Source organism: Nocardioides sp. BP30, assembly GCF_029873215.1.
In the GTDB taxonomy this organism is placed as follows: domain Bacteria; phylum Actinomycetota; class Actinomycetes; order Propionibacteriales; family Nocardioidaceae; genus Nocardioides.
Genome location: NZ_CP123620.1, coordinates 4,204,150 through 4,261,219, shown reverse-complemented (window position 1 = coordinate 4,261,219; position 57,070 = coordinate 4,204,150). Strand labels below are relative to the sequence as shown.

Annotated in this window: 53 protein-coding genes and 1 tRNA gene (2 of these 54 running past the window's edge); 40 read left to right on the top strand and 14 right to left on the bottom strand. The window is 70.8% G+C overall.

Annotation, left to right across the window (positions count from 1 at the left end):
* A protein-coding gene (locus P5P86_RS19970) for a SpoIIE family protein phosphatase (protein WP_280609201.1) crosses the window boundary here: on the top strand, positions 1-2,293 show its 3' portion. It extends 1,556 nt beyond the left edge of the window; 2,293 of the gene's 3,849 nt are visible here — the last part of the coding sequence; its start codon lies off the left edge, out of view; the stop codon is at positions 2,291-2,293.
* A 19-nt stretch (positions 2,294-2,312) separates the two neighbouring features.
* On the opposite strand, the gene P5P86_RS19965 is transcribed toward P5P86_RS19970, so the two are convergent.
* The gene (locus P5P86_RS19965) at positions 2,313-3,059 is read right to left on the bottom strand and encodes an IclR family transcriptional regulator (protein ID WP_280609200.1); all 747 of its coding nucleotides are present in this window, start codon (positions 3,057-3,059) and stop codon (positions 2,313-2,315) included.
* Between the two features lie 68 nt (positions 3,060-3,127).
* Here P5P86_RS19965 and pcaH point away from each other — a divergent pair, with 68 nt between their 5' ends.
* Genes pcaH through pcaDC form a run of 4 tightly spaced genes read left to right on the top strand, consistent with a single transcriptional unit; the run spans position 3,128 to position 6,819 of the window.
* Entirely contained in the window at positions 3,128-3,961 is an 834-nt protein-coding gene (pcaH, locus tag P5P86_RS19960; RefSeq protein WP_280609199.1) for a protocatechuate 3,4-dioxygenase subunit beta, read from the top strand.
* A complete protein-coding gene (gene pcaG, locus P5P86_RS19955) occupies positions 3,958-4,521 on the top strand; it encodes a protocatechuate 3,4-dioxygenase subunit alpha (protein ID WP_280609198.1) in 564 nt (187 codons plus the stop codon). Before pcaH ends, pcaG begins: the two co-directional genes overlap by 4 nt.
* Positions 4,514-5,692, top strand: a complete 1,179-nt coding sequence (locus P5P86_RS19950; protein ID WP_280609197.1) for a lyase family protein — start codon at positions 4,514-4,516, stop codon at positions 5,690-5,692. Before pcaG ends, P5P86_RS19950 begins: the two co-directional genes overlap by 8 nt.
* Entirely contained in the window at positions 5,692-6,819 is a 1,128-nt protein-coding gene (pcaDC, locus tag P5P86_RS19945) for a bifunctional 3-oxoadipate enol-lactonase/4-carboxymuconolactone decarboxylase PcaDC (protein ID WP_280609196.1), read from the top strand. The genes P5P86_RS19950 and pcaDC overlap by 1 nt, the downstream gene beginning before the upstream one ends.
* Before the next feature lie 21 nt (positions 6,820-6,840).
* Here the strand turns inward: pcaDC and P5P86_RS19940 are convergent, their stop codons facing one another.
* Positions 6,841-7,776 carry a helix-turn-helix domain-containing protein gene (locus P5P86_RS19940; protein ID WP_280609195.1) on the bottom strand — a complete coding sequence of 312 codons (936 nt, stop codon included), beginning with the start codon at positions 7,774-7,776 and terminating at the stop codon, positions 6,841-6,843.
* A gap of 149 nt (positions 7,777-7,925) precedes the next feature.
* Between P5P86_RS19940 and P5P86_RS19935 the strand changes: the two genes are divergently transcribed.
* The 3 genes from P5P86_RS19935 to P5P86_RS19925 are packed head-to-tail and all read left to right on the top strand — an operon-like array spanning position 7,926 to position 11,661.
* Entirely contained in the window at positions 7,926-9,713 is a 1,788-nt protein-coding gene (locus P5P86_RS19935; RefSeq protein WP_280609194.1) for an FAD-dependent oxidoreductase, read from the top strand.
* Positions 9,710-10,774, top strand: coding sequence for a maleylacetate reductase (locus P5P86_RS19930; RefSeq protein ID WP_280609193.1), 1,065 nt, complete (start codon positions 9,710-9,712; stop codon positions 10,772-10,774). Before P5P86_RS19935 ends, P5P86_RS19930 begins: the two co-directional genes overlap by 4 nt.
* Positions 10,771-11,661 carry a hydroxyquinol 1,2-dioxygenase gene (locus P5P86_RS19925; RefSeq protein ID WP_280609192.1) on the top strand — a complete coding sequence of 297 codons (891 nt, stop codon included), beginning with the start codon at positions 10,771-10,773 and terminating at the stop codon, positions 11,659-11,661. Before P5P86_RS19930 ends, P5P86_RS19925 begins: the two co-directional genes overlap by 4 nt.
* Before the next feature lie 4 nt (positions 11,662-11,665).
* Here the strand turns inward: P5P86_RS19925 and P5P86_RS19920 are convergent, their stop codons facing one another.
* Positions 11,666-12,547, bottom strand: a complete 882-nt coding sequence (locus P5P86_RS19920; RefSeq protein WP_280609191.1) for a LysR substrate-binding domain-containing protein — start codon at positions 12,545-12,547, stop codon at positions 11,666-11,668.
* Positions 12,548-12,618: 71 nt separating this feature from the next.
* Between P5P86_RS19920 and P5P86_RS19915 the strand changes: the two genes are divergently transcribed.
* The 4 genes from P5P86_RS19915 to P5P86_RS19900 all read left to right on the top strand — a co-directional run bounded on the left by P5P86_RS19915 (position 12,619) and on the right by P5P86_RS19900 (position 15,319).
* On the top strand, positions 12,619-13,818 hold the full coding sequence (locus tag P5P86_RS19915) for a thiolase family protein (protein ID WP_280609190.1): 1,200 nt from the start codon (positions 12,619-12,621) through the stop codon (positions 13,816-13,818).
* Position 13,819: 1 nt separating this feature from the next.
* Positions 13,820-14,515, top strand: a complete 696-nt coding sequence (locus tag P5P86_RS19910; RefSeq protein ID WP_280609189.1) for a 3-oxoacid CoA-transferase subunit A — start codon at positions 13,820-13,822, stop codon at positions 14,513-14,515.
* Complete coding sequence (locus P5P86_RS19905) at positions 14,515-15,165, top strand: 3-oxoacid CoA-transferase subunit B (protein ID WP_280609188.1); 651 nt, start codon at positions 14,515-14,517, stop codon at positions 15,163-15,165. The genes P5P86_RS19910 and P5P86_RS19905 overlap by 1 nt, the downstream gene beginning before the upstream one ends.
* Before the next feature lie 81 nt (positions 15,166-15,246).
* Positions 15,247-15,319 (top strand) — tRNA-Glu (locus P5P86_RS19900).
* A gap of 180 nt (positions 15,320-15,499) precedes the next feature.
* Here the strand turns inward: P5P86_RS19900 and P5P86_RS19895 are convergent.
* Positions 15,500-15,712 (bottom strand): hypothetical protein, encoded by a 213-nt coding sequence (locus P5P86_RS19895; protein ID WP_280609187.1) that lies wholly within the window; start codon positions 15,710-15,712, stop codon positions 15,500-15,502.
* A gap of 238 nt (positions 15,713-15,950) precedes the next feature.
* Between P5P86_RS19895 and P5P86_RS19890 the strand changes: the two genes are divergently transcribed.
* Together P5P86_RS19890 and P5P86_RS19885 are read left to right on the top strand one after the other, a co-directional pair.
* Positions 15,951-16,532 carry a hypothetical protein gene (locus tag P5P86_RS19890; RefSeq protein ID WP_280609186.1) on the top strand — a complete coding sequence of 194 codons (582 nt, stop codon included), beginning with the start codon at positions 15,951-15,953 and terminating at the stop codon, positions 16,530-16,532.
* Between the two features lie 980 nt (positions 16,533-17,512).
* Positions 17,513-18,454, top strand: coding sequence for a DUF389 domain-containing protein (locus tag P5P86_RS19885; RefSeq protein WP_280609185.1), 942 nt, complete (start codon positions 17,513-17,515; stop codon positions 18,452-18,454).
* Here the strand turns inward: P5P86_RS19885 and P5P86_RS19880 are convergent.
* The 5 genes from P5P86_RS19880 to P5P86_RS19860 form a co-directional block, all read right to left on the bottom strand.
* On the bottom strand, positions 18,451-19,125 hold the full coding sequence (locus P5P86_RS19880) for a 3-oxoacid CoA-transferase subunit B (protein WP_280609184.1): 675 nt from the start codon (positions 19,123-19,125) through the stop codon (positions 18,451-18,453). The genes P5P86_RS19885 and P5P86_RS19880 overlap by 4 nt on opposite strands.
* Positions 19,122-19,895 carry a CoA transferase subunit A gene (locus P5P86_RS19875; RefSeq protein WP_280609183.1) on the bottom strand — a complete coding sequence of 258 codons (774 nt, stop codon included), beginning with the start codon at positions 19,893-19,895 and terminating at the stop codon, positions 19,122-19,124. Before P5P86_RS19875 ends, P5P86_RS19880 begins: the two co-directional genes overlap by 4 nt.
* A 2-nt stretch (positions 19,896-19,897) precedes the next feature.
* Positions 19,898-20,443, bottom strand: coding sequence for a cupin domain-containing protein (locus tag P5P86_RS19870; RefSeq protein WP_280609182.1), 546 nt, complete (start codon positions 20,441-20,443; stop codon positions 19,898-19,900).
* Positions 20,440-21,375, bottom strand: coding sequence for an MBL fold metallo-hydrolase (locus P5P86_RS19865; protein ID WP_280609181.1), 936 nt, complete (start codon positions 21,373-21,375; stop codon positions 20,440-20,442). Before P5P86_RS19865 ends, P5P86_RS19870 begins: the two co-directional genes overlap by 4 nt.
* A 115-nt stretch (positions 21,376-21,490) precedes the next feature.
* Complete coding sequence (locus P5P86_RS19860; protein WP_280609180.1) at positions 21,491-22,447, bottom strand: LysR family transcriptional regulator; 957 nt, start codon at positions 22,445-22,447, stop codon at positions 21,491-21,493.
* 61 nt (positions 22,448-22,508) lie between these two features.
* On the opposite strand from P5P86_RS19860, the gene P5P86_RS19855 reads away from it, so the two are divergent.
* Positions 22,509-23,429, top strand: coding sequence for a LysR family transcriptional regulator (locus P5P86_RS19855; RefSeq protein ID WP_280609179.1), 921 nt, complete (start codon positions 22,509-22,511; stop codon positions 23,427-23,429).
* 73 nt (positions 23,430-23,502) lie between these two features.
* Here the strand turns inward: P5P86_RS19855 and P5P86_RS19850 are convergent, their stop codons facing one another.
* Together P5P86_RS19850 and P5P86_RS19845 are read right to left on the bottom strand one after the other, a co-directional pair.
* A complete protein-coding gene (locus P5P86_RS19850; RefSeq protein ID WP_280609178.1) occupies positions 23,503-24,903 on the bottom strand; it encodes an FAD-binding oxidoreductase in 1,401 nt (466 codons plus the stop codon).
* Positions 24,900-26,036, bottom strand: coding sequence for an FAD-dependent monooxygenase (locus P5P86_RS19845; protein ID WP_280609177.1), 1,137 nt, complete (start codon positions 26,034-26,036; stop codon positions 24,900-24,902). Before P5P86_RS19845 ends, P5P86_RS19850 begins: the two co-directional genes overlap by 4 nt.
* Before the next feature lie 235 nt (positions 26,037-26,271).
* On the opposite strand from P5P86_RS19845, the gene P5P86_RS19840 reads away from it, so the two are divergent.
* The 19 genes from P5P86_RS19840 to P5P86_RS19750 all read left to right on the top strand — a co-directional run bounded on the left by P5P86_RS19840 (position 26,272) and on the right by P5P86_RS19750 (position 48,076).
* Positions 26,272-27,489 (top strand): sugar ABC transporter substrate-binding protein, encoded by a 1,218-nt coding sequence (locus P5P86_RS19840; protein WP_280609176.1) that lies wholly within the window; start codon positions 26,272-26,274, stop codon positions 27,487-27,489.
* A gap of 2 nt (positions 27,490-27,491) precedes the next feature.
* A complete protein-coding gene (locus P5P86_RS19835; protein ID WP_280609175.1) occupies positions 27,492-29,123 on the top strand; it encodes a sugar ABC transporter ATP-binding protein in 1,632 nt (543 codons plus the stop codon).
* On the top strand, positions 29,120-30,214 hold the full coding sequence (locus P5P86_RS19830) for an ABC transporter permease (protein ID WP_280609174.1): 1,095 nt from the start codon (positions 29,120-29,122) through the stop codon (positions 30,212-30,214). Before P5P86_RS19835 ends, P5P86_RS19830 begins: the two co-directional genes overlap by 4 nt.
* 138 nt (positions 30,215-30,352) lie before the next feature.
* Positions 30,353-30,643 (top strand): putative quinol monooxygenase, encoded by a 291-nt coding sequence (locus P5P86_RS19825; RefSeq protein WP_280609173.1) that lies wholly within the window; start codon positions 30,353-30,355, stop codon positions 30,641-30,643.
* Positions 30,644-30,649: 6 nt separating this feature from the next.
* Positions 30,650-31,645, top strand: coding sequence for a fumarylacetoacetate hydrolase family protein (locus tag P5P86_RS19820; RefSeq protein WP_280609172.1), 996 nt, complete (start codon positions 30,650-30,652; stop codon positions 31,643-31,645).
* Complete coding sequence (locus tag P5P86_RS19815) at positions 31,642-33,018, top strand: aldehyde dehydrogenase family protein (protein ID WP_280609171.1); 1,377 nt, start codon at positions 31,642-31,644, stop codon at positions 33,016-33,018. Before P5P86_RS19820 ends, P5P86_RS19815 begins: the two co-directional genes overlap by 4 nt.
* The gene (locus P5P86_RS19810; protein ID WP_280609170.1) at positions 33,015-33,434 is read left to right on the top strand and encodes a VOC family protein; all 420 of its coding nucleotides are present in this window, start codon (positions 33,015-33,017) and stop codon (positions 33,432-33,434) included. Before P5P86_RS19815 ends, P5P86_RS19810 begins: the two co-directional genes overlap by 4 nt.
* Positions 33,431-34,198, top strand: a complete 768-nt coding sequence (locus P5P86_RS19805) for an SDR family NAD(P)-dependent oxidoreductase (RefSeq protein WP_280609169.1) — start codon at positions 33,431-33,433, stop codon at positions 34,196-34,198. Before P5P86_RS19810 ends, P5P86_RS19805 begins: the two co-directional genes overlap by 4 nt.
* A 29-nt stretch (positions 34,199-34,227) precedes the next feature.
* Positions 34,228-35,178 (top strand): VOC family protein, encoded by a 951-nt coding sequence (locus P5P86_RS19800; protein ID WP_280609168.1) that lies wholly within the window; start codon positions 34,228-34,230, stop codon positions 35,176-35,178.
* A gap of 18 nt (positions 35,179-35,196) precedes the next feature.
* Complete coding sequence (locus P5P86_RS19795) at positions 35,197-35,958, top strand: SDR family NAD(P)-dependent oxidoreductase (RefSeq protein ID WP_280609167.1); 762 nt, start codon at positions 35,197-35,199, stop codon at positions 35,956-35,958.
* Positions 35,955-36,860, top strand: coding sequence for a fumarylacetoacetate hydrolase family protein (locus P5P86_RS19790; RefSeq protein WP_280609166.1), 906 nt, complete (start codon positions 35,955-35,957; stop codon positions 36,858-36,860). Before P5P86_RS19795 ends, P5P86_RS19790 begins: the two co-directional genes overlap by 4 nt.
* Before the next feature lie 197 nt (positions 36,861-37,057).
* Complete coding sequence (locus P5P86_RS19785; RefSeq protein WP_280609165.1) at positions 37,058-38,266, top strand: ROK family protein; 1,209 nt, start codon at positions 37,058-37,060, stop codon at positions 38,264-38,266.
* An 84-nt stretch (positions 38,267-38,350) separates the two neighbouring features.
* Positions 38,351-39,637: an extracellular solute-binding protein gene (locus tag P5P86_RS19780; protein WP_280609164.1), complete on the top strand. Its 1,287-nt coding sequence runs from the start codon at positions 38,351-38,353 to the stop codon at positions 39,635-39,637.
* 45 nt (positions 39,638-39,682) lie between these two features.
* A complete protein-coding gene (locus P5P86_RS19775) occupies positions 39,683-40,639 on the top strand; it encodes a carbohydrate ABC transporter permease (protein ID WP_280609163.1) in 957 nt (318 codons plus the stop codon).
* Entirely contained in the window at positions 40,636-41,508 is an 873-nt protein-coding gene (locus P5P86_RS19770) for a carbohydrate ABC transporter permease (protein WP_280609162.1), read from the top strand. Before P5P86_RS19775 ends, P5P86_RS19770 begins: the two co-directional genes overlap by 4 nt.
* Positions 41,505-43,106 (top strand): glycoside hydrolase family 66 protein, encoded by a 1,602-nt coding sequence (locus tag P5P86_RS19765; protein ID WP_280609161.1) that lies wholly within the window; start codon positions 41,505-41,507, stop codon positions 43,104-43,106. Before P5P86_RS19770 ends, P5P86_RS19765 begins: the two co-directional genes overlap by 4 nt.
* Positions 43,107-43,108: 2 nt before the next feature.
* On the top strand, positions 43,109-45,742 hold the full coding sequence (locus tag P5P86_RS19760; protein ID WP_280609160.1) for a glycoside hydrolase family 66 protein: 2,634 nt from the start codon (positions 43,109-43,111) through the stop codon (positions 45,740-45,742).
* Between the two features lie 4 nt (positions 45,743-45,746).
* A complete protein-coding gene (locus tag P5P86_RS19755) occupies positions 45,747-47,369 on the top strand; it encodes a glycoside hydrolase family 13 protein (protein WP_280609159.1) in 1,623 nt (540 codons plus the stop codon).
* Complete coding sequence (locus P5P86_RS19750) at positions 47,366-48,076, top strand: GDSL-type esterase/lipase family protein (RefSeq protein ID WP_280609158.1); 711 nt, start codon at positions 47,366-47,368, stop codon at positions 48,074-48,076. The genes P5P86_RS19755 and P5P86_RS19750 overlap by 4 nt, the downstream gene beginning before the upstream one ends.
* Here P5P86_RS19750 and P5P86_RS19745 read toward each other — a convergent pair.
* A complete protein-coding gene (locus P5P86_RS19745; RefSeq protein WP_280609157.1) occupies positions 48,073-48,291 on the bottom strand; it encodes a CarD family transcriptional regulator in 219 nt (72 codons plus the stop codon). The genes P5P86_RS19750 and P5P86_RS19745 overlap by 4 nt on opposite strands.
* 206 nt (positions 48,292-48,497) lie before the next feature.
* On the opposite strand from P5P86_RS19745, the gene P5P86_RS19740 reads away from it, so the two are divergent.
* Both P5P86_RS19740 and P5P86_RS19735 read left to right on the top strand, forming a co-directional pair.
* Positions 48,498-49,670: an alpha/beta hydrolase family protein gene (locus P5P86_RS19740; protein ID WP_280609156.1), complete on the top strand. Its 1,173-nt coding sequence runs from the start codon at positions 48,498-48,500 to the stop codon at positions 49,668-49,670.
* 30 nt (positions 49,671-49,700) lie between these two features.
* A complete protein-coding gene (locus tag P5P86_RS19735; protein WP_280609155.1) occupies positions 49,701-50,444 on the top strand; it encodes an SDR family NAD(P)-dependent oxidoreductase in 744 nt (247 codons plus the stop codon).
* Between the two features lie 119 nt (positions 50,445-50,563).
* Here the strand turns inward: P5P86_RS19735 and nicT are convergent, their stop codons facing one another.
* The gene (gene nicT, locus P5P86_RS19730) at positions 50,564-51,727 is read right to left on the bottom strand and encodes a Nickel transporter NicT (protein WP_280609154.1); all 1,164 of its coding nucleotides are present in this window, start codon (positions 51,725-51,727) and stop codon (positions 50,564-50,566) included.
* Positions 51,728-51,900: 173 nt separating this feature from the next.
* On the opposite strand from nicT, the gene P5P86_RS19725 reads away from it, so the two are divergent.
* A complete protein-coding gene (locus P5P86_RS19725) occupies positions 51,901-52,671 on the top strand; it encodes an SCO family protein (RefSeq protein WP_280609153.1) in 771 nt (256 codons plus the stop codon).
* A 20-nt stretch (positions 52,672-52,691) separates the two neighbouring features.
* Here P5P86_RS19725 and P5P86_RS19720 read toward each other — a convergent pair whose 3' ends face one another.
* Positions 52,692-53,663: a zinc-binding dehydrogenase gene (locus tag P5P86_RS19720; RefSeq protein ID WP_280609152.1), complete on the bottom strand. Its 972-nt coding sequence runs from the start codon at positions 53,661-53,663 to the stop codon at positions 52,692-52,694.
* 103 nt (positions 53,664-53,766) lie between these two features.
* Here P5P86_RS19720 and P5P86_RS19715 point away from each other — a divergent pair, with 103 nt between their 5' ends.
* The 3 genes from P5P86_RS19715 to P5P86_RS19705 form a co-directional block, all read left to right on the top strand.
* Entirely contained in the window at positions 53,767-55,413 is a 1,647-nt protein-coding gene (locus tag P5P86_RS19715) for a substrate-binding domain-containing protein (RefSeq protein ID WP_280609151.1), read from the top strand.
* A 62-nt stretch (positions 55,414-55,475) separates the two neighbouring features.
* Positions 55,476-56,846 (top strand): PKD domain-containing protein, encoded by a 1,371-nt coding sequence (locus P5P86_RS19710; RefSeq protein WP_280609150.1) that lies wholly within the window; start codon positions 55,476-55,478, stop codon positions 56,844-56,846.
* Positions 56,843-57,070 carry the start of a MotA/TolQ/ExbB proton channel family protein gene (locus tag P5P86_RS19705; protein WP_280609149.1) on the top strand. It continues 444 nt past the right edge of the window, so 228 of the gene's 672 nt are visible here — the first part of the coding sequence; the start codon lies at positions 56,843-56,845; its stop codon lies beyond the right edge, outside the window. Before P5P86_RS19710 ends, P5P86_RS19705 begins: the two co-directional genes overlap by 4 nt.

Genomic DNA, 57,070 nt, shown 5'->3' with positions numbered 1-57,070 from the left:
CCGGGTCCGCGGCGTCGAGTCGCGCAGCATCGAGGGCTCCGGCATCGGGCTCGCGCTGGTGGCCCAGCTGGTCGCGCTGCACGGTGGCGAGGTGAGCGTCACCAGCGCCGTGGGGGAGGGCAGCACCTTCACGGTGCGCATCCCCCAGGGAGCCGACCACCTGCCGCCGGACCAGGTCGCCGCCAGCGCCGGCGGCGCGAGCGGGACGGTGCTCGGGGAGGCCGTCGGTGGCCGTGCCGCCGCCATGATCGACGAGGCACTCGGATGGCTGGAGGGCTCCTCGGTCCGTACGCCGGAGCGCGCGCCGGCCGGTGCCGGCGACGCGGACGCCGAGATCGCTGCGCAGGACGAGAGCGACGAACCCGGTGCACGTGCCACCGTGATGGTGGTCGACGACAACCTGGACATGCGACGCTACGTGGCGGGCATCCTGGCGGAGTCCTACCGCGTCGTCACGGCCGTCGACGGACGCGACGCGCTGGCGAAGCTCGCCGAGGCGCCGGTGGACATCGTGATCACCGATGTGATGATGCCGCGTCTGGACGGGTTCGGGCTGCTCGCCCGGCTCAGGGACGATCCGGGTCTCGCGGCGATCCCGGTCATCATGGTCTCGGCGCGGGCCGGCGAGGAGGGCACGGTCGAGGGCCTGGAGGCGGGCGCGGACGACTACCTGGTCAAGCCTTTCTCGGCGCGCGAGCTGCTGGCGCGGGTGCGGGTGAACCTGGAGCTCGAGCGGGTCGAGGCGGTGCGCGCGGGGCTCCAGCACGCGCAGGAGCTGGTCGAGGAGGCCGAGCGGATCGGCAGGTTCGGCAGCTGGCAGGTCCGGCTCGACGACGAGCGGGTGAGCGGCTCACGGATGTTCGCCGAGCTGATCGGACTCGACGCGGGCGGCGCCGGTGACGAGGATGCCGGTGGGGGCATCGAGCAGCTCGACCTGCGTGCGGTGGTGGCGATGTTCGTCCATGCCGAGGACGTCGAGGATGCGCTGTCGCGGTTGCGCTCGGGCGAGGTCGGAGAGCGGATCGCCTACCAGACCGAGGTCGGCCTGCCGTCGGGACAGCAGCTGACCCTGAGCGTGCGCGGTGAGGTCGCCGAGGCGCCTCCCGGCACCCGGGTGCTGCGCGGCTCGGTCCAGGACGTCACCGAGCAGCGGCTGCTCCAGCAACAGCTGATCGCCACGGAGTCCGCCCGCCGCGCCGCGAGCCGAGAGCGGGCGATCGCCGACGAGCTCCAGCACTCGTTGCTGCCGGAGGTGGCCACCCAGCTGGACTTCCTGGAGGTCGCCACCTACTACCGTCCCGGCGTGGAGGGCACGCAGGTCGGCGGGGACTGGTACGACGTCATCGACCTCGGTGGCGGTCGGACGGCGATCGTCGTCGGCGACGTCATGGGCCGCGGCGTCCGGGCGGCGGCGGTGATGGGTCAGGTCAAGGCGGCGGCGCGCGCCTTCGCGCGGCTCGACCTCGCGCCCACCGACATCTTGGAGAACCTCGACGGCATCGTCCGCGACATGGTGCCCGAGGGCATCGTGACCTGCGTCTACGCGGTCCACGACCCGGCACACGGCACGCTGACCTACGCCAACGCCGGCAACGTCCCGCCGCTGCTCATCGATGCCGACGGCGTGGTGACCCGGCTGGCCGCCAGCGGGCCTCCGCTCGGGTCGGGGTTCTTCGGCTCGGCGGACCTGGAGGTGCCGGTGGGCGAAGGAAGCCTCCTGGCCCTCTACACCGACGGCCTGGTCGAGCGCCGACGGATCGACCTCGGTACCCGTCTCGACGAGCTCGAGCGGATCCTGACCCGACACCGTGACGTGCCCCTCGGCAAGCTGCCCGCGCGCCTCATCGAGCTGCTGGTCGAGGACAACGCCGACGACGTGGCAGTCGTCATCGCGACGGTGCAGCCGGCTCGCTCGGAGCTGATCTGCCTGGCGGTCGAGGAGGACCTCGACGAGATCGGGTCCGCACGCACCCGGACCGAGGAGCAGCTGCTCGCCTGGGGTGTCCCGCAGCGCCAGCGGCTCGACCTGGTGCTGATGGTCAGCGAGCTGGTGACCAACGCGATGACCCACGGTCGGCCGCCGGTGGAGCTGCGGCTGCGGCGCACCCAGCGGGAGATCGTGGTCGAGGTCAGCGACGCCTCCTCGGTCCGCGCCCGGCGTCAGCGGCCGGGGATCGAGGACGAGCACGGCCGTGGCCTCGGCATCGTGGAGCGGCTGGCGGATCGCTGGGGCAGCCGCATCGTCTCCGACGGCAAGGTGGTGTGGGCCGCCGTCCGGATCACCTGGGCCTGAACGGCGCCGGCCGGTCCGGTCACAGCGAGCGGGCGATGCCCTGTGCCGCGACCTGCAGGGCGGCGACGAGCCGAGGGCGGGTCCGGCGCAGGTCGGGCACCACGAACCCGACCGCAGCCACGGCGGTGTCGCCGACCAGGACGGGCACCGCGACCGAGCACGCCCCGGCGCTCATCTCCTCGGCGGTCGTCGCATACCCCTCCGCCCGGGCGCGGTCCAGCTGGTCGGCGAGCCGGGCGGCGCTGGTCACCGTGTACGGCGTGAACCGTCGCAGCGGTGCACCGAGGACCGCCTGCTGCACCTCCGGTGGGGCGAAGGCGAGCAGCACCTTGCCCACGCCGGTGGCGTGCATCGGCAGCCGCGAGCCGATCGTGCTCACGATCGGAACGGACCGATGGCCGGCGAGGCGATCGACGTACAGGGTCTCGAGCCCGTCGCGGACGGCGAGCTGCACCGTCTCGAGGGTGGCGCCGTAGAGGTCGTGCAGGAAGGGTGAGGCGGCCTCGCGCAGGTCGGCCTGCACCGGTGCGAGCATGCCGAGGTTCCACAGCCGGCGACCGACGACGTAGCGGCCCTGGGCGTCGCGGCGCAGCGCTCCCCACGCGGTCAGCTCGGCGATGAGCCGGTGGGCCGTCGGACGGCTCAGGCCTGCGCGCGCCGCGATCTCGGTGAGCGTCAGCGAGCGATGGTCGGCGTCGAAGGCGGCCAGGATCGCCAGGGCGCGGGAGGTGACGCTCGCACCCGGCGTCGCCGTACGACCGGCCATCCCCTACCTTCCGCTCAGTGGAAGCCTTCCCTCGGCAGGATAGTCCGCCGGTCCGTAGATTGGGAGGAGTGAGCACGACACCGAGGACCGATGCGGCCCAGGAGACGGCTGTCCCGTCGTCCGACGCCGCCGCCACCACCCAGGCGGAGATCTCCGCCGAGATCGCCGAGATCGACGCCCAGCAGCAGCCGGGCGGAGCGCAGCCGCGGATCGACTACCCGCCGTACCGCTCCAGCATCCTGCGCCACCCCACCAAGGACCCGCGGCACGCGGACCCGGAGACCATCGAGCGTTGGGCGCCAGTGTTCGGGCAGCGCGACGTCCACAAGCTCGAGTCCGACCTGACCCTGGGGGCCCACGCCGGCACCAACTCCGAGGTCTGGGGCGAGCCGATCGGCGAGCGGATCACCGTCAGCGGGCGCATCGTCGACGGCGAGGGCCGCCCGGTCGCGGGCCAGCTGGTGGAGATCTGGCAGGCCAACGCCGCCGGCCGCTACGTGCACAAGAACGAGCAGCACCCCGCTCCGCTCGACCCGAACTTCACCGGGGTGGGTCGCTGCCTGACGAACGAGAACGGCGAGTACTGGTTCAGGACGATCAAGCCCGGGCCCTATCCCTGGGGCAACCACCGCAACGCCTGGCGTCCCGCGCACATCCACTTCTCGCTGTTCGGCAACCAGTTCACCGAGCGCCTGGTCACCCAGATGTACTTCCCCGGGGACCCGCTGTTCGCGCTCGACCCGATCTACCAGGCGATCACCGACCAGCGCGCCAGGGATGCGCTGCTGGCGACCTATGACCATGATCTGACCGTGCCCGAGTACAGCATGGGATACCGGTGGGACATCGTCCTGTCGGGTCGCGACCGCACCTGGATGGAGCCCGAGGAGGCAGACCAGTGAGCACCGAGTCCTCCCGTCCGGCGCTGTTGACGCCCGGACAGACCGTCGGGCCGTTCTACGGCCAGGCGCTGCCCTACCAGGGTGACAACGAGCTGGTCCCGCCCGCCCGCGCCGACGCCATCCGCCTGCACGGTGACGTGCTCGACGGTGCCGGGGTGCCGATCCCGGATGCGCTGATCGAGATCTGGCAGGCCGACGGGGCCGGTGAGGTCCCGCGCGTCGAGGGCTCGCTGCACCGCGACGGCTGGACGTTCACCGGCTGGGGCCGGTGCTCGACGGACGCCACCGGGCACTACTCGTTCTCCACCGTGCTGCCGGGCGCGACCGAGGACGGCAAGGCGCCGTTCTTCGCCGTGGCGGTCTTCGCCCGCGGCCTGCTCGACCGGCTGCTCACCCGGATCTACCTGCCGGGCCATCCGGCGAACGCCGACGACGCACTGCTGTCCTCGCTGCCCGAGGAGGAACGGGCGACGCTGATCGCCGAGCCCGACCCCCAGGGGCTGCGGTTCGACATCCGCCTGCAAGGTGAGCGCGAGACCGTGTTCCTCACCCATGGGTGAGCTCCTGTGGCCGGGCGACGCGCGCGCTGGTGACGTCCTCACCGACGAGGCGTTCCTGGCCGCGATGGTCCGGGTCGAGCAGGCCTGGCTCGACGCGCTGGTGGGTGCCGGACTGGCGTCGACGCCGGCCGTGCTCACGGTGCCGCCCCTGCGCGGCATAGCCGACGGCACCGAGTCCGGCGGCAACCCGGTCATCCCGCTGGTCAAGGCGCTGCGCGCCCAGTCACCGGACGTGCACCGCGGCCTGACCTCGCAGGACGTGGTCGACACCGCGCTGGTGCTCTGCCTGCGCGACGTCGTGGACCGGGTGCTGGTCGACGTCGAGCGGGCCGCACGAACCCTGGGAGCCCTGGCCCGCGAACATCGCGGCGCGGTGATGGTGGGTCGGACGCTGACGCAGTACGCCGTGCCGATCACCTTCGGACTCAAGGCTGCCCAGTGGCTCTCCGGGCTCGCGGAGGCCGACGCCGGTCTGCGTCGGGTCCGCGCCGAGCTGCCGGTCCAGGTCGGCGGCGCCGCCGGCACCCTGGCGGCGGTCGTCGAGCTGGGCCGCGACCGGGAGGACCCGGTCGGGACCGCCGTCGCGCTCGTGCACGCCGTCGCCGACGGGCTCGGGCTCGGGGACGGTACGCCGTGGCACACCCGCGGCCGCAACCCGCTGGCCGCGACAGCGGACGCGCTCGTGCGCCTGGCGGACGCCCTGGGTCACCTCGGTGCGGATGTCGCGCTGCTGTCCCGGCCCGAGATCGGCGAGCTGCGCGAGGGCGCCGGCGGCGGCTCCTCGACGATGCCCGGCAAGGCCAACCCGGTGCTCTCGATCCTGCTGCGTCGCCACGCGCTGGCCGCCCCGCAACTGGCAGCGACGCTGCACCTTGCGGCAGCCACCTACGTCGACGAGCGCCCCGACGGCGGCTGGCACGCGGAGTGGGACACCCTCGCCACGCTCGGCCGGCGCAGCGTCGTCGCCGCCTCGCAGGCCGCCGACCTCGTGGCCGGCCTCGTCGTCGACACCGCGCGGATGGCGGCCCGGGTGGCCGAGGCGGGCGAGACCCTGCGGGCCGAGCAGCGCAGCATGTCCGGCGGCTCCTCGGACGGGGACTACCTCGGCGCCACCGACCTGTTCATCGACGACATCCTCGGGCGCGCCGCCCGGGTCTGGGAGAACCTCTGATGCAGCTGTCACTCGTCCACCTCGCCGGCACCGAAGGCAGCCCGGTGCTGGTCCTCGGGCCCTCGCTCGGCACTGCGGTCACGCCGCTGTGGGGACGCGCCGCCGAGCTGCTCGGCGAGCGGTTCCACGTCGTCGGCTGGGAGCTGCCGGGGCACGGCCACGGCACGCCGACTACCGAGCCGTTCACCCTCGCGGACGTGGCCGGGGCAGTGGTCGCGGCCGTCGACAGCACGCTCGGCGAGGTCGGCTTCGGGTACGCCGGGGACTCCGTCGCCGGTGCGGTCGGGCTGCAGCTCGCCCTCGACGTACCGGACCGGTTGACAGGCGTCGCCGTGCTCTGCACCGGTGCGAAGATCGGCACCGCTGAGTCGTGGGCCGAGCGGGCGGCCACCGTGCGCGCCTCAGGCACCCCGGCGGTGGTCGAGTCCTCGGCCAAGCGCTGGTTCGGCAGCGGCTTCCTGGAGCGCGAGCCGGCGATCGGGACCGAGCTGCTGGGCTCGCTGCAGCACGCCGACGCGGAGAGCTATGCGCTCGTCTGCGAGGCGCTGGCGGCCTTCGACGTCCGGGACCGTCTCGGCGAGATCACGGTGCCGGTGCTGGCCGTCGGTGGCGCCGAGGACGTGGCGACTCCGGCCACCACACTGCGCGAGCACGCCGCGAAGGTCCGCGGAGCGCGCTTCGTCGAGCTCGACGGGGTCGCCCACCTCGCGCCCGCCGAGGCGCCGCGAGCGGTCGCCAGCATGGTCGAGGCGCTCCTCGTCCGCGACCCGGCCCCGGCGGGGATGCAGGTGCGGCGGCAGGTCCTCGGCGACGCGCACGTCGACCGCGCTGTGGCCGGGACGACCGAGGTGACCGCCGACTTCCAGGACTTCATCACCCGCTACGCCTGGGGCGAGATCTGGACCCGACCCGGCCTGGCCCGGCGGGACCGCTCGATCGCCGTGCTGACCGCGCTCGTGGCCGGCCGACACTTCGAGGAGCTGGAGTTCCACCTGCGCGCGGCGCTGCGCAACGGGCTGAGTCGCGAGGAGATCATCGAGGTGCTGCTGCAGTCGGCCGTGTACGTCGGCGTACCGGCGGCCAACACCGCGTTCGGCGTCGCGCGGCGGGTGCTGGCGGAGGAGTAGGACGATCGCGGGCCGGCGTGCTCACGCCGGTCCGACACCTCCGCCGAGGCGCACCTCGCCCGGTGTCGCGTCGAAGCGCCGCCTGAACGCCTGCGAGAAGTGGGCCATCGAGGTGAAGCCGCACTGGCCGGCGATGTCGACGATCCGGACGTGCCCGCCGACGTCGTGGGTCAGCATGCTGTGTGCGAGGTCGAGCCGCCGCGCCAGGATGTGTCGTGGCACCGAGGTGCCCGCGTCGGCGAACAGCCGTGACAGATGTCGCTCCGAGATGCCGGCGCCCGCCGCCACGGCGGTCGCGGACAGCCCAGGATCGCTCAGGTGGTCGTCGATGAACGCCCGCGCCGCCGCGCGGTGGGCCAGCGGTGAGCTCCTGCGGCCGCCGGTGGCCAGCACCGCCACCAGCTCGAGCACCGCCTGCTCGTCGGCCGGCACCGGCACGGCGGCCGCCACGGCGCGGCCGACCAGCCGGGCCAGAGCACGGGCATAGGGGTCGTCGTCGCGATCGCGGGCCTCGAGCACCAGCGGCGAGGTCAGGGAGGCGGTTCCCGCGTGCGCCTCGAACGCAGCGCGCGGCACCTTCACGGCGAGCTCGTGGAGGCCGTGCCCGAAGCCGCGGACGAAGGGCCGGTCCACGTCGCAGACCAGGAGCTGGCCCGGATGCACTACCCGACGGCCGCCGTCGTACTCGAGCAGCGAGTCGCCACGCAGCCCGACATAGACAGCGATCGCGTCAGCGGGCCGCCTGGCGATCACCGTCCGGTCGCGGCTGACCCGGTGCGCCGTCGCCGTGACCCGGGCCAGGTGCAGCTGCTCGAGCTGCAGGTTGACCTGACGGGCCCGGAACGGGGCATCGTCCACGACGCAGGCGAGCTCGATCAGCGACCGGGCGTTGTGCTCCTCCCACTGGTCGACGTCCTGGTCGACCTCGTAGGCCCGCGCCTGCGGGATCCGCACCATCGCCTCGCCACCTCCGGCTCCATCGTGACACAGAGGCGGAGGCCCGATGTGAGCCACGACATACGCATTTCCGCCACGTCTCCGCACGGGCCTTCCTCGCCCGGCAGCCGCCGAGAAGACTCGGCCGCAGACGAGAGAAGAGGTGCTCCATGCCGGTGTTCAACGATGGCCTCGCCGAGACCGAGGCCCCCACAGGATCCCTGGTCGAGACGGACGTGCTCATCGTCGGCTCGGGACCCGCGGGGGCGGCGGCAGCGCTCTTCCTCAGCGAGCTGGGCGTGCCCACCATCATGATCACCAAGTACCGCTGGACGGCGAACACGCCGCGGGCGCACATCACCAACCAACGGGCGATGGAGATCTTCCGCGACCTGCGGATCGAGGATCAGGTGCTGGCGGACGCGACACCGCACGAGCTGGTCGGGGACACGGTGTTCTGCACCAGCATCGCGGGGGAGGAGATCGGCCGGATCCACACCTGGGGCACCCGCCCCGACCGCGAGGCCGACTACCGTCTGGCCTCGCCGTGCCTGACGGTCGACATCCCGCAGACCTACCTCGAGCCGATCCTGGTCCGCAACGCGACCCAGCGCGGTGCGCAGACCCGCTTCTCCACCGAGTACCTGGGCCTGGTCCAGGACGCCGACGGCGTGACCGTCGACGTACGCGACCGGCTGACCGGCCACCGGTACCAGATCCGCGCCAGGTACCTCATCGGCGCCGACGGCGCGCGCTCCCAGGTCGCCGCTGACATCGAGCTGCCCTTCGAGGGCCGGATGGACATCGCCGGGTCGATGAACATCACCTTCAAGGCCGACATCTCGGCGCTCGTCGACCACCGGCCGAGCGTCCTCTACTGGGTGATCCAGCCCGGGTCCAACGTCGGTGGCATCGGTACCGGCCTGGTCCGGATGGTGCGGCCGTGGGACGAGTGGCTGATCGTGTGGGGCTACGACATCGACGGCCCCGCGCCCGAGCTCGACGAGACGATGGCCGCAGGCATCGTCCGTGACCTGCTGGGCATGCCCGACCTGGAGCCCGAGATCACCGGATACAGCCTGTGGGGCGTCAACGAGATGTATGCGACGCGACTGCACAGCGGCCGGGTCTTCTGCGTCGGCGACGCGATCCACCGGCACCCGCCGAGCAACGGCCTGGGGTCCAACACCTCGGTGCAGGACTCCTACAACCTGGCCTGGAAGCTCGCCGCCGTCCTGCACGGGTACGCCGAGGACACCCTGCTCGACTCCTACACCGCCGAGCGCGCCCCCGTCGCGAAGCGGATCGTCACCCGCGCCAACACCTCCGCCCGGGAGTTCGGGGACATCTTCACCGCGCTCGGCGTGGTCGGCCTGTCCGGTGAGGAGATGGCCGCCGCGATCGAGGAGCGCAAGGCCAACACGCCGGCGGGTGCGGCCAAGCGGGCCGCGCTGGTCCGCGCCATGGAGACCAAGAACTACGAGTTCAACGCCCACGGCGTCGAGCTGGGCCAGTTCTACGAGTCGCGCGCGATCCTCTCCGACGGCACCCGGCCGGCTCCGAGCAGGGACGAGGACCTCTACTACGTGATGTCGACGTCGCCGGGCGCCCACCTCCCGCACGCCTGGGTCGGGAACAACGTGGACAAGCACGCCCTGATGGACCTGGCGCCGTACTCCCGCTGGACGCTGTTCACCGGCGTCGCCGGGGAGGCGTGGGCCGAGGCCGCGGCGACGGTGTCGGTGGACCTCGGCGTGCCGCTGCAGACAGTGGTGATCGGCCCCGGCCGCGAGGTCACCGACCTCTACTACGACTGGGCCAAGCTGCGCGAGATCGAGGAGTCCGGCGCGCTGCTGGTCCGGCCGGACAAGCACGTCGCCTGGCGGTCGATGAGCCTGGCCGCCGACCCGGCCTCCGCGCTGCGCGAGGCCGTCACCAGGCTGGTGGGTCGGGCATGAGGTTCACCCACGAGACGCTTCCCCAGCGGGTGGTCTTCGCGCCGGGAGACGCGGCCACGGCCGTCGCCGCCGAGGTCACCGCCCTCGGCGGCGCCCGAGTGATGCTGATCGCCTCCGCCCGCGAGGCGGCCCTGGCGACTCGGATCGCCGCGGCGGTGCCAGTCGTGCTGCACCACGACGAGGTCGTGATGCACGTCCCGGTCGAGGTGGCCGAGCGCGCCCGAGAGGCCGCGGCGGCGGCCGGCGTCGACGTGATCGTCACCGTCGGCGGTGGCTCGGCCACCGGCCTGGGCAAGGCGGTGGCGTTGACCAGCGACCGGCCCGGTGGGCTGCCGATCCTCGCCGTGCCGACCACCTACGCCGGTTCCGAGGCGACCAATGTCTGGGGCCTGACCCAGGGCGCGACCAAGACGACCGGCGTCGACGACTCGGTGCTCCCGCGCTCGATCGTGTACGACGCGACGCTGCTCAGCTCGCTGCCGGCGCAGCTGAGCGTCGCGAGCGGCCTCAACGCGCTCGCGCACTGCATCGATGCGATGTGGGGTCCGCGCGTCGACCCGATCGACCAGGTGCTGGCCGGCGAGGGCATCCGGCGCCTGGCCGGCGGCCTGCCGGTCATCGCGCGCGAGGGACCGCTGGTGGAGGGCATCGAGCAGACCCTGTACGGCGCCTATCTCGCCGCCGTCGCCTTCGCCTCGGCCGGTTCGGGCATGCACCACAAGATCTGCCACGTGCTCGGCGGCATGTTCAACCTGCCGCACGCGCAGACCCACGCCGTGGTGCTGCCGCACGTGCTCGCCTTCAACGCCCCGCACGCACCCGAGGCCGAGCGGCGGATCGCCGCCGCCCTCGACAGCAGCGCGGCCGTCGAGGGACTGGCGCAGCTGCGGGCCGCCGTGGATGCGCCCCGGGCCTTGAGGGACTACGGCATGCCCGAGGAGGGCATCGCTCGGGCGGTGGGGCCTGTGCTTGCCGCCGTCCCGCCCAGCAATCCGGCTCCGGTCACGGAGCACAACCTCACCGCGCTGCTGCGCGCGGCCTGGGAAGGAGACCCGTCATGACCCGATCTGCCGCCTCCCCCGATCAGGAGGCCGTCGAGGCCGGGCTGGTGGAGGCGGTCGTCGCCTCCTTCGACGCCTGCAGCGACCCGCGTCTGAAGGAGCTGATGGTTTCGCTGGTGCGTCATCTGCACGCGTTCATCCGCGACGTGCGGCTGAGCGAGGAGGAGTGGGGGGCAGCGATCGAGTTCCTCACCAGGGCCGGGCACATCACCGACGACGTGCGCCAGGAGTTCATCCTCCTCTCGGACATCCTCGGTGCCTCGATGCAGACGATCAACATCAACAACGCCGCCTACGAGAACGCCACCGAGGCGACGGTGTTCGGTCCGTTCTTCGTCGAGGACGCACCGCGCGTCGCGCTCGGCGGCGACGTCGCGTTCGGCGCACCCGGCGAGCCCTGTTGGGTCGAGGGCACCGTCACCGACACCCACGGCAACGCGCTGGCCGGCGCCCGGATCGAGGTCTGGGAGGCGGACGAGGACGGCCTCTACGACGTGCAGTACGACGCGGCGAAGCGCTCGGCGCGCGGTCATCTCTTCAGCGACACCGACGGGTCCTACCGGTTCTGGGGACTCACGCCGACGCCGTACCCCATCCCCGACGACGGCCCCGTCGGGCAGTTGCTCGACGCCGTCGGCCGCTCGCCGCTGCGGGCCAGCCACCTGCACTTCATGGTCAGCCATCCCGGGTGTCGGACCCTGGTGACACACATCTTCCCCGAGGGCGACCCGATCGGGGAGCGGGACTCGGTCTTCGGGGTCAAGCAGTCGCTGATCAAGCGGTTCGAGCAGCAGGCGGCCGGCACGCCGACGCCCGATGGCCGGGCCGTGGAAGGCACGTGGAGCAGGGTGCGGTTCGACATCGTCCTCGCGCCGACAGGCGCGTGAGACCTCAGACCAGTGCCCGGATGACCTCGACGGTCCGCTGCAGGTGCGGCTCGGCGCGATCGACCCGGTGGGCCACGGCGAGCTCGACGCTGGCGCTCGGCTCCACGAGCGGCCGGTAGGCCACCCCTTCCAGTGCCAGGGCGGTGACCGGCTCGGGCACGATCGCCACGCCCAGCCCACCCGCGACCAGGGTGAGCAGAGTCGAGGTCTCCCCGACCTCGTGCCGGACCCGCGGCTCCACGCCCGCGTCGTGCAGCAGCCGCAGGACCACGCCGTACATCACCGAGCGCCGGTCCGCCGAGTGCACGATGAGGTCGATGCCGGAGAGCTCGCGGGCTCGGATCCGGGTCTGACCGGCGAGGCCGTGGTCGGCCGGCAGCGCGACCATCAGCCGGTCGCTGCGCAGCGGCTCCACGACCAGGGAGAGGTCGGCGACGGGCGGTCGCAGCAACGCGACGTCGATCGCACCGTGATGCAGTGCGCTGAGCTGGTCCGGCACCAGCATCTCCCCGCGGAAGGCGAAGTCGACACCGGGAAGCTCCTCCGACAGCCGCCGGGAGAGGGTCGGCAGGACACTGTAGGTCGCCGTGCCCACGCAGCCGAGCGTGAGATGGCCGACCGAGCCGGCTGCGACGCGGCGGGCGAGGTCGGCGGCCTGTGCCACGTCGCCGAGGATGCTGCGGGCGCGCTCCAGGTAGGTCTCGCCGGCCGCGGTGAGCTCGACTCGACGGGTGGTGCGCTGCAGCAGGATCACGCCCAGCTCGGACTCGAGCTGCCGGATCGCCTGGGAGAGCGGTGGCTGCGCCATGTGGAGGCGTTCGGCCGCACGGCCGAAGTGCCGTTCCTCGGCGACGGCGACGAAGTAGCGCAGGTGACGGAGATCCATATGTCAGTCATCCTAATCGACGCGAACACCGATACTTCAACATATGGTTCCGGCGCGTTAGCGTCTTCAGTATGACCGCCTTCCTCTACGCCGCGACGCGAACGCCGTTCGGCAAGTTCAACGGCGCGCTCGCTGCGCACCGGCCCGACGACCTCGCCGCCGCCGCCATCACCGGTCTGCTCGACCAGGCCCCCGGCCTGGACCGGGCGGCGATCGACGAGGTCGTGTGGGGCAACGCCAACGGCGCCGGGGAGGAGAACCGCAACGTCGGCCGGATGGCCGCCCTCCTCGCCGGACTGCCGACGTCGGTGCCGGGCAACACCGTCAACCGGCTCTGCGGCTCCTCGCTGGATGCCGCCATGATCGGCTCGCGGGCGATCGAGACCGGTGACGCCGACGTCGTCCTGGTCGGCGGGGTCGAGTCGATGACGCGGGCGCCGTGGGTGCTGCCGAAGCCGGCTCGCCCGTTCCCCGCCGGCGACCTGACGGCCGTCTCGACCACGCTGGGGTGGCGGCTGGTCAACCCGAACATGCCCGCGGAGTGGACGATCTCGCTCGGTGAGTGCAACGAGCAGCTCCAGGACAAGTACGGCGTCAGCCGTGAGCGGCAGGACGAGTTCGCGGTCCGGTCCCACCGGCTGGCCGCGCAGGCGTGGGACGCCGGCTTCTACGACTCGATCGTCACCCCGGTCGAGGGCCTGGCCCGCGACGAGGGCATCCGCGCCGACTCCACCGTGGAGAAGCTGGCCGGTCTCAAGCCCTCCTTCCGCAAGGACGGCACGATCACCGCCGGGAACGCCTCGCCGCTCTCCGACGGCGCCTCCGCGGTCCTGCTCGGCTCCGAGCAGGCCCGCGACACGATCGGCGTCGACCCGATCGCTCGCATCGTCGGGCGCGGCGCCTTCGCCCTGGACCCGCAGGACTTCGGCTACGCCCCGGTCGAGGCGGCCGATCGCGCCCTGGCCCGGGCCGGGATCGGCTGGGACCAGGTCGGTGCGGTCGAGCTCAACGAGGCCTTCGCCGTACAGAGCCTGGTCTGCGTCGACACCTGGCTGAAGTCCGGCCTCGCGGATCCGGAGATCGTCAACCAGAAGGGCGGCGCGATCGCGATCGGTCACCCGCTGGGCGCCTCGGGCGGCCGCGTCCTCGGCACCCTCGCCGCGGTGCTGCGCGAGAAGAGGCAGCGCTACGGCGTGGCGGCCATCTGCATCGGCGTGGGACAGGGCCTGGCCGTCGTCCTGGAGAACCCGTCGGCGACGGGGGAGGCCTGAGATGGCCAGGACATCGATCCTCGAGACCGCCGACGAGGCCGTCGCCGGCATCGAGGACGGCTCGACCGTCCTGGTCGGCGGCTTCGGCCTGGCCGGCATGCCGTTCGACCTCATCGACGCGCTGATCCGCCAGGGGGCTCAGGACCTGACGATCGTGGCCAACAACGCCGGCAACGGCGAGGTCGGCCTGGCGGCGCTCCTCAAGGCCGGCCGGGTCCGCAAGGTCCTCTGCTCCTTCCCGCGGCAGGTCGACTCCTACGTCTTCGACGAGCTCTATCGAGCCGGTCGGATCGAGCTGGAGGTGGTGCCGCAGGGCAATCTCGCCGAGCGGATGCGCGCCGCCGGCGCCGGGATCGGCGCGTTCTTCTGCCCGACAGCCGTCGGCACGCCGCTGGCGGAGGGCAAGGAGCAGCGCACGATCGACGGACGCGAGTACGTCCTGGAGTACCCGATCAAGGGCGACTACGCGCTGATCGCCGCCCACACCGCCGACCGGCTCGGCAATCTGGTCTACCGCAAGACCGCGCGGAACTTCGGACCGGTGATGGCCACCGCCGCGACCACGACGGTCGCGCAGGTGAGCGCCATCGTGCCGACCGGCGAGCTGGACCCTGAGGCCGTCGTCACGCCCTCGATCTACGTCGACCGCGTGGTCCAGGTCGAGGCCCGCCACTACACCGTGCAGGGAGCGCGCTGATGACTGTAGAGAACACCGACCGGGGCCCCCTCTCGATGGACGAGCTCGCGCAGGTGATCGCGCGCGACATCCCGGAGGGCTCCTTCGTCAACCTCGGCATCGGCCAACCGACGAAGATCGCCGACCATCTGCCCGTCGAGCTGGGCGTCATCCTGCACACCGAGAACGGCATGCTCGGGATGGGCCGTAAGGCCGAGGGGGAGGAGGTCGACGCCGATCTCACCAACGCCGGCAAGGTGCCGGTGGTGGAGACCCCCGGCTGCTCCTACTTCCACCACGCCGACTCGTTCGCGATGATGCGCGGCGGCCACCTCGACGTCTGCGTGCTGGGCGCCTTCCAGGTCGGCCACACCGGCGACCTGGCCAACTGGAGCACGGGCAGGCCGGGCGACATCCCGGCGGTGGGCGGTGCCATGGATCTCGCGATCGGCGCCAAGGACGTGTTCGTGATGATGTCGCTGTTCGCGAAGAACGGCGAGGCGAAGCTCGTCGAGACCTGCTCCATGCCCCTCACCGGGGTGGGGTGCGTGTCTCGCGTCTACACCGACTACGCCGTCTTCGACCTCGGTCCCGATGGCGCCACGGTGCGCGAGACGTACGGCGTCTCGCTCGCGGAGCTGCGCGAGCGGGTGGCGGTCGAGCTGCACTGATCCTCGCCCGGAGAGGCCGCACTGAGTTGGGAGCGTCGCTCGGGGCCCCCTATGCTGATCGACGCGCCGACCGACGCGCACGCCCCGTTCGTCTAGCGGCCCAGGACCCCGCCCTTTCACGGCGGTAGCGCCGGTTCGAATCCGGTACGGGGTACGGACGGAAAAGGCCCCCTGACCTGCGGAAACGCAGTTCAGGAGGCCTTCGTCTCGGGGGCTTGACAACGGTGCTGGCGACGAAAGGGCGACACCTTGTTGCCCGATGAGGTCGAACGGCTCGTCGTGGGCGTCCTCGCTGGCAGGCGAAATCGAGTGGTTCTCGACGGCTGGCGGCTCGTCACGGTCGGCTCGCTTCTGTGCGCCCAGCCCATCCCTTGCCCTGGACGGGCGTCACCGACTCCGCGATGACCGCTCGACGCAGTGAGAGGTCGTGACGCCGGACCTTGAGTGCCGCCATCTCGCCGAACCGCACGCCGGTGTAGGCCAGGCGCCCGACCTGGGTGTGAGTGAGATGGCGACGCTCGCCCTTGACCGGCCGGGGAAGGTTCACCTTCTCAGGACCCGAGTCGAGATCAGATATCGGTTCGCGAAGGTGCCCTGCTGGTCCGTACCCTCGTCGTTGGCGCCTTTACGGCTCTGGCGGAAAAGCGCTCGGATACTCAGCAAACTTGCGGACAAGACTGCCGACGAGACTCGATCTCCCCTGTCGGGCCTCATTCGGAGAATTCCAGGATCCTGGGCAGATAAGCTCGCAGTCTTTATCAATTATCTCGTTCGAGAAATTAAAGATGACGGCCACCTGGGTCATCAAGGAATCAAAAGAATATTCGGTCCCCGACTCCTGTCCGGCGGCTACCGCTTTCTCGCTCGACACGGATGAAGTCAACTATTTGATCCGCGACATTTTGTCCGGCGCGTACGGTATCATCCATTCAAGGAAGCGCTTTTTTCGCGCATGGAGGGCTGGTGCGACACCGATGGGCGACTTCAATCCGGGAGTTTCACATAGCGAAAGCTGCGCCTTGGGTTGCCGCTTGAGGAGTAGAGAGTTTCGCACTGTGGGCAAAAGAGTACTTCACCAGGAACTGTTTTCTCCGCGTCATCAAGTTCGGCCAATCTGGTTGGGATTTTTATTCTCAGTCTGGTTGGGGGCGCTGGCCGTATTCCTCATTTGCTATGGTGGCGACTTGCTGCTCCGCACACATGTGCTCTCGGGGCTCTCTTCTTGCGTTTTTGGAGTCGCACTCGGTTCGATGGCTGTGGCCCCCAGGCCCGGCACTGGCCATATCTGGATCAAGGCTTTGGGCAACGCATCCCTCTTGTTGGTGATTCTCATGATTATCCTAAGCCTTATCGCTCGGGCGTCTTGAAGAAGATGTGGCTCGGGCGGAGCTAGATACGCTGGCGCGAGGGGCCCCGACCGCTGGTCGAGGGACACCTTCGGTCTCATCGGCCCAGGGCCTGCAAGTGCTGGGCGATTCCCAAGGCGCTGTTCGCACAGTCAGGATGGCGAGGAGTTGCGCGTTCGTCAGTCGCCACCAGGATGGTTCGGGCTGGCCGGGATAGGCCGTGGTCGTCGGGTTCGTTCGGGCTGCTCTGTTCGTGCACCCGCCGCGAACGCATTCGTCTCCGCAGCAAGGCGGGTCAGTTGACGACGCCCCGCTTCCAGCCTCAGCGGACCGCTGAGGTTCTGAACGAGCACGGTGTCCGCTACATCGTGATCGGCGGGTTCGCCTCCCAGATCCACGGCGCGACCCGCGAGACCTAACGCCGCAATGGTGTCCTCGTGGTGTCGTGTCTGGATGGTGAGTCCTTGTGTGGGCCCCGCTTGCCAGAGGGCTTGGTGGAGGCCGGTCGACCTCGGTCCCGAACCGGACATCGGCTGCCACCGCCCAGGTCCAACCTCGCTCCAAGGCAAGGCATCTTTGGGGGAGAATCGACACCCGCAATCGAGCGACATCAACCTACGGGATCGTTCGCACAGCAGTACTGATCGCGCCGGTCGCGCCAAACGGCTGTCGTCGAGCGACCCCACCGCCCTGGATCGTCGCGTCCGGGGTGAACTGCCTAGGTGGCTGGTGGCCACGTGGCGACAGCATGGCAACACCAGAGCCGAGAACGCTCCTCGTTGTCCAGCAGTGCTCAACTGCGGCTGTAGGCTCTGGCCTGCTGATTCAGATCACGACCGTGACCGCCCACGTTCCATCATCTCTTCTTTCGACTTTCCCGGCGGTAGCGCCGGTTCGAATCCGGTACGGGTACGGACGGATCTGACCCTCTGAACTGCGGAGACGCGGATCAGGGGGTCATCCTCATCGAGAGGTGGTTCTCAAGCGTGGAGCATCTGCGAGTGACCTCGCCCACCCGGATGACCGACCGGGTCGTCGAGGCGCTCACCGGTGATCCTGCGGTCAGCCAGCTCGCGGTGCTCCGCGGCGCCTCGGTGCGGCCCGAGGGCGACATCGTGCTGGCCGACGTCGCCCGCGAGGCCACCGACGACATCGTCGAACGGCTCTCGGCCCTCGGCATCCCCGAGTCCGGCACGATCCACATCGAGCCGGTCACGACGTGGATGTCGCGGGCCGGCCTGGACGCCGAGCGGCGCACTCCGGGAGCGGGCGCCGATGCGGTGGTGTGGGCCGAGGTGACCCAGCGTGCCTACGAGGAGACGGAGCTGAACTGGACCTACCTGGCGTTCATGACGCTCGCGACCCTGCTGGCGTCGGTCGCCATCGTCGTCGACTCCCAGATCCTGGTGATCGGCGCGATGGTGCTCGGTCCGGAGTTCGTGGCGATCGCCGCGCTGGGGCTCGCGCTCGTACGTCGCCGGCGCGGTCTCTTCACCGGCGCCGCCCGCACGTTGGTCGTCGGTTTCGCTGTCGCGATCGCCGTGAGCACGATCGCCGCCCTCGCAGCTCGGGCGCTCGGTTGGGTGACGGTCGAGGACGTGACGGGGAAGCGGCCCGGGACCAGCTTCATCTACAGCCCGGACAAGTGGTCGTTCATCGTCGCGCTGATCGCGGCCGCGGCCGGCGTGCTCTCGCTCACGAGCGCCAAGGTGGGCGGACTCTCGGGTGTGTTCATCTCCGTCACCACCGTCCCGGCCGCCGGCAACGTCGCCCTCGGCATCGCCTTCGGGGCTCGCCACGAGCTGCTCGGCAGCGCCGCGCAGCTGGCGGTCAACGTCTCGGGCATGGTCATCGCCGGCTGGTTCACGCTCGCGCTGCAGCAGGCGATCGGCAACCGGATGGCTCGGCACCGCCGGCGGGTCCTCGCCCGACAGCGCGGCTAGTCCCGGCCCCGCGCGCTCGCCGCCGCCCCGGCGTCAGTCGGCCTCTCCGCGATCGGTGGCTCGGTGGCTCGACGTACCTCGTCCAGCGTCACGCCCGGGGCGAGCTCGACGAGGGTCAGCCCCTCGGGCGTGACGTCGAGGACGCACAGATCGGTGATGATCCTCTGGACCACGCCCTTGCCGGTGTAGGGCAGCGTGCATTCCTCGACGATCTTGGGGGAGCCGTCCTTGGCGGTGTGCTCCATCAGCACGATGACCTTCCGGGCGCCGTGGACCAGGTCCATCGCGCCGCCCATGCCCTTGACCATCTTGCCCGGGATCATCCAGTTGGCGATGTCGCCGGTCGCGGAGACCTGCATGGCCCCGAGGATGGCGGCGTCGATCTTGCCGCCGCGGATCATCCCGAAGGAGGTCGCGGAGTCGAAGAAGCTGGCTCCCCGACGGACCGTGACGGTCTCCTTGCCGGCGTTGATCAGGTCGGGGTCGACCTCGTCCTCGGTGGGGTAGGCACCGGTGCCGAGGATGCCGTTCTCGGACTGCAGGACCAGCTCCAGGTCGTCGGGCACGAAGCTCGGCACCAGGGTGGGCAGCCCGATGCCGAGGTTGACGTAGTCTCCGTCGGCTAGCTCCGCAGCGGCTCGGGCTGCCATCTGGTCGCGGTCCCAGCTCATCCCCGGCTCCTCACGGTCCGCTTCTCGATCAGCTTGTCCGCGGCCTGCTCGGGCGTGAGCGGGAGGACACGCTGGACATAGACCCCGGGCAGGTGGATCTCGTCGGGACCCAGTTCGCCGGGCTCGACCAGATGCTCGACCTCGGCGATCGTGACCCGACCGCACATCGCGGCGAGTGGGTTGAAGTTGCGTGCCGCGGCCCGGAAGACCAGGTTGCCGTGCCGGTCGCCCTTCCAGGCGCGCACGAGGCCGAAGTCGGCGACGATCGCCCGCTCCAGCACGTACTCCCGAGGCCCGTCGGGTCCCTCGAAGGACTGCACCTGTTTGGCCGGGGAGGCGATCGCCACGTTGCCGTGGCCGTCGTACCTCCACGGCATCCCGCCCTCGGCGACCTGGGTGCCGACGCCGGTGCGGGTGTAGAACGCGGCGATGCCCGACCCGCCGGCTCGCATCCGCTCGGCCAGGGTGCCCTGGGGGGTGAGCTCGACCTCGAGCTCACCGGCCAGGTACTGGCGGGCGAACTCCTTGTTCTCCCCGACGTAGGACGCGACCACGCGCCGCAGCCGGCCGGCGCCCAGCAACAGGCCCAGGCCCGCGTCGTCGACGCCGGCGTTGTTCGAGAACACCTCCAGCTCGTCGGCGCCCGAGGCCAGCAGCGCCTCGATCAGCACGGCGGGGATGCCACACAGCCCGAACCCGCCGACGGCGAGCGTCGAGCCGGACCCGACGTCGGCCACCGCCCGCGCCGCCGAGGAGACCACCTTGTCCACGACTAGTCTCTCGGGCCGCCGTGCATGAGCCCGGTCAGGCCGCCGGGCAGCGAAGCGGCGAGCGCCTCGTCGAAGGCACCGTCGACGAGCACGAAGACCACCTTCGCCGTGACGTCGCCGCGGTTGGCCCACGCGTGGTCGGTACCGCGCTGCACCACCACGTCACCGGCGCCCAGCGTCACCTCGGAGTCGTCGAGGATCAGCGTGATCTCACCCTCGATCACGATGCCGTAGTCGATCGACGCGGTGCGGTGCACCGGGGACTGCAGGCCGCGCTCGTCGAGGAAGCCGGGCGCGAACTCGTTGATCCGGATCTTCGTCCCCCGCTCCGGCGGCGGTACGGCGAGGGTGCGCTGCGTCGGCTCGTCCGCCTCGACGGCGGTGATCAGCGCCGGAGCGCCCTCGGTGTTCCATATCTCGTGGAAGTGGACGCCGTCCTCGGGCAGGTGCCGGCTGACCGGCACCGGCCCGTCGGAGACCACGACCGAGACGCCGTCGGGCGTGTGCCCGGTGACGACGCGCCGCGGCGCGGGGAACCGCGGGCTCACGCGTTGGTTCCGATCGGGCCGCCGTGCAGCGCCACCATCTCCGGCCAGAGGCTCGGAATGGTCAGCGGCACCGGCGGTTCGTAGTCGGTCAGCTCCGCGTAGGCGCGATGCAGGTTGCACACCACGCGCTCGCCCTCGGGCCAGTCGCGGTAGGGGTCCTCGCCCTGAGCGGCCTTCTGCGCGGCCTCGAGCGGGGTGAGGCCGGCGGCGTACGACTCGAGGGCGAGCGCCGAGATGTAGGCGACGTACCCGTCGAGCTCGTCGAGCACCCGCTGCACCTCCTCGGCGCTGCGGCAGGCCGGACCGTGTCCCGGGACGAGCGCCTCGGGACCGAGGTCGCGCATCGCGTCGAGCGCGGCCTTGAAGCCGAGCATCGAGCCCTCCATGAAGATCGGGTGGCCGCCGGAGAACGCCAGGTCTCCGGCGAAGAGCACCTTCTGCTCCGGCAGCCAGACCGCCACGTCGTTGGTGGAGTGCGCAGGCCCCAGGGTGATCAGCTCGACGGCGAAGTCCTCCAGGTGCAGGGTCAGGCGCTCGGAGAACGTGACGTCCGGTGCGCGCACGACCAGTCGGCCGTAGTCGGCGGGCAGCTCCTTGGTGGCGGCCAGGCCGGCGCGCAGGATGCCTTCGCGGGCCAGGTGGTGGCCGACGATCGTGGTGGTGGCGGGCAGGAAGCCGTTGCCGTAGGTGTGGTCGGGGTGGTGGTGGGTGTTGACGGCCACCTTCGGGTCGCGGGCGCCGAGGCCCGCCACCTCGGCCAGCAGCGCCCGGTTGCGCTTCTCGGTCGAGGTGGTGTCCACCAGGACGGCATCGCGCGCGGCATCGGTGATGATGCCGCAGTTGTTCACCATCCAGCCGCCCGCGGGCTGGACGTAGGCGTGGACGCCCTTCGCCAGCTCCTGCACGTACGGCGCTCCGTCGTCCCAGCTCACTGTGCCTCTCCTCGCTGTGGTTGCGGTCACAGTCAGCCCGAGATGAGACGCGGCTGCAAGGGTCGGGACCATCGCCAGGACCGATCACTGGCATCGGCGGGAGCCGCGGGGCGGCTCAGGGGTGCTGGTCCTCCACGGTGACGGCGACGTCGTACAGGAGCTGGCGCAGCCAGACCACCGACGGATCGTTCTCCCGGCGCGGATGCCAGTGGGCCGCCTCGGTGATCCGCACCGGGCCGAGCGGGGTGCGGGCGGCTGTCAGGTTCAACATGTCCAGGCAGCGCTTGGCCAGCCGGGACGGCACGAAGCAGCACATGTCCGTGCCGGCGACGGCGAACGGCAGCGTCAGGAGGCTGCGCACCCGGACCAGCACGTTGCGATCGGCGATGCCGTGGCGCTCCAGCTCGACCTCGAGCGGACGCCTGACCGGGCCGGCCGCGGTGAACTCGGCCACGGCGTGCTGCATCTCGTGCAGGTCCTGCAGGCTCAGCGCGCCGTCGCGCAGCCGCGGATGCTGCCGATCGACCAGGCACACCAGCTCGTCGGTGGACACCGGCTGGGAGCGCCCCGGGAAGTCGAAGCCGAGCGGCGCGATGATGAGGTCGCGGCGCATCAGCTGCGCGTCGATCTGCTCACGGTCCAGGTCCAGCGGGTCGAGGGTGATCGAGCAGGCCGGGGCCAGCTCGGTCAGGATCCGCGCCAACGGCTCGGCCAGCACGGTCATCGCATACTCCGACATGCTCACCGCGAAGCGCTTGGCGCTCGTGGCGGGGGAGAAGGCGCGTTCGGTCCCCAGCAGGGCCTCGGCCGCCTCGACGGCGTCGGTGACCGCGGGACGCAACCGCTCGGCGGTCGGGGTCAGCTCGAACCCGCGGCCGGAGCGGACCAGCAGCTCGTCGTCGAAGTGCTTGCGCAGCCGGGTCAGGGCGCCGCTCATCGCGGGCTGGCTCATCATCAGGCGCTCACCGGCACGGGTGAGGTTGCGCTCCTCGAGCAGCGCGTGCAACGCGAAGAGGAGGTTGGCGTCGACCTCGCGCAGCCGCTCCCGGGTCCCGGGCTCCTGTGTGACCATGGCCATGGAACTCTAGTCGTCACCGCCCGCTCCCGGGCGCCGAGGGAAGAGAAGACACGACATGGCGCTGGGTGGCACCGACCTCAACCTGCTGCTCCCGCTGAAGGTGCTGCTCGAGGAGGGCAACGTCACCCGAGCCGGGCACCGGCTCAGCCTCAGCCAGCCGGCGATGAGCGCGGCGCTGGCGCGGCTGCGGCGGCGCTTCGACGACGAGCTGCTGGTCCGGGCGGGACGCGAGTACGAGCTGACGCCGTTCGCTCGGGACCTGCTGCCCGAGGTGCAGCAGGCGGTCCGGCTGGTCGGGGTGGCGCTCGACCTGGAGGACGCCTTCGATCCGAGCACCAGCAGGCGCACGTTCCGACTGGTGATGAGTGACTACGCGATCGCCGCGATCCACGAGCCGCTGGTGCGGCTGGTGGAGGCCGACGCTCCCGGCGTACGCCTGACGATCGGGAACCTCGGCTCCGGGTCGCACCTGTCCGAGCGGCTCCTGGTGGACCACGACGCCGTGGTCGCACCGATGGGCTTCGGCTTCCAGGGCGTCTCGCGACCGTTGTGGACCGACCGGATGGTGGTGCTGGTCGACCGGCGCAATCCGCGGCTGCGCGACGGCGCGCTGAGCATCGACGACCTGCGCGCCCTGCCGTACGCCGCCGGTTCCTTCGGCGCCGGCGTGCTCACCCCTGTCGACAGGGTCTTCGGCGAGCTGCACATCGAGCACCGGCCGGTGCTGCAGGTCTTCGGCTTCCTGCCGTTGCCCTTCGTCATCGAGGGCACCGACATGTTCGCCGTGGTGCCCGAGATGCTGGGCCGTCTCCACGCCCGCCCGGACGGACCGCTGGTGATGGTGGAGCCGCCGTTCGGCGAGGTGCTGCTCGCCGAGGGCTACTGGTTCGCCGAGCACCGGCTCGCCGATCCCGCCTATCGATGGCTGTTCGGCCGGCTGGAGGCGGTCGGCGCGGAGCTCACCCCCGCCGGCTGAACGATCGTTCGCCCCGCCAGGGGGAGCCGGGTCGTGTTGAGCGGATGGTCAGCTCGCCGACGGCTGGGAGGTGTCACTGCCAGTGGTTCGCGTTCGCTGCCCCCTCCGGGCCGGCGAGGTAGCCCACGAACAGGCCGTCGGGGTCCCGCTCGGCGCGGATCCGGCCCAACCGCTCCCACGACTCGTCGGAGAGGAACCGCAGCTGCCGGTGGGCGAGGTCGCTGTCGCCGAGGTACTGACCCACCGTGACCGGCTCGAGGTCGGCCATCGCGCGGTCCAGCCAGGCGCGGTGCGCGGCGTCCTCGGCCGGGTCCTCCCACAGGACGTAGGACGCCAGGTAGATCTCGGACTGGACCGAGAACGCCATGTCCGGCAGCTCGCGTAGCGGCGCCATGCTGAACCAGATGGTGAACGCCTTCTCGTTCGGCAGCGTGGTGTAGGCCCGGCGCATCGCAGGCACCACCTCGGCGGCGGTCCCGGAGAGCCAGGCGTTGTCGACGACCCAGCGGTGACCCTCCGGGTTGGCCAGGATCTGTTGGGCCCGCTCGGCGTCGAACGTCGTCGGCTCCGCGTCCACCACCAGCAGGGCCCGGTCGAGTGCCGGGTTGTCCCGGAACGGCGCCAGCGCCGCGTCCGCCTCCCGCTCGTCGTCGACCATCGCCACGCCGGTGACCAGGAGCACCGGGTCGGGGGAGAGGTGCGGGTCGGTCATGGTCAGCGCCACGATCTCGACGGTGCCGGCGATGCTCGCATGCGTCTCGTGCAGCCAGGTCATCACCTCGTCGAAGTCGTCGAGACCGAAGGCCTGGACGGTGTGCGCGAGGTAGCCGGGGTGTGGCCGGGTGCGGAGGTGGAACCGGGTGACGACGCCGAAGAAGCCCGGCCCGGCGCCGCGCGCGGCCCAGTAGAGGTCGGCGTTCCGGGTCGCGTCGGCACGGACCAGCTCGCCCTCGGCGGTGACCACGTCGATGGCCTCGACGTACTCCGCCGCCCAGCCCCAGCCACGGGCGTTCCAGCCCTGGCCGCCCTGGAGCAGGAAGCCGCCGATGCCGACGGTGGGGCAGTGACCGCCGACGAAGAACCGGCCGCGCTCGGCGAGGTAGGGGCCGAGCTCGCTGCCGCCCTGGACCGCTGGTGAGGCGGTGACGATGCCGGTCGCCTCGTCGTACGCCATCTCCTTGAGCGCGCCGAGGTCGAGCACGAGCGCGTCGTCGCGCACCGACCACTGCGCCCAGCTGTGGCCGCCGGAGCGGACCGCCACCCTCCAGCCGCGCTCGCGGGCCAGCCGCACGCCCTCGACCACGTCGCGCTCACTGGCCACCCGCAGCACTGCCGCGGGGGAGCGGTCGCTGAGCCGGCGGTTGAAGATCCGGTCGACGCGGGCCTCCTCGAAGCCCGGCTCACCGCGCAGGATCAGTTGCCCGTCGAACGTTCGGCCCTCGGCACTCGCACCGGCACTCGCACCGGCGCTCACGCCGGCGCCACCAGCGCGCCGAGGGTCTCACCCATCAGCCGCCCCGGGTTCTCGTCCGGGTCGACGCCGGGGTGGATCTCCCACTCGGCGAGCTTGAGCGAGTTGTCCAGGACCATCTTCACGCGGGGGAAGCGGCGCTGCCAGAACGCCGGCAGGACGTCGTCGATCTTGTCGCCGTCGGTGAGCATCTCCGCCAGGACGACAGCGTCCTCCGCACACATCGCGGCGCCCTGGGCGATCAGCGGCGGGCAGGCGTGGGCGGCGTCGCCGACGATGATCACCCGGCCGCGGTACCACGGCTCGTCGACGCAGATCGCCTCGATCCACTGGTAGTTGACCAGGGCGTCGTCGGCGAGGCTGTCGCGCACCTCGCCCCAGGTTCCGCCGTACCCGCGACCGCGTTCCTTGAGCTCCTTGCCGCGGGCGCCCTCGCCCACGTAGGAGCGGTCGAGGTTCTCCTCCAGCAGGAAGGCGTAGCAGAGGTCATCGGAGATCGGGGTGTAGCCGGCCTTGAACTTCGGGCCGCCGTAGTACATCTCCGAGCAGTCCATCTGGGCGGGACGCTTGGCGACGGTGCGCCAGATGCCCATCCCCACCGGCCTGGGCTCGGTCTCGATGCCCATCATCCCGCGCACCTTCGAGCGGATGCCGTCGGCCCCGACGAGCAGGTCGACGGTCTCGGTGGTTCCGTCGGAGAGGGTGACGGTGACAGCGTCGCCGGCGTCCTCGAAACGGGTCAGCGTCGTCCCGAGCCGTACGTCGACGCCCGCGGCGACCACCTCCTCGGCGAGGATGTCGGCGATGTCACCGCGCACGGCGCCCATCGTGCCGGGCAGTCCGGGTCCGCCCATCGGCGGCGTGGCGATCTCGGCCAACAGCGTGCCGTCGGCGCCGCGCAGCCGCAGCTTGTCGAACGGGTAGGCGCGTTCGGCGAGGCGGTCGTAGATCCCGACCGCGCGGAACGCCTTCAGGGCGTTGCCCTGCAGGGTGATGCCGTGACCGACACCGCGCAGGGTGTCGCGCAGGTCGACGAGCACGACCTCGACGCCGCGCTGTGCCAGCGCGAGGGCGAGCACGCCGCCGGTGATGCCACCGCCGACGATCAGGACCCGGCTGGTGCGGGACTCGGACATGGGGCCTCCTTTGTGTCTTCGGTCACAGGAAACCGTTCGGCCGCCGGACGCGGAACCCCGCCCGCGCTGATGCCAGGCATCGCCCCCGACGCCCCGGTCGGGACGAATGCCAGGCATTCGCACGGACGTTTTCCCCTCCGCCGTCGGGCTGGGTCACTCTTCGGTGAGTGACCTCAGTCACACGGTCTCGGATGGGAGGCGGCGACGCGTGCCGTCCGTTCACGAAGGAGCAGAAATGAGCCAACACCTCAGCACAGACAGCCGCACCACGCGGCCGACCTGGCTGCGGAGCGGCCGCCGGGCGGCCAGACTCGCCGCCCTCGGCGCCGTCGTCGCCCTCGCCGGTACGACGCTGGTCGGCTGCGGCAGCTCGGGCTCGAACAGCACGAGCGCGTCGGACTCGACCTCCACGACGGTCGACGCCGCCGCTCAGACCGCGCTGGCCACGGCCTACAAGGGCCTGGGCTCGGACCTGGCGAACCTGCCGAAGGTCACGCCCAAGGCCGGCGTCAACTTCTACGTCATCTCCTGCGGCCAGGCGGTCTCCAGCTGCTCGGCGCCGACCCAGGCGATGATGGATGCCGCCAAGGCGGCCGGCTGGTCGGCCCACATGGCCGACGGCAAGCTGAGCCCCGACGGCTTCGCCGCGGCCATCCGCCAGGCGATCGCGGGCGGCGCCAACGTGATCGTGCCGGTCGGCTTCGACTGCCAGGCCGCCCAGGCTGCCTTCCAGGAGGCCAAGAAGGCCGGCATCACCGTCGTCGGCGGCGGCGGTCCCGACGACTGCAAGCCGGCCCTGTGGGCTTCCGAGCGACCGTGGGTCAGCGGCTACACCGGCGTGCAGGAATGGAACACCTTCGGTCAGTTCGGCGCGGACTGGGCCTACGGGCAGAACGGCGGCGACGTGAAGGCGATCACCCTGACCGCCTCGACCAACAGCTGGGGCCAGTGGATCACCGACGGCTTCAACGCCGAGCTGAAGAAGCTCGGAGGTGGCTCGGTCGAGCAGAACATCGACATCTCCGACCCGGAGACGGCCGACGGCTCGTTCGTACAGAAGGTGACGACCGCGCTGCTGGCCCACCCCGACGTCAACGTCCTGCAGGTCCCTGTCGGTGGCTGGCTCAACGCCGGGCTGTACCAGGCGATCGTCTCCTCGGGGCGCAAGAACCTGACGATCGTGGTCGGCGGTCAGTCCGACGCCTCGACCATGGACCTGATCCGCAAGGGCACCCAGAACGGGATCAAGCTCGGCGCGACTCCGCAGGCCCAGGAATGGGGTGCCTGGGGATCCATCGACACCGCCATCCGGGTGCTCGCCGGTCAGAAGCCGGTCGACATCGGCGAGGAGATCCAGGCCGTCGACGCGGACCACAACCTGCCGAAGTCCGGCGCCTACCAGGGTTCGGTCGACTGGAAGTCGGCGTTCCTGACCTCGTGGGGCAAGGCCTGATCGTGGTCCCGACGCAAGCGCAGCAGGCGGCGGCCGGGACCTCCCCGGCCGGCGGCCGGCCGGCGGCCGGTGACGTAGCGGTACGCGTGGCGGGGCTGAACAAGAGCTTCGGCTCGGTCAGGGTCCTCAAGGACGCCTCGCTCACCGTCCGGCGCGGCACCGTGCACGCCCTCCTCGGCGGGAACGGGTCGGGCAAGAGCACGACCATCAAGATCCTGGCGGGGGTCTACCAGGCCGACTCCGGTGACCTCGACGTCCGCGGAGAGTCCTACGACCTGGCCGGCTACACCCCGGCGACCGCCGAGCGGGCCGGCCTGCGGTTCGTCCACCAGGACCTCGGCCTGTTCGACGACCTCAGCATCGAGGAGAACTTCGCCCTCGACGCCGGCTACCCCCGCAACGCCGCCGGCGGCATCGACTGGAAGCGGCTGCGCAAGCGGGTCGCGGAGCTGATCGCGGCGTACGAGATCCAGGGCGGTCCGCGGACGCCGGTCAACCGGCTGCGCCCGGCCGACCGCACCCTGGTCGCGATCGCCCGCGCCCTCCAGGACGACGAGTCCGGCAACTGCGTGGTCGTGCTCGACGAGCCGACGGCATCGCTGGGCAAGAAGGAGTCGGAGGAGCTGCTGGGGCACGTACGCCGCCGCGCGGACGCGGGGCAGACCTTCGTGATCGTGAGCCACCGGATGCAGGAGGTGCTCTCGGTCGCCCAGGACTTCACGATCTTCCGCGACGGCGTCGTGGTCGGCGAGCTCGTCGACGCACACCCGACCGAGGACGAGATCGTCGCGATCATGGCGGGTCGTGCGGTCGCCGCCCTGCGGCCGACCGGCTCGATCAGCCACGCGACGACCGATCCGGTCCTGGAGTTCCGTGGCATCGGCGGCGGCGCCCTGACCGGCGTCGACCTGACCGTCCACCGCGGTGAGATCGTCGGGGTCGCCGGGCTGGCCGGGTCCGGTCGCTCCACCCTGCTGTCCATGGCGTTCGGTGCCGTCCGGCCCGCCACGGGGGAGATGCGGCTCACGGGCGCGCCGTTCGCGCCGCGCAGCATCGACGCGGCGATGAGGGCGGGAGTCGCCCTGGTTCCGGAGGATCGCGCCCACGAGGCGGCGTTCCCCGACCTGACCACCGACCAGAACCTGTCCATGAGCGTGCTGCACCGGCTGTGGCACGGTGGCCTGATCCGCCGGCGCGAGTCGCGGGCCAACGCCCAGCGGCTGATCGAGAAGTTCGGCATCAAGGTCGCCGGACCCGAGGCGCTGTTCAGCTCGATGTCGGGGGGCAACCAGCAGAAGGTCGTCATCGCCCGCTGGCTCCAGCGCAACCCGCAGGTGATCCTGCTCGACGAGCCCACCCAGGGCGTGGACGTGATGTCGCGCGCCGACATCTACGGGGTGATCCGCGAGGCGGCCGCCGAGACCGGCGCCTGCGTCCTGATCGCGTCCAGCGACCTCAGCGAGCTGCACGCCCTGTGCGACCGGATCGTCGTCCTGGGCGAGGGCCGGATCAGCCACGAGGTGGTGGCCGGCGAGGTCAGCGTCGACGACCTGACCGCGCTCGTCCTGCGAGCACCCCAGTCCCAGCACCCCATGCACCCCACGCAGCAGCACACGGAAGGCAGCCCGGCATGACCGACACCTCGCAGACGCACACCCCGTCTGCCCAGACGAACCCGTCGGAACCGACCGAACCGGCCCCGACGACCCCGCCCGGATCGAACGGCTCGACGCGGCACGCGGCCGCCTCGGCACTGAGCAGCGGCGGCGTGGTGCGCTTCCTCGAGGCCTACGCCCTGGTGCTCATCACCATCGCGGTCGCGATCTTCTTCTCGGTGACCCACCCGGCGAGCGTCGCGTTCCCGACGATCAACAACTTCAACGTCGTGCTCGGCAACAACGCGGTGGTGCTGCTGCTGGCCCTGGCGGCGCTGTTCCCGCTGGTGAGCGGCTTCTTCGACTTCTCCCTCGGCTCCACCGCCGTCTTCTCCTCGGTGCTGTGCGCCGGTCTGCAGACCAAGTCGGGACTGCCGCTGGTCGTCGCGATCATCATCCCGCTGCTGGTCTCGCTGGTGATCGGCGTGGTCAACGGCCTGTTCGTGACCACGTTCAAGATGAGCCCGTTCGTGACCACGCTGGGCATGGCGACGCTGCTCTCGGGCGTGACCATCTGGTACTGCAACGGCCGCACCTTCGTCCTCGACGGCTCCTCGGCGCTGATCTCGTTCGGCTCCTCGCGCTGGTTCGACCTGCCGGCTGTCTTCTTCGTGGTCCTGATCGTGGCCGCCGTGGTCTGGTACTTCTTCCGGCACACGCCCTACGGCCGCTCGCTCTACGCGATCGGCTCCAACGCCACCAGCGCGCGGCTGGTCGGCGTACCCGTGGACCGCAACGTGTGGACGGCGTTCGTCGTCTCCGCGCTCATCGCCGGCTTCGCCGGGATCCTGCAGCTCGGCCGGCAGGGCAGCGCGACGGCCGTCGACGGCGGCACGCTGCTCTTCCCCGCCCTGGCGGCGGTCTTCCTGGGCGCGACGGCGATCATCCCCGGCTTCTTCAACGTCGTCGGCACCGTGATCAGCGCGATCTTCGTCTCGATCGCCGTCAGCGGTCTGACCCTGATGGGCGCCAGCGGCTGGGCGACCAACGTCTTCAACGGCGGTGCGCTGCTGGTCGCCGTCGGCCTGTCCACCTACCTCGGGCGTCGCAAACTGCGCGGTCAGGGCTGACCTCGCGCTGATGCCAGCCATCGCTTGAGGCGCGTTCCGCCGGGCCTCTCCCACGCCTAGCGTGGACGTATCCCCCACCTTTCCCGGGCCGCCGTCGGCGTCCCTTCCCCTTCACCCCCCATCTTCGAGGAGAACCCCATGGCCTACGTCGTCAGCGCCACCTGGACCGTCCAGCCCGGCAAGGAGGACGTCGTCCGCGACGCGATCGAGAAGCTCACCCCGCCCTCGCGCCAGGAGCCGGGCAACCTCTTCTACCAGGCCTACCAGGACCCGGCCGAGCCGAGCGTCTTCCGGCTCTTCGAGATCTACCAGGACGAGGAGGCGTACGCCGCCCACGGCGCCTCGGAGCACTTCGCCGAGTACGGCCTCGGCCAGGCCATCCCGGTCCTGGCCGACCGTGAGCGCGCCTTCTACGAGACGATCGGCTGAGCTGACATGCGTCTGGCAGCTTTCCGCCGTACCGACGAGCCGGCCGGCACCCGCCGCGTCGGGCTCGTGGTCGGCGACCGCTCCACGTGGTGGCTGCACCCCTTCCCCGAGGGCACCGACCTGGTGGAGCTGCTGGCGGCCCCTGCCGCCGAGCGCGAGCAGGCCGCCGACGCGGCCGCCCAGGGTGACGGGCTGCACCGCGAGGACGTGGTGCTGCTGCCGCCCGTCTACCCGGTGGCGATGCGCGACTTCCTCACCTTCGAGGCGCACGTGGACGGCATGGAGCGCGGTCACGGCAATCCCGGGCCGCCGGCCGAGTGGTACCAGGCGCCGGTCTTCTTGTTCATGGCGCCGCACGCGGTCGTCGGCGCTCACGACGAGGTCCCGATGCCGCCCGACACCGAGCGGTTCGACTTCGAGCTCGAGATCGCCGCGGTGATCTGCCGCGACGTGCGTGACGTCACCCCGGAGCAGGCCCGCGAGGCCATCGGCGGCTACTGCATCATGAACGACTGGTCGGCCCGCGACGTCCAGGGCACCGAGATGAAGCTCAAGCTCGGGCCGTCAAAGGGCAAGGACTTCGCCACCACCATCGGCCCGTGGGTGGTCACCGCCGACGAGCTGGAGGAGTGCCGCGACGCGGACGGGTTCCTCGACCTGGAGATGACGGTGAAGGTCAACGACCAGCAGGTCGGAGCTGATCGCTCGGGCCACATGGGCTGGTCGTTCGAGCAGCTGGTCTCGCACGCGTCGCGAGCCTCGTGGGTCAAGGCCGGGGAGGTGCTCGCCTCGGGCACCTGCGCGTCCGGTTCGCTGGCCGAGTCGTGGGGCCGCAACGGGTCGCTGACCCCGCCGCCGCTGCAGGTGGGTGACGTGGTGGAGATGTCGATCGAGCGCCTGGGCACGATCCGCAACCCGGTCGCGCCCCGGACCGCGAGCGTCGCCGCGGTGACGCCGGCCCGCCGGCGTACGGACCGGGCACGGCTGGAGGAGTCGGCATGAGCCAGGTCGTCACCACGAACCCGGCGACCGGCGCGGTGCTCGCGACGTACGCCGCGCACGACGAGGCCGGCATCGAGCAGGCCATCGCCGAGACGTACGCCGCCGCGCAGCTGTGGCGCGCCACGCCGCTCGCGGAGCGGCTGACCCTGCTGCGCGGCGTCGGCAAGCTGCTCACCGAGCGCCGCGAGGAGTACGGCGCGCTGATCACCGCCGAGATGGGCAAGCCGATCACCGAGGCGCTGGGGGAGATCGACAAGTGCGCCTGGAACTGCGAGGTCGTCGCGCAGCACGCGCCGCAGTGGCTGGCCGAGCGCGAGATCGTCTCCGGAGCTTCGCGGTCCTGGCTCACCTATGAGCCGCTCGGGGTGGTCTTCGCGGTGATGCCGTGGAACTACCCGTTCTGGCAGGTCATCCGGGCCGGGGCCGGCGCGATCGCCGCCGGTGACGCGTTGCTGCTCAAGCACAGCCCCGACGTGACCGGTGCGGCGCTCGCGCTCGAGGCGCTCTTCGCCGACGCAGGGGCGCCGACCGGTCTGCTGCGCTCGCTGGTGGTGGCCGCTGAGGACGTCCCGGCCGTGTCCCAGCGGATCGTGGCGGACCCACGCGTCGCCGCGGTCACCCTGACCGGCAGCGAACGGGCCGGCTCCGCGCTGGCCTCCGCCGCCGCCGCGCAGATCAAGAAGGCCGTGCTCGAGCTAGGCGGGTCCGACCCGTTCGTCGTGCTGGCCGACGCCGATGTCGAGGCTGCCGCCACCGCGGCGGCCAGGTCCCGCTTCGGCAACGTCGGCGAGAGCTGTGTGGCTGCCAAGCGGTTCATCGTGCACGAGTCGATCGCCGACGCGTTCCTCACCGCCTTCCTGGCACGGGTCGCCGCCCTGGAGGTCGGCGACCCCACGCTTCCCTCGACCACGCTCGGCCCGATGGCGCGGCCGGACCTGCGGGAGGCTCTCCTGCGCCAGGTCCGTGCGACGGTCGAGCAGGGCGCCACGCTCGTCACCGGCGGCGAGGCGATCGAGGGCCCCGGCGTGTTCCTCGAGCCGACAGTGCTCGACCACGTCGTCCCGGGCATGACCGCCTTCACCGAGGAGACCTTCGGGCCGGTCGCGGCGATCGTGCGCGCCCGCGACGACGACCACGCCGTCGAGCTCGCGAACGACACCGCGTTCGGCCTCGGCTGCGCGGTGTGGGGCGAGACCGAGCACGCGCTGGCGGTCGGCGGCCGGATCCGTTCCGGCGGCCTGTTCGTCAACGCGATCGTGGCCTCCGACCCGCGGTTGCCGATCGGCGGCATCGGGCGCAGCGGCTACGGCCGCGAGCTCTCGGCCGAGGGCATCAGGGAGTTCACCAACGTGCGCACCGTGGTGGTGGCATGAGACTCGATCACGTCGGCCTGACCGTCGCGGATCTGCCGGCGATGCAGACCTGGTACGCCGAGGCCCTCGACCTCACCGTGGAGTTCGAGTTCACCCTCGACCACGTCGACCTCACCGGCGCGATGCTGCGCTCGCAGAACGGTTGGCGGCTGGAGCTGCTGCACCGGCCGGAGGGCGGCCCCGGCCTCCGCGCCGCCAGCCCGGTCGAGGCGGCGCTGACCCACGGCTTCGGCCACGTGGCCCTCGACGTACCGGACGTCGACAGCGCCTACGAGGCGCTGCTCGCCTCGGGCGCGAGCGACCGGATGTCGCCGCGCCCCTCGCCGGAGCCGGGTGTCCGGATGGCCTACGTGGCCGACCCCGAGGGGAACCTGGTCGAGCTGCTCGACCGCACGAGCGCGGGAGCACACGCATGAGCGGACGTCTGGAGGGCAAGGTCGCCCTCATCACCGGGATCGGCGGCGGGATGGGCCGTGAGGCGGCCCGTCGCTTCGCCGCGGAGGGTGCGAAGGTGGTCGGCTGCGACCTCGACGCGGAGGGCCTCGAGGGGACCGTCGCCCTGGTCCGCGCCGAGGGTGGGGAGATCACCGGCGACGCTCCGGTCGACTGCGGCGACGCGGTTGCGGTGGAGCAGTGGATCGACGCGGGCGCGCAGGTCTACGGCGGGATCGACATCCTCTACAACAACGCCTCCATCCAGCGCTTCGGCGCGATCGACGAGATCTCGGTCGAGGACTGGGACTTCGCCATCGACATGGAGCTCAACATCGTGTTCTACGCGGTGCGCGCGGCCTGGAAGCACCTGAAGGCGAGTGGTGGCGTGGTGGTCAACATCGGCTCGATCGCCGGCACCCGCGGGGTGGAGTTCATGCCGCAGAACGCGCACGGCGCCGCCAAGGCGGGCGTGATCAACCTGACCCAGCAGCTCGCCGTGGAGGGCGGCCCGCACCGGATCCGGGCGGTGTGCATCTCGCCGGGCTTCGTGCAGACGCCGGCGACCAGGTTCCTGGTGGACGACCCGCCGCCGGCGATGAAGGCGACCTGGGACCGCATCCCGTTGGGCCGGGTGGGCCGGCCCGAGGACGTCGTCAGCGCGGCGGTGTTCCTCGCCTCGGACGAGGCGTCCTGGATCACCGGCGTCAACCTCGTCGTCGACGGCGGCGGCTCCGTCCTCGGCTGAACCATCGACCTAGACAAGGAAGCAAGACGATGAACACTCACCTGAACGAGCACGGCATCACCCACCTGCGGCACGTCGACCTGGCGGTCCCGGACTTCGAGAGGCAGCGGACCTTCTACAAGGACACCTGGGGCCTGACCGAGGTCGGCACCGACGGCGATCTGTCCTACCTCGCCGCCGAGGGCTCCCCGGAGCAGTACATCGTGCGGCTGCGCAAGGACGCCGAGAAGCGGCTCGACCTGATCTCCTTCGGCTCCGAGAGTCCCGAGACGGTCGACGCGCTCGCCCAGAAGCTGGCCAGCCAGGGCATCCAGCTGGTCAACGAGCCCGACAAGCTCCAGACCGCCGGTGGTGGCTACGGCTTCCGGTTCTTCGACATCGACGGCCGCACCATCGAGATCAGCTCCGACGTCGAGACCCGTGCCTTCCGCGAGATCGAGGAGAAGGAGGCCATCCCGGTCCGACTCTCGCACGCGGTGATGAACTCCCAAGACCCCAACCGGACGCGCGACTTCTACGCGAGCGTGCTCGGCTTCAAGCTCTCCGACACCCTGTGGGGCGAGCACATGGGCGAGATGATGCACTTCATGCGGTGCAACGACTGGCACCACTCGCTGGCCATCGCGCGCGGCCCGCACACCGCCGTCCACCACGTCTCCTTCGAGATGCGCGGCCTGGACGAGTACCTCTACGGCACCGGCCGCGTCATGCGTGCGGGCATCAAGAAGATCTGGGGCCCGGGTCGCCACCACGCGGGCAACAACACATTCACCTACTTCCTGGACCCCAGCGGCAACACCATGGAGTACACCACCGAGCTGGAGCGCCTGACCACCGACCAGTGGCACCCGCACGTCTACGACATCGCCGACCCGAACACCCAGGACATGTGGGGCATCGCCGATCCGATGAGCGAGTTCATCGCACGCGACTCCTTCAACGACCCGGACCGGGGCGTCTTCGTCGCCCCGCCGGTCTGAGTCACCGGGAGGGGTCTGGTGAGACTGCAGGACAAGATCGTCGTCGTGACCGGTGCGGCCCGCGGCCAGGGCGCCGAGGAGGTCCGCGCGCTGGCCGCCGAGGGTGCGTACGTCGTGGCCACCGACGTGCTGCCCTTCGACCCGCGCGATGAGGCGTGGGACGGCGGCCGCGTCGTCGAGCGTCACCTCGACGTCACCGACGCCGCGGCCTGGGCCGAGCTGGCCGACTGGCTTCGCGCCGAGCGCGGCCACGTCGACGCGCTGGTCAACAACGCCGGCGTGGCGGCCCGCGAGCGGCTGCCGCACGTGTCGCTGGAGGGGTGGCAGCGCGCCTTCGACATCAACGTCACCGGACCGATGCTCGGCATCCAGGCGCTGGTGCCGCTGATGCCGCAGGGATCCAGCATCGTGAACATCTGCTCGGTGGCCGCGATCAGCGGGCACGCGGCTGCGGCGTACACGGCGAGCAAGTGGGCGCTGCGCGGGCTGACCCGCTCGGCATCGCTGGAGCTGGGGTCGCAGGGCATCCGGGTCAACGCGGTGATGCCGGGCCTGATCGACACCCCGCTGATGGCGAACGCCTCGCCGGCGTTCAAGGAGGCGGCGCTGAGCGAGGTGCCGCTGGGCCGGATCGGGGTGCCGGCCGACATCGCGCCGACCATCGTCTTCCTGTGCTCGGACGACTCCTCCTACTACAACGGCGCCGAGATCGTGATCGACGGTGGTCTGACCGCGCACGTGTCGCACAAGCGCATCGCCGACGCGACCAGGCCGGCATGAGGCTCGCGACCGTCAGCCAGGACGGCCGGCGCTTCGCCGCCGTCGTGGCCGCAGCGGGAACGGTGCACGAGATCCGCGGCCGCACGCTCGAGGACCTGGTCTCGGGCGGCCTTCCGGCGGCGCTGGAGGCTGGTCGGGCGGCCCTCGCCGAGGGTGGTGTGCCGCTCGACGGGGTGCGCCTGGAGCTGCCCTACCGGCCGGCCAGCGTGCGCGACTTCGTCACCTTCGAAGCCCACGTCGAGGGCGTACGCCGCAGTGTCGACGGCGCTGTCGGCGTCCCCGAGGCCTGGTACGACGCGCCAACGTTCTACTTCACCAACCCGCACGCGCTCTTCGGCCCGGACGAGCCCATCCGGCGGCCGGCGACGTGCCGCAGGCTCGACTTCGAGCTCGAGGTCGGGGTGGTGGTCGGCCGCGACGGCAGCGACCTGGCGGAGTCGGAGGCGGCCGAGGCGATCTTCGGGTACACGATCGTCAACGACTGGTCCGCGCGCGACCTGCAGAGCCGGGAGATGCAGGTCGGTCTGGGCCCGGCGAAGGGCAAGGACTTCGCCACCTCGATCGGGCCCTGGATCGTGACGGCGGACGAGCTGGCGCCGTACGTCGACCCCCGCGGCTTCCTGGACCTCGACTGCCGGGTGTCGGTCAACGGCTCGCAGGTGGGCCGGGACCGGCTCTCCAGCATGCACTGGACCTTCGCGCAGATGATCGCCTACGCCTCCCGGGACTCCCTGGTCCGCGCCGGCGACCTGCTCGCCTCCGGCACCACCGGTGGCGGCGGCTGCCTGGCGGAGCTGTGGGGCCGGTACGGCGAGGATGCGCCGCCGCCGCTCGAGCCCGGCGACGAGGTGCGCATCGACGTCGAGGTCCTCGGCACGCTTGCGGCGTCCGTCACCGCCTGACGCAGTCGCGGCGGACGCCCGCTCGCCGGCCGGGGTATTAGTTCCCTGGGCGAATCAATCAGGCGAGGCCTTCGCCGGTCATCTCGCGTGAATCACGCTGCGGTCTAGTCCGGCCGACAGCGGATTGGCAGCAATTACTTGACATTCGAAAACAACAGCCGCCACGCTGTGACCGTCATCACGTGGAAGGCGGAGCTGTGGCGGACACCGAGATCGAGGGCGGCGAGGGCCGGGCGGCGGGCAGCCGCGAGCAGAATCTGGGCGCCCTGTTCGAGGCGGTGCTGACCCGCGGCCCGCTCTCTCGTCGCGACGCAGCCCGGGTGACGGGCCTCTCGCCCGCCTCGGTGACCAAGCTGGTGAAGCCGATGATCACCCACGGTTACCTCGTCGAGCGTCACCGCGAGGCAGGCGTTCCCGGCCGGCCGCAGATCCCCCTCCAGGTCGTCCCCGAGCGTCACTACGCCGTGGGCGTGAAGCTGATGGAGGGCGAGCTCGTCGGCGTCATGGCCGACCTGCACGCCGAGGTCCAGTCCGCCCACCGGATGCGCTACGACGACACCTCTCCCGCAGGGGTCGTCGCCGCGGTGGCCTCCCTCACCGAGGTGTTGCTGGAGCGATCTCCGGCGGCGCGCGACCGCCTGCTCGGCATCGGCATCGGCCTCGGCGGCCACGTCGACGGGGCCTCGGGCCTCGTCGTCCACGCACCGTTCCTCGGCTGGCGCGACGTCCCGCTGCAGCAGATGGTCGCCGACCGGCTCGGCATCGAGGTGGTGCTCGAGAACGACGTGAACACCCTGGCCGTGGCCGAGCAGTGGTTCGGCCCCGGCTTCGCGTTCGACAGCTTCGCCGTGGTGACCCTCGGCGTCGGCGTCGGGTGCGCCTTCGTCCTCGACGGCAAGCTGTGGCGCGGTGCACGAGGGGCGGCCGGCGAGCTCGGACACATGGTCGTCGTACCGGATGGCCCTCCCTGCCACTGCGGCAAGCGGGGCTGCCTGGAGGCGGTGGTGGGCGACGAGGCGATCGTGGCGGCGATGTCGGCTCGCAGCGGGCGCCGCTACACCACCGTGTCGCAGGTGATCGCCGCGGCACACGCCGGCGACGAGCACGCCCGGGGCGTGTTCGCGGAGGCGGGTGTCGGCGTCGGCCGCGCACTCGCCGCGCTGGTCAACCTGCTCAACCCCCCGCTGGTCATCCTCTCGGGCGAGGGCATCGCCGCCTCGGACCTCCTGATGGACGCCCTGCGCGCGGAGCTGGAGCGCGACTCCTTCTCCACCAGCGCCCAGGACTGCACCCTGCTCGTGCGTCCCCTGCCCGATGAGACATGGGCCCGCGGCGCCGCCGCGACGATGATCAGGCGCGGCGTGCTGCGCTCGCTGAGTCGGCTCAGCGACCAGGTCGTCGGATGACCCGCGCGTCGTAACGCAGCACATCCCTCCACCCCACACACCGACCCGCGGACGACCGCGTCTGCACATCTTCGAGGAGAGACCATGGCACGTCGTACCCCCATCCTGCTGGCCTGCACGGCTGTCGCCGCGCTGGCCCTGACCGGCTGCGGCTCGAGCAGCGACGACTCCGCCGGCGGCGGGTCGTCGGCCAAGAAGGTGACGCTGACCTTCTGGGGCACCTACGGCAACGGCGGCAACAGCGCCCAGACCGATGCCTTGGAGAAGACGGTGATCCCGGCGTTCGAGAAGGCCAACCCCGGCATCACGATCAAGTACGTCGACATGCCCTACGACTCGCTGCTGCAGAAGCTGACCACCGGCGCCGCCGCCGGTCAGCTGCCGGACCTGGTCCGTGCGGACATCGGCTGGGTGCCGAAGTTCGGGGCGCTGAAGGTCTTCGCGCCACTGGACCAGGAGATGTCCGGCTTCCAGAAGCTGGCCGACGACACCTACCCGGGCAGCCTGGCGACGAACAGGTTCGGCGACCACTACTACGGCCTCCCGCTCGACACCAACACCCGCGTCATGATCTCCAACCCCGACGCGTTGAAGAAGGCCGGCATCGCGCAACCGCCCGCCACTTTCAGCGACCTGAAGGCCGATGCTCCGAAGCTGGCCGCGCACAAGATCTCGGTCTACGCCGACAGCGGTCTGCAGGGATGGAACGTCTACCCCTGGATCTGGTCGGCGGGCGGCTCGGTGACCAACCCCGACCAGACCAAGGCGACCGGCTACCTCAACAGCCCGCAGAGTGTGGCCGGCGTGCAGATGCTGGTCAATCTCTACAAGCAGGGCGCGATCCCCAACCTTATCATCGGGAACAAGGGCGCCGTGCAGACCTCCGACGGGCTGCCCAAGGCCACCTACGCCACCATCCTCGACGGCCCGTGGATGGCCGACATCTGGAAGGGTCAGTACGCCGACTTCAAGCCGGTCTACTCGCCGGTCCCGGCCGGCCCGGGCGGCTCGGTCTCGGTGGTCGGTGGTGAGGACATCGCCATGACCACTGCCTCGAAGGACCATGCTGCCGCCGAGAAGTTCATCGCGTTCACCCAGACCGCTGACTACCAGATCGCGATGGCGAAGACGGGGCAGATGTCGGTGGTGAAGTCGCTCGACCCGCAGGAGTCGGCCGCAGTCCCGGCGTTCGCCCCCTTCATCAAGCAGCTGGCCACGGCCAAGCCGCGTCCCTCCGTGCCGCAGGCGCCCGCGATCGACACCGCCTTGCAGGACGAGCTGACCAAGGCCTTCGAGGGCAAGGAGTCGGTGCAGGACGCCCTGGACAAGGCCGCCGCCGCGATCGACCCGCTGCTCACGCAGGCCGACTGAGCCACCCTTCGACGACCGCCCGTGCTTGCGGGGGACGAGGACACGATGAGCGTCATGGAGCGCGCCCGAACGCGCACGACCGAGGAGAAGAACAGCGCCGGACGGGAGCGACCGCCACGCCCGCGCTCCCGCGCAGGGGCCACGCCGTACCTGTTCCTGGCACCGGGCTTCGCTCTGTTCCTGCTCCTGATCGCCTACCCGATGGTGAAGGCGTTCCAGATGAGCCTGTACGACTGGAACATCGTCGCCGGCGCGACCAGCAGGTACATCGGGCTCGACAACTATCGGCGGGCCTTCCACGACCCGTTGTTCTGGAGGGGACTGCAGAACAGCGGCCTGTACATGGCGCTGACCGTCCCCCCGCAGATCGTGCTCGGGCTGGGCGTCGCGATCCTGCTCAACAACAAGGCGCCGGGCCGGGCGGTCTACCGGGTGCTGTTCTACCTGCCCGTCGTGACCAGCTGGGTGGTCGTCTCCCTGCTGTTCCAGTACCTCTTCGCCGACAGCGGCCTGGTCAACTGGGTGCTCCATGACGTCACCCACGTGACGGGACACGACACGTCCTGGCTCTCGGGTCGCTGGACCGGGATGGTCGCCATCTCGGCCCTGGGCATCTGGAAGGGCGTCGGCTGGTCGATGATGATCTTCCTCGCAGCACTGCAGTCGGTGTCGAAGGACCTGCTGGAGGCCGCCGCCCTCGACGGCGCCGGACGCTGGAGCACCTTCCGGGTGGTGACGCTGCAGGCCATCCGCCCGGCGCTGCTCTTCGTGATCGTCATGCTGGTCATCGGAGGGTTCAACGTCTTCGTGTCGGTGCTGTTGATGACCGGAGGAGGACCCTCCGACTCCACCCAGGTGCTGTTGACCTACATGTACAAGCAGGCCTTCACCAACCTCGACTTCGGCTACGGCGCCTCGATCGCGGTGATGCTCACCGTCGGTGTCTTCGTGCTGTCGATCATCCAGCTGCGGGCCTTCCGCAGCGACGAGGAGCTGGCATGAGCGCCCCCGCACTGCCGTCCCCGGTGGCTCCGGGCCGGCGCGGCGCGCTCTCGGGGCGCGGGTTCGTGCGCTACGTCGTACTGACGCTGGGTGCCGCCGTGATGGTGCTGCCGTTCGTCTACATGCTCGCAACGTCGTTCAAGACCCAGACCTATGTGTTGACCATCCCGCCGCAGTTCGTCCCGCACCCCGCGACGGTGGACAACTACTCGCGGGTGTGGAGCTCGCAGGGGTTCGCCCACTACTTCTGGAACTCGCTGGTCGTGGCGGTCGCCAGCACAGCGTTCTCGCTGCTGCTGAGCTCGATGATGGCCTACGCCTTCGCCCGCTTCCGCTTCCCGGGTCGGGAGGCCCTGTTCCGGGTGCTGCTGCTGGGCCTGATGGTCCCGGCCATCATGCTCATCGTCCCGCAGTTCGTGTTGGCCAAGCACCTCGGCCTGATCAACTCGCTCACCGGTCTGGTCGTCTTCTACACCGCCTCCACGCTGTCGCTGAACACCTTCCTCCTGCGGGGCTTCTTCCAGGCCATCCCGGTCGAGCTCGAGGAGGCGATGGAGGTCGACGGTGCGGGCGCTGTCTCACGCTACTGGCGTCTGGTCCTGCCGCTGTCGCGTCCGGTCCTGGCCACCTGCACCATCTTCACCTTCCTGGCGTCGTGGGACGAGTTCTCCTGGGCGCTGACCACCATCACCTCCCCGGAGAAGCGCACCTTGCCCATCGCCATCGCCCTCTTCCAGGGCCAGAACTCCACCCTGTGGGGACTGGTCTTCGCCGCCTCGATCATCGCCGTCCTGCCGGTGGTGCTCGTCTTCCTGGTCTTCCAGCGCCACTTCGTGCAGGGCCTGACGAGCGGGGCGGTGAAGGGATGACACCCGAGATCCTGCCCACCCGCGCCGTCTACGGCCCCGGACAGAGCGTCGCCATCGAGGTCCGTGCCCTGAGCGCTCCGGCCCGGCTGGTCGTGCGCCGCCTCGGCGAGATGGTCATCACCCGTCCGGTCGAACACGCCGGCATCGTCGAGCTGGGCGAGCTGCCCTTCGGCGGCTACTCGGTCGAGCTCGGCGACCTGCGCACGGCCGTGGAGGTCACCGCCGACCCGCGGTCGGTGCTGCGCTACGGCTTCGTGGTCGACTACCGTCCGCGCCGCGACCTCTCGGCCGTCCGGGACAACCTGCGGCGCCTTCACCTGACGGGGGTGCAGTTCTACGACTGGGCCTACCGCCACGCCGACCTGCTCGGCGGCGGCGAGCAGTACGACGACGCGCTCGGTCAGCCGGTCTCCCTGGCGACGGTGCGCGACCTGGTCGATGCCTGCCACGACGTCGGCGCCGAGGCCCTCGGCTACGCCGCCGTCTACGCGGTCGGGCCGCAGGAGTGGGCGAAGTGGGAGCACGACGCGCTGCTCACCGGCGGCGGCACGCCGTACGGCCTGGGTGACTTCCTCTTCCTCGTAGATCCGGCCGCGCCGGACTGGCTGGAGCACTTCCGCGCCGACTTGGCCGACGCGGTGACCTCCGTCGGCTTCGACGGCTTCCACCTCGACCAGTACGGCTACCCCAAGCGGGCCCACCGGCCCGACGACGGACTCGTCGACGTGGCCGAGAGCTTCTGCCGCATGATCGAGGGCGTCCGCGAGCAGCTGCCCCACAGCCGGCTGGTGTTCAACAACGTCAACGACTTCCCCACCTGGGCGAGCGCGCATACGCCGCAGGACGCCGTCTACATCGAGGTGTGGAAGCCGCAGCTGGAGCTGGGCCATCTCGCTCAGGTCGTCACCCGTGCCCGCGCCGAGGCCGAGGGCAAGCCCGTCGTGATCGCGGCCTACCAGCACGTCTACGACAAGGCCGAAGCGGCGGAGGCCGACCGCGCCGCCGCCCTCACGATGGCCACCCTGTACTCCCACGGTGCCACCCACCTGCTCGCGGGGGAGGCCGACCGGGTGCTGGTCGATCCCTACTACGTCCGCAACCACATCGTCGAGGAGCCCACCGCCGACCTCCTGCGTCGTTATTACGACTTCGCCGTCGCGCACGGGGAGCTGCTCTTCCCGGCATCCGTCACCGACGTGACGGCCAGCTTCGCCGGGGACTACAACGACGACATCGATGTGCACTACGGCGACGCCGACGTGACGCAGGTCGCGGCCGCCGGCACGGTCTGGCGCCGCATCACCCAGGACGGTTCCGGGCGCTACGTGCTGCACCTGATCAACCTCGTCGGGCAGGACGACACCGCCTGGGATGAGCCGCGCGCCGCGCCCGGCGATCCCGGCCCCGCCACCTTGCGGATGCGCCGGATGGGCCCGGACCTGCCCCGCATCCGCTGGGCCGATCCCGACCGGCAGCACCACCTCGTCGACGTGGACCTCAGCGTGGACGGCGACTACCTGAGCGCGACCCTGCCGGCGCCGCACCTGTGGCAGCTGGTGTTCATCGACCCGTTCCCGCACACCTCCCGAGGAGCATGACCATGTCGAGAACCGTTGCCCTGCTCCGCCACCTGAGGCGGCTGGGCTCCTCCCACCGGCTCGCCGCCCGCGGACTCCTGGCCGTCGCTGTGACAGCCCTGGTCACGACGGTGCCCGTGCCCGCCGCGACAGCCGCCGGCGGCACGCCGGTCGTCGCCGACGCCTACACCACCTCTGCCCGCTACGCCCCCGGCAGCGCGGTGACGGTGTCGGCCGTCATCCGGGAGAGCAGCGGAGCCGGCTCGTGGAGCGGCCCGGTCAGCTTCAGCCTCACCCACCTGGGCAGTCTGGTCGCGTCCGGCGCGCCCACCGCGACGGTGGCCTCCGGCGGGTCGACCACCGTCACCTGGACCACCCCGCAGCTCACGACCGACTTCACCGGCTACCTCGTCTCGATCACGGCGGGCTCCTCCAGCGCCGTCACCGCGATCGACGTCTCCAGCACCTGGACCCACTTCCCCCGTTTCGCGGCCCTGACCTCCTATCCGACGGGGGTCGGCGCCACCACCGCGCAGGCCGAGGTCGACCAGCTGGTCCGGCGCTACCACATCGACGCGCTGCAGTTCTACGACTGGATGTGGCGCCACGAGAACCCGGTGCAGCGCAACGCCGACGGATCGCTGCCCTCGACCTGGACCGCGTGGAACGGTGACGTCATCTCGCCCGACACGGTCAAGGCCTACATCGCCGCGGCACACGCGGACACCACCGCCGCGATGCCCTACACGATGTCCTACGCCGCGCTGCAGGACTACCAGTCGGTCTCCGGCGTCTCACCGGACTGGGCGCTGAAGTACGCCTCGTCGGGCCAGCCGTGGTCCTTCGAGATGAAGCCGAACCAGCCCGCCACGAACCTCTACATCATGAACCCCGCCAACACCTCGTGGCAGAGCTTCATCACCAACAAGTACCTCGACGAGGTCAACACGATGGGGTTCGACGGCGTCCACCTGGACCAGCTCGGTGACTGGGGCGCCATGACCGACACCAGCGGCAAGGCAGTGGACGTCCCGGCCGGGCTCGCCTCGCTCGTCGCCGCCAGCCGTACCGCTCTCGGTACGGGCAAGGCGCTGGGTCTCAACGCCGTCGACGGCTTCGGAGGCCCGCAGCTGGCGGCCGGCCGCAAGACCGACTACCTGTACAGCGAGCTGTGGGACAACCACGAGACCTACGGCTCCATCAAGAGCTATCTCGACGACCAGCAGCTCGCCTCCGGCGGCATCCCGTCGGTGATCGCCGCCTATCCGAACACCAAGGACGACGCCGGTCCGGCGTACGAGGCGGAGAGCGCCCAGCGCAGTGCCGGGCTGACCGTGGCCACCGACCACGCGGGCTACACCGGCACCGGCTTCGTGGCCAACTACGGCAACCCGGGCGACGCTGTCACCTTCACCGTCACAGCGCCCGAGGCGCGCCGCTACAGCCTGGTCTTCCGCTACGCGAACGGCACCAACGGCGATGCGACACGCACGGTCACCGTGGACGGCCAGCCGGTGGGGCGGGTGACCATGGCCGGTGACGGCAACTGGAACAACTGGCACGACGACGCTGACGTCGTCTCGCCGACCCTCACCGCGGGCACCCACACCGTGAGCATCACCGTCGGCAGCGGGGACTCCGGCTTCGTGAACCTCGACAACCTGGTCCTCGGCACGCTGGACACCACCTCCGTGCAGCTGGAGGACGCAGCCATCGCGGCCTCGGGAGCCAGCCACATCGAGATGTCACAGGGCGACTCCATGCTGTCGGCGCCGTACTTCCCCGACCACAACAAGCAGATGACGAACGCCCTGCGCGACTGGATGAAGGACTACTACGACTTCATCACCGCTTACGAGAACCTGCTCTACGGCCCGGACGTGCACTCGGTCGATTCCGGTAGCCAGTTCGTCTCGATCAACGGGGTCGCCACGTCCGGTAGCGCCACGGGCGGTTCGGTATGGACCGATGTGAAGAAGACCGGCACCGACGACGTGATCCAGCTGATCAACCTGCTCGGCAACAACGGCACCTGGCGCGACGCCGGCAAGGCGACGCCGCCCGTGCAGACGAACCTCAGCATGAAGTACTACCTGGGGCCCGACGAGAACCCGACGAACGTCCGGGTCGCCTCGCCCGACGTCGCCCATGGCTCCAGCACCACGCTGTCCTTCACCCCGGGCAGCGACAGCAAGGGCCGGTTCATCTCCTTCACCGTGCCCTCGCTGTCGGTGTGGGACATGATCTACGTCGACCGCACCTTCACCACGCCGAGCAACAACCGCTACGAGGCCGAGAGCGCTGTGCGCACCAACGTCACCGTCGGCAGCGACCACCCCGGCTACACCGGGTCAGGTTTCGTGGACAACTTCGCCAGCGCCGACAGCGGGGTCTCCTTCACGATCAACGCCCCCTCCGCCGGGACGTACACCCTCACGCTGCGCTACGCCAACGGGGGATCCGACGCCACCCGCATCGTGGCGGTGGACGGGCGCCAGGTCGCGGTGCCGACCTTCCCGGCGCAAGGCGGCTGGGACACCTGGGCCACGCTCCCGGTGCAGGTGACGCTCACCGCCGGCCTGCACAGCGTCGTCCTGTGGCGCAGCAGCAGTCAGACCGGCGCCATCAACCTCGACAACATCACGCTAGGACCCTAGATCCGTGACGAACTACCCTCGCATCGATCACGCCGACTGGTGGCGTAGCAGCGTCGTCTACCAGCTGTACGTGAAGTCCTTCGCCGACAGCGACGGGGACGGTGTCGGCGACCTCGACGGGGTGGTCGAGCATCTCGATCACATCGCCGCGCTCGGCGTGGACGCCGTCTGGCTCAATCCGTGCTACCCATCCCCGAACCGGGACGGTGGGTACGACGTCGCCGACTACCTCACCGTCGACGAGCGCTTCGGTGGACTGCCGGCGTTCGAGCGGCTGCGCGACGCCTGCCACCGGCGGGGCCTCCGGCTGATGATGGACCTGGTGCCCAACCATTGCTCGGACCAGCACGCATGGTTCCAGGCAGCACTCGCCGCCGGTCCCGGCTCGCCGGAGCGGGCGAGGTTCCACTTCGCCGAGGGCAGGGGTCCTGACGGTGCCGAACCGCCGAACAACTGGCGTTCGACGTTCGGCGGCCCGGCGTGGACCCGTGTCCCCGACGGCCAGTGGTACCTGCACGCCTTCGACGCCACCCAGCCCGACTTCAACTGGGAGCACCCGGCGGTCGCCGAGATGTTCGACGACGTGCTGCGCACCTGGTTCGACCGGGGCGTGGACGGATTCCGCATCGACGTCGCCTACGCGATGGTCAAGGCGCACGGTCTGCCCGACCTGGCGGATCCCGAGGGCGAGAACCCGTACCTGTGGAACCAGCCCGGCGTGCATGACATCTTCCCGCGCTGGCGCAAGATCGCCGACAGCTACGACCCGCCCCGCAACCTGCTCGGCGAGGTCTGGCTGCCACCGGCCCAGATCGCCGACTACCTGCGGCCGGGCGAGCTCAACCAGGCGTTCTACTTCGACCTGATGCAGCAACCGTTCGAGGCAGGCGCGTTCCGAGCGTCGGTGTCGGCGACGTTCGCGGCGCTCGACGGTGCCGAGGGCGTGCCCACCTGGACGCTGAACAGCCACGACGTGCACCGCGCGGTGAGCCGCTACGGACTCGTCGAGCCCGAGCCGGTGCGCAGCGCGGACCCGAACGCCATCCGAACCCGCGCTCGCGGCCGCGTCGACGTCGCGCTCGGGACGTGCCGGGCCACGGCGGCCCTGCTCTTCGTGCTGGCGCTCCCCGGCTCGGTCTTCCTCTACCAGGGCGAGGAGCTGGGCCTGCCGGAGGTGCAGGACCTCCCGGACGAGGCGCGCCAGGATCCGATCTGGGCGCGCTCGCACCACACCGAGCACGGCCGCGACGGCTGCCGGGTGCCGCTGCCATGGTCGTCCGGCGCGCCGGCGTACGGCTTCACCACAGGGTCGGCCTGGCTGCCACAGCCCGACTGGTTCGCTCCCTTCGCCGCCGACACGCAGCAGGCGGACCCTGCGTCGGTGTGGCACTTCTACCGGCGCGCCGTGGCGGCGCATGCCGAGCTCGACCCCGGGGTGGGGCTTCAGTGGCTCGACGCGGGTCGTGACGACGTGCTGGCCTTCCGCCGCGGGTCGGTCACCTGTGTCGTGGTCTTCGACGGCGAGGACTTCGTGGCGCCCGAGGAATGGGGCGACCCGCTCGTCGCGACTCGCGACGTCGCCGGTCGGAGCTGTCCAGCGGCGAGCGCGGCCTGGTTCCGGCGGTGAGGGGAGCAGGGTCCGGACGGCGGGTCGTCGTCTGCCTCGGCGACTCGATCACCGCGATGGGGTGGCCCGAGCAGGCGGCAGCGCTGCTCGAGGACACCACGCCGCCGGGCGCGGGGATGGACATCGTCAACCGCGGCATCCCGGGCAATCGGCTGCTGCGGGACGGAGGCCCACTCAACCGCGCACATGGCCGATCTGGCCTGGCGCGCTTCGCCGAGGACGTCCTCGGGGTGCCGGGCGTCACCGACGTGGTCGTCGCGCTCGGGACCAACGACCTGGGCCTGCCCGGCGACATCGAGCCGCTGTCGGACCTGCCGACCTCCGCCGAGCTGCTCGAGGGCCTACGGCAGCTGGCGGACCGCGCTGAGCGCGCCGGGCTCGGCGTCTGCCTGGCCACCGTGCCGCCACGGCTCGGCTCGAGCCTGTACGACCAGTCCCGTGAGTCGATCCGGGTGGCGGTCAACGACGGGGTGCGCGGCAGCGGATCGGCGTACGTCGACTTCGACGCGGCTCTTCGCAGCGCCGCCGACCCGGCCCGGCTCGACCAGCGCTACGACAGCGGAGACCACCTGCACCCCAACGACGCCGGCCAACGACGACTGGCGCAGGAGTTCCTGGTGCGCGTGGCAGGAGCCCTCGTACCGCCCCGCCCCGCGGCCGCCCGGAAGGGAAGCGGCGGGTCGGGCTGGGACGAGAGCCCGGACTAGAGCTTGGTCATCTTCGCGTAGGGGCTGGTGACCCGGACGGTCTGCGCACCGAAGTCGACGCTCACCGCCGCTGACTCCACGTCGATCACCCGACCGACGCCGTGGGCGTCGTGGGAGACGTGGTCGCCGACCGCGTACTGCTCGATGACCGGCACCGGATCAGCGGTGAACGGGCTACTGGCCAGGTGTCGCCGCGATCCGGCTGATTTCGTCATCCCGTCCATCATCGCACGGCGAGGCCCCATCGTCGCCGTCCTCGCGAAAAGGTGGCCGTCGCGAGGCGTTCGTCCCCGGCCTGTCCCGGCCCGAGCACGCCCCGGGTCGGACGGTGTTCGGGCCCCGGGAAAGCCGGTGGATGCGGATACCTCCCATCAGGCCGCGGCGGGTTCCGGACCGCTGTGACGACCGGCACAGTGGCGCCATGTTCGAGTACTTCACCGGCCCCAAGTACGTCTGGAACCTCGGCGTCTGCGCGACGCTGAACAACGGCGGTCTGATCGACGAGGTCGACCGGGCCTGCCGCCCCGCGCGGGAGGCGGCCGACGTCGACTCCGGAAGCAGGCTGTTCATGCAGTCGTGGAAGGCGGTGGCGGACCAGGTCGCCGACCAGGCTCGTGCGTCCGAGGCCGCCGGCCACCTGCGCACCGCGGGTCAGCAGTGGTACCGCTCGGGGCTGTACGTGTGCCAGGCCGAGCGGATGCTCTCCAACTCCGACCCGACCCGGCGGGCCTTCTACCAGCAGGCGCTGGACGCCTTCGAGAAGGTCTTCGAGATCGCCGACCCGGCCACCTCGCGGGTGGAGATCCCGTTCGAGGGGACGACGCTGCCGGCGTACTTCTCGAACGCGTCGAAGGCCGGCGAGCCGGTGCCGTGCGTGATCATGTGGAACGGGCTGGACTCCACCAAGGAGCACATGTACACCTCCGGCTGGGCCCAGGAGATGGGTGAGCGCGGGGTCTCGGTGCTGATGATCGACAACCCCGGCTCGGGGGAGGCGCTGCGCTTCGGCGACCTGAAGTCGCGCATCGAGTCCGAGCAGTGGGCCACGGCGCAGATCGACTGGCTGGAGTCCCGACCCGACGTCGACAGCGACCGGATCGGGCTGGTCGGCTGGTCGCTGGGCGGCTACTACGTGCCGCGGGCGGCGGCGTTCGAGAAGCGGATCAGGTTCATCGCGGTCTGGGGCGCCAACCACAACTGGGGCGAGGTGCAGAAGAAGCGGCTGCAGCGCGAGGGCGAGAACCCGGTGCCGCACTACTGGGAGCACGTCTTGTGGGTGTGGGGCTTCGACGACGTCGAGAAGTTCATCTCCTACGCCGAGGGGGTGAACCTCGACGGCGTCGTGGAGAGGATCACGGTGCCGTTCCTGATCGCGCACGGCGCCAACGACCGGCAGATCTCGGTCGAGTACGCCCATCGGTCCTACGACCAGGCGATCAACTCCCCGAAGCGCGAGCTGCGGATCTTCTCGATCGAGGAGGGGGCCGCCGAGCACGTCGGGCTGGACCACATGCCGCACATCAACGCCTACGTCGCCGACTGGGTCGAGGACACCCTCGCCGAGCTCGACAGCGGGGCTGTGCGTGCCCGATGAGTGCCCGGTGAGCGGCCCGGTGAGCGCCCGATGAGTGGCCGCCTCGCGGGCCGCGTCGCCGTGATCACCGGGACCGCCGGCGGCCAGGGTGCGGTAGCGGCCGAGTTGTTCGCCGCCGAGGGCGCCACGGTCGTCGGGTGCGATGTGAAGCCGGCGCCGGGGGTCGCGGCGGTCGATCTGAGCGACGAGGAGGCGACCCGGAGCTGGCTGGAGGACGTTGCGGCGGAGCACGGCGGGATCGACATCCTCTACGCGAACGCCGGGGCGACCCGGTTCGGTCCGCTGGAGGAGATCACTAGCGAGGACTGGGACTTCAACCTGCGCCACGAGCTCGACGTCGTCTTCTTCGCGGTCAAGCACGCGTGGCGACACCTCAAGCGGTCGCGCAGCGCGGCGGTGGTGCTGGTCGGCTCCACCGCCGGCATGACGGGCTCGATGACCAACCTGCGCGTCGCGCACACGGTCACCAAGGGCGGCGTCATCGCGCTGACCAGGCAGCTCGCCGCCGAGGGGGCGCCGTACGGGATCCGGGTCAACTGCATCAGTCCCGGCATGATCGAGACGCCCGCCACCCGCAACGACCTCCTGGCCGAGGATCACCCGATGCGGCGGATCGCTGCCGCCATCCCGCTGGGCCGTATCGGTCGTGCCGAGGAGGCGGCGAGGTGTGCGCTGTTCCTGGCCAGCGACGAGGCGTCGTACGTCACCGGTGCCAACCTGGTCGTCGACGGTGGATGGTCGGCGGTCCTGCCGGGCGCCGAGGTGGTCGGATGACGCTGTCCTGAGCCGCCCCCGGTCGCATGTAACGCGGTGTTCGGGTCTCTACAGCGGTGCTGCAGCACCGCCGAAGAGCACCGGACACCGCGTTACAGCGGTGCGCGGGGGCCGAGCCCTCAGTCCGCCAGATTGACCTGCCAGCGCTCCTCGATGCGGCCGAAGTGCCACACCGAGATCGCCACCGCCCAGGAGACGAAGAAGAGTGCCACGATGGCGTAGCCGGCGTAGTCGAGGTTGATGCCGGCGATCCAGGCGAGCGGGCCGTTGGTGATGGAGAGACGGTCGGCGAGGACGCCGACGAGCTCGATGGTGCCGATGACCAGCGCGACCACCACCGAGATGCTGGTGATGGTGAGGTTGTAGAACACCTTGCGGACCGGTCGGGCGAAGGCCCAGCCGTAGGCGGCGTTCATGAACACGCCGTCGACCGTGTCCATCAGGCACATCCCGGCGGCGAACAGGATCGGCAGCACCAGGATGGCGTAGAACGGCAGGTGGAACGCGGCGGCGCCACCGGCGAGCACGAGCAGCCCCACCTCGGTGGCGGTGTCGAAGCCGAGGCCGAAGAGCACGCCGATGGGGTAGATGTTCCAGGGCTTGGTGATCGTCTTGGTCAGCTTGCCCAGGAAGCGGTTCATGAAGCCGCGCGCGTCGAGGTGCTTCTCCAAGGTCGCCTCGTCGTACCTGCCCTGGCGCATCTGGCCGAAGACCTTGATGATGCCCACGAGCGCGGCGAGGTTGAGGATGCCGAGGATCCACAGGAAGACGCCCGAGACCGAGGGGCCGATCACGCCGGTGATGGTGTGCAGCTTGGAGGAGTCGTCCTCGACGGGACCGACGAGGGCGCGTACGCCGATCGAGAGCAGGAACGAGAGCGCGAAGACGATCGTGGAGTGACCCAGGGAGAACCAGAACCCGAGCGAGAGCGGCTTCTTCACCGGCTCGACGCCCGCCGCCTCGCGAGCCAGGTTGTCGGCGATGAGCTTGCGGGTCGCGTTGTCGACGGCGGCGATGTGGTCGGCGTCGAAGGCGTGCCGCAGGCCGAAGGTGTAGGCGAGCACGCCCACCCCCGCGGTGAACACCGGGTGGTCGCCGCCTAGGTGGTAGCCGTGCGGTGAGACCAGGGCGAACAGCACGAAGAACCCGACGACGTGGAGCAGCACGATGAAGCCGGCCATCCCCGCGAGCGAGCGCTTGTCGGCGGTGGTGAGGCTGCGACGGAACGCGCCGATCCGCTCGACGAACGTGGGCTGCGCGACCACCGACGCCTGGTTCGCCACGGGAACTCCCTCCGAGGTGGACGGTCGCCAGCCCGATGCGGCGACCTGCGGACAAACGACAGGATGTCGTTGTTGCAAGTAGTTTGCAACACCGGTCCGTACGCCGACCGCACGGGGTATGTCACCTCCGCCCGGCGTCCGGGCCGGTTGGGCCGGTGGCTAGCCTCGCAAGCGTGTCCTCCGCACGCCGATCCCTCATCGCCGTTCTCGGTCTGACCCTGGCGGTGCTCCTCACGGCCTGCGGTTCCTCCACCGCACCAGCAGTGGCGCCGCCGGCGCGCAATGTCGGCACGAGGCTGGACCAGGCGGTTCCGGGGGCCCTGCTCGACGCTCCGCTGACCGACAGCACGGGGGCCGTCCGTCACCTGGCCGACTTCGCCGGCAAGGTGGTCGTCCTGTCCGACTCGATGACGCTGTGCCAGGAGACGTGCCCGATCGACACCGCGACGCTGCTGGCGACCGCCCGCGCGACCGACCAGCACCCGGCAGCGGCGAAGAACGTCGTCTTCATCACCCTGACAGTGGATCCGAAGCGAGACACGCCGGCTCAGCTCGCCGCCTATCGCAAGCAGTACGTGCAGGGTTCCTCCGACGTCCCGAACTGGGTGCTCCTCACGGGATCCGCGGCGGACGTGCACGCCATCTGGAAGTTCTTCGGCGTCTTCTGGAAGAAGGTCCCCCAGGACGACGTGGTGCGCAACTGGCGCACCGGTCGCGTGCTCACCTACGACATCCAGCACTCCGACGAGGTGTTCTTCCTCGACGAGCGCCAGCGCGAGCGCTACATCCTGGACGGCATGCCGACAGCGCCGAGCGGTGCCATGCCCGCGAAGATCCTGGCGTTCCTCAGCGACAAGGGCCGCAAGAACCTGCACGCGAACGGGGTGTGGACCGCCCGCCAGGCGACCGACGGCGTCGCGTGGCTCCTCGGTACGCCGCTGTGAGTCGGTGAGCCGGTAGCCCCTCAGCCGCGCAGGAGCACCTTGCCGTTGCGGCCCGGGCGGCGGCTGGCGGCGACGGCCTCGGCGATGTCCGCCAGGTCGAAGACCTGCTCGACCGGTAGCTGCATCTCGCCCGAGGTGATCCGGGAGAGCAGCTCGGCGAACAGCGCCTGCCGCCGGGAGGGGTCCAGGTTCAGTTTGGCGCCCCAGAAGCCCTTGACGGTGACCTGCTTGAACAGGACGTCGCCGAGCGCGAGGTCGAGCCGCTGGGAGCCCATCGCGCCGAAGACGACCAGGGTGGCGTGCTCGGCCAGCAGGTCGAGCAGGTCACCGCTGGCGCGACCACCGACCGAGTCCACACCTGCGACCAGGTCCGCCCCGCCGGTGATGCGGCGTACGTCGTCCTGCCAGCCCTCGGCGTCGGTGGCCACCACGTCGCCGATGCCGGCGGCGGCGAGCTCCTGCACCCCGGCCGCTCGACGGACCAGGCCGACGACGTTGACGCCGCGGGCGTGGGCGAGCTGGGCGAGCATCCGACCGACGGCGCCGTTCGCCGCGTTCTGGGCGATCCACTGACCTGCCTCGACGCCGAGCGAGTCCAGCAGCGCGATAGCGCTGAACGGCATCGCGACCAGCTGCGCGGCCGCCTCGTCCGGGAGCCCGTCGGGCACCGGGATGGCGGCGCCGGCGGCGACGACGAAGTACTCCGCCCAGGCACCGAAGACGCCGCCGATGGACACCCGCTGCCCGACGCTGAGCCCGGTGACACCGTCTCCCAGGCCCTCGACCACGCCGACCGCCTCGGTGCCGGCACGCGCCGGCAGATCCGGCTTGAACCCGTAGTCGCCGCTCGCCGTGAGCAGGTCGTGATTGTGGATGGGCGAGAGCACCATCCGGACCAGGATCTGGCCCGGGCCGGGGACCGGGGTCTCGACCTCCTCGACGTGGAGCTCCTCGGCGGGGTCTCCGAACCGGTGCTGGACGAGCGCGCGCATGATGCCCTTTCCTTCGAAGCGATGACCCATGCCTAGCAGGAGAAGGCAAGCCCTCGGGGGAACCTAGGTTTTCTCTAAGTATTCGTCCTGCTATACATCAAGAGTGCGTACCCCACTGACGCGTCGCGTGCTCGCGACGGCTCTCGCTCTCGCCTCGGCCCTGACCGTGGCGACGCTGACCCCCACGCCGGCTCGGGCCGACTCCGGCAACACCCTCAACGTGGCCGGCACCAGCGACGTCTCCGACTCGAACCTGTTCGCCGCGGTGCTCAAGCCGGGCTTCGAGGCCGCCTACCCGCAGTACACGGTCACCTACCAGGGCAGCGCGACCCAGGTGGCGATCGACAACGCCAAGACCGGGCAGTTCGGTGCGTTGATCGTGCACGCCGCCAGCCTGGAGAACCAGTTCGTCGCGGACGGCTACTCCGTCGAGCCCTACGGCCGCGCGATCTTCTGGGGCGACTTCGTCCTGCTCGGGCCGGCCAGCGACCCCGCCGGCGTGATGTCGGGGGGAGCCGTGGATGCCGATCCGGTCGACGCGTTCCAGAAGCTCGCGGCCGCCGGCCAGGCGGGCAGGGCCCACCTCATCGCCCGGGAGACCGGCTCGGGCACCGACGTGGCCTCGCACGCCATCTGGGCCGCGACCAGCGGGGTGAGCACCTGCGCCGTCTCCGCCGCGAACGGCGGCGGGACCAAGCCGTCCACCTCGACCGGCGACTGCCCCTCGACCGCGGCCAATCCGTCCTGGTACATCACCACCGGCGCGAAGCAGGCCGCCAACATCGAGTACGCCGACACCTGCAGCCCGTCGTCCGGAGCGAACGACTGCTACGTGTTCACCGACCGGGGGACCTACCAGTACCTCGCCTCCACCAACGCGGTCCACAACCTCCAGGTAGTGGTCCGAGGCTCCTCGAACCTGCTCGTCAACTCGTTCCACGCCTACGCCATCAACCCGGCGGCGATCACCGGGACGACCCCGGCGATCAACCAGAACGAGGCCCAGGCCTTCCTCAACTGGATCACCTCGCCGGCGGCGCAGAAGTTGATCGGCAACTACCTCGACTCCACCAACGACGCTCCCTTCCTGCCGGACGCCGCGCCGAGGCTGAGCGCGAACGCGCTGCCGGCCTCGGTGAAGGCCGGCAAGCCGATCACCGTGAGCGGCTCGCTGAAGAACGTCGTGCCGGGTACGCCGGCCCTGGCCGGGCAGAAGGTGTCCCTGCGCTCGGTGCCTGCCGGCGAGCCGAGCGCGGCGCCGATCACCGTGGCGACCGGCACCACCGACGCCAGCGGGCACATCGCCATCAGCTACACCCCCACGGCGAGCGCGAACTACTCGCTAGCGACCGGAACCATCACCCAGATCGAGAACGCCGCCCTCGACCCCGCGTTCGGCGACCTCCTGCAGCCGACGAGCCTGACCCTGACGGCCGGGGCGACGACCGGTGGAACCGTCACCGTCGAGGGCAAGGTCAAGCTCGACAAGGCGAAGGTGAAGAACCACCGCCTGGTGCTCAAGGGCTCGATCGCGCCGCGCGCCGGCCTCGGTGCGACGGCGGTGCTCTACGCCTCGCACCCGGGTCATAGGCTGAAGGTCGTCAAGACCAAGAAGCTCGGGGTGGGCGCCTCGACCTTCCACCTCAAGGCCAAGCTCAAGAAGGGCACGTGGCGCTACCACGTCGTCTATCTCAACGGGCAGGGCTCGACCTCGGACAAGACCGCCAACAAGAAGGTGACGGTGCGCTGATCCCCAGGCATCCACGACCGCGGGCGCGCCACCTGTTCGGGCTGGCAGCGCTCGCGGTCGTCGTGTTCGGGCTGGTGCCGGGGGGCGCGCCCGCGCAAGCGGCGGGCAGCTGCTCCAGCCAGGCATGCGTCGAGATCGACGTCTACGACCAGAGCGGGAAGGCGGGAGCGCAGAGCTTCGACTTCGAGGACCTGAAGGCGTTGAAGGATGTCGAGGGTGTCGCGTACGACAAGCAGGGGCCGCGGGACTCCCAACCATCGACGCTCTCGGTGACCGGGCCGTCCCTGAACACCTTGATCGCCCATACCGCCGACCCGGACGAGGCTGGCAGCATGCTCCGGCCGGGAGCCGTGACCTATGCCGAGGTCCTGGACACCAGCGGAGCGGCACACCCGCTATATCGCACCGGTGATCTGGCGGCGCCCGGGCAGACCCGGTTCGAGGACGGTCTGGCCCCGGCGGTCTACTACTCCGCCGACGGCGGCAGCTTCGGCTACATCCGACCGCTCCGGGATTCCTCCGACGTCAACCTCGGTAGCGACCCCAACCTCAACGGCTACATCCCCTTGAGCGCGGATCAGGGCCCGCTGGTGATCCGCGTCCACACCACCGGCTCGTGGCTCACTCCGACGATTCACGCCGCCACCACCAAGCCCGAGCTCGGCGCCTCGGTCGGCTTCGGTGCCGACCTGCAGAGCGCACCGCCCGGGGTGACCTACCGCTGGGACTTCGGGGACGGCACGCCCCCGGTCACCGGTGCCAGGCCGACGCACGCCTGGCACAGCAAGGGCACCTTCGTCGTGTCGGTCCAGGCCAGCGCGGACGACGGCTCGGCGGGCCGATCCGAACCGCTCACGATCGACGTCGAGAGCACACCGACGGCGGCGCCGTCCTCGCCGGCGGGCAGCGGCCAGGATCCGGACCCGGGCGCCCCGTCGACCGGCCCGACGAAGAGCAACGGGAAGCACCACGGCGGCAAGGTGTCCTCGACGCCCTCGCAGGGTGCGACCGCGAGCCCCGGCACCACCTCCGACACTGCCTCCGGCACCACCTCCGCCACGGGATCCTCCAGCGGCGGCCTGCTCGCACCGCCCTCAGGGACGACGACGGTCCCCAGCGCGACGGCGACCGCCTCCCCGACGTCACCGGCGCAGCCGACGGTCGACGGCGTCCCGGTGACAGGCATCCTGCTGGCCGACGCCGACGTACCCGCTCCAGCGGCCGGTGTGTCGGCCACCGCGCCCGCCGCACGTGCCGGGCAGACCACCCCCGCACGATCGCCGTTCTCGCTGCCGGACTGGGTGCTGCCCACGGTCGTCTGCCTGCTGGCGTTCGCCGCCGGCGGCCTGCGCGAGTCCCGGCACGCGCGAGCGGTCGCCGGACGGCTGGCGCGTGGACTGCATGCGCGCGGACCCGGCAGGATGCGCCCATGAGCGACGACATCTACCGGGCCGTCTTCAAGGTCGCCGCCGCGCTGGAGCTGCCCGTCGTCCTGCTGGCGCTGGTCGCCCTGGCCGTCGTGATCTACGAGGCCGGTGCGTTCGCCGTGGAGGCCGCTCAGCGGAGCCGGCGTCGCTTCCCACTGTTGGCCGACGCGGCCGCCGAGGCGCGGGCGAGAGTCGACGCCGGTGAGACGGAGGCCGCGCGCGCGGCGCTC

Excerpts from the sequence above, each read along its gene's own strand:
- P5P86_RS19780 (WP_280609164.1), top strand. The coding sequence starts at position 38,351 with ATGGCACGTCGTACCCCCATCCTGCTGGCCTGCACGGCTGTCGCCGCG.
- P5P86_RS19825 (WP_280609173.1), top strand. The coding sequence starts at position 30,353 with ATGGCCTACGTCGTCAGCGCCACCTGGACCGTCCAGCCCGGCAAGGAG.
- P5P86_RS19930 (WP_280609193.1), top strand. The coding sequence starts at position 9,710 with ATGAGGTTCACCCACGAGACGCTTCCCCAGCGGGTGGTCTTCGCGCCG.
- P5P86_RS19905 (WP_280609188.1), top strand. The coding sequence starts at position 14,515 with ATGACTGTAGAGAACACCGACCGGGGCCCCCTCTCGATGGACGAGCTC.
- P5P86_RS19890 (WP_280609186.1), top strand. The coding sequence starts at position 15,951 with ATGACGGCCACCTGGGTCATCAAGGAATCAAAAGAATATTCGGTCCCC.
- P5P86_RS19740 (WP_280609156.1), top strand. The coding sequence starts at position 48,498 with ATGTTCGAGTACTTCACCGGCCCCAAGTACGTCTGGAACCTCGGCGTC.
- P5P86_RS19720 (WP_280609152.1), bottom strand. The coding sequence starts at position 53,663 with ATGCGCGCGCTCGTCCAGCACCGGTTCGGAGACCCCGCCGAGGAGCTC.
- P5P86_RS19860 (WP_280609180.1), bottom strand. The coding sequence starts at position 22,447 with ATGGTCACACAGGAGCCCGGGACCCGGGAGCGGCTGCGCGAGGTCGAC.
- P5P86_RS19845 (WP_280609177.1), bottom strand. The coding sequence starts at position 26,036 with ATGTCCGAGTCCCGCACCAGCCGGGTCCTGATCGTCGGCGGTGGCATC.
- P5P86_RS19805 (WP_280609169.1), top strand. The coding sequence starts at position 33,431 with ATGAGCGGACGTCTGGAGGGCAAGGTCGCCCTCATCACCGGGATCGGC.
- P5P86_RS19920 (WP_280609191.1), bottom strand. The coding sequence starts at position 12,547 with ATGGATCTCCGTCACCTGCGCTACTTCGTCGCCGTCGCCGAGGAACGG.
- P5P86_RS19775 (WP_280609163.1), top strand. The coding sequence starts at position 39,683 with ATGAGCGTCATGGAGCGCGCCCGAACGCGCACGACCGAGGAGAAGAAC.
- P5P86_RS19765 (WP_280609161.1), top strand. The coding sequence starts at position 41,505 with ATGACACCCGAGATCCTGCCCACCCGCGCCGTCTACGGCCCCGGACAG.
- P5P86_RS19830 (WP_280609174.1), top strand. The coding sequence starts at position 29,120 with ATGACCGACACCTCGCAGACGCACACCCCGTCTGCCCAGACGAACCCG.
- P5P86_RS19940 (WP_280609195.1), bottom strand. The coding sequence starts at position 7,776 with ATGGTGCGGATCCCGCAGGCGCGGGCCTACGAGGTCGACCAGGACGTC.
- P5P86_RS19880 (WP_280609184.1), bottom strand. The coding sequence starts at position 19,125 with ATGAGCTGGGACCGCGACCAGATGGCAGCCCGAGCCGCTGCGGAGCTA.
- pcaDC (WP_280609196.1), top strand. The coding sequence starts at position 5,692 with ATGCAGCTGTCACTCGTCCACCTCGCCGGCACCGAAGGCAGCCCGGTG.
- P5P86_RS19745 (WP_280609157.1), bottom strand. The coding sequence starts at position 48,291 with ATGACGAAATCAGCCGGATCGCGGCGACACCTGGCCAGTAGCCCGTTC.
- P5P86_RS19935 (WP_280609194.1), top strand. The coding sequence starts at position 7,926 with ATGCCGGTGTTCAACGATGGCCTCGCCGAGACCGAGGCCCCCACAGGA.
- P5P86_RS19790 (WP_280609166.1), top strand. The coding sequence starts at position 35,955 with ATGAGGCTCGCGACCGTCAGCCAGGACGGCCGGCGCTTCGCCGCCGTC.
- P5P86_RS19855 (WP_280609179.1), top strand. The coding sequence starts at position 22,509 with ATGGCGCTGGGTGGCACCGACCTCAACCTGCTGCTCCCGCTGAAGGTG.
- P5P86_RS19950 (WP_280609197.1), top strand. The coding sequence starts at position 4,514 with ATGGGTGAGCTCCTGTGGCCGGGCGACGCGCGCGCTGGTGACGTCCTC.
- P5P86_RS19965 (WP_280609200.1), bottom strand. The coding sequence starts at position 3,059 with ATGGCCGGTCGTACGGCGACGCCGGGTGCGAGCGTCACCTCCCGCGCC.
- P5P86_RS19925 (WP_280609192.1), top strand. The coding sequence starts at position 10,771 with ATGACCCGATCTGCCGCCTCCCCCGATCAGGAGGCCGTCGAGGCCGGG.
- P5P86_RS19840 (WP_280609176.1), top strand. The coding sequence starts at position 26,272 with ATGAGCCAACACCTCAGCACAGACAGCCGCACCACGCGGCCGACCTGG.
- P5P86_RS19760 (WP_280609160.1), top strand. The coding sequence starts at position 43,109 with ATGTCGAGAACCGTTGCCCTGCTCCGCCACCTGAGGCGGCTGGGCTCC.
- P5P86_RS19815 (WP_280609171.1), top strand. The coding sequence starts at position 31,642 with ATGAGCCAGGTCGTCACCACGAACCCGGCGACCGGCGCGGTGCTCGCG.
- P5P86_RS19735 (WP_280609155.1), top strand. The coding sequence starts at position 49,701 with ATGAGTGGCCGCCTCGCGGGCCGCGTCGCCGTGATCACCGGGACCGCC.
- P5P86_RS19810 (WP_280609170.1), top strand. The coding sequence starts at position 33,015 with ATGAGACTCGATCACGTCGGCCTGACCGTCGCGGATCTGCCGGCGATG.
- P5P86_RS19915 (WP_280609190.1), top strand. The coding sequence starts at position 12,619 with ATGACCGCCTTCCTCTACGCCGCGACGCGAACGCCGTTCGGCAAGTTC.
- P5P86_RS19820 (WP_280609172.1), top strand. The coding sequence starts at position 30,650 with ATGCGTCTGGCAGCTTTCCGCCGTACCGACGAGCCGGCCGGCACCCGC.
- P5P86_RS19770 (WP_280609162.1), top strand. The coding sequence starts at position 40,636 with ATGAGCGCCCCCGCACTGCCGTCCCCGGTGGCTCCGGGCCGGCGCGGC.
- P5P86_RS19800 (WP_280609168.1), top strand. The coding sequence starts at position 34,228 with ATGAACACTCACCTGAACGAGCACGGCATCACCCACCTGCGGCACGTC.
- P5P86_RS19910 (WP_280609189.1), top strand. The coding sequence starts at position 13,820 with ATGGCCAGGACATCGATCCTCGAGACCGCCGACGAGGCCGTCGCCGGC.